This window comes from Sphingomonas sp. DG1-23 (genome assembly GCF_030730875.1).
Taxonomy (GTDB): domain Bacteria; phylum Pseudomonadota; class Alphaproteobacteria; order Sphingomonadales; family Sphingomonadaceae; genus Sphingomonas.
The window spans coordinates 115,344-173,014 of record NZ_JAVAMA010000011.1; the positions used below are offsets into that span (position 1 = coordinate 115,344).

At 64.5% G+C, this 57,671-nt stretch carries 41 protein-coding genes and 1 pseudogene (1 of these 42 only partly in view); 13 read left to right on the forward strand and 29 right to left on the reverse strand.

Annotated elements, in window-relative coordinates; genetic code table 11:
• Positions 1-74: 74 nt before the first annotated feature.
• Complete coding sequence (gene msrB / locus Q9Q95_RS17180) at positions 75-524, forward strand: peptide-methionine (R)-S-oxide reductase MsrB (protein WP_306098370.1); 450 nt, start codon at positions 75-77, stop codon at positions 522-524.
• A 324-nt stretch (positions 525-848) separates the two neighbouring features.
• Here msrB and galU read toward each other — a convergent pair whose 3' ends face one another.
• Positions 849-1,709, reverse strand: coding sequence for a UTP--glucose-1-phosphate uridylyltransferase GalU (galU, locus tag Q9Q95_RS17185; RefSeq protein WP_306098371.1), 861 nt, complete (start codon positions 1,707-1,709; stop codon positions 849-851).
• 88 nt (positions 1,710-1,797) lie between these two features.
• A complete protein-coding gene (locus tag Q9Q95_RS17190) occupies positions 1,798-2,787 on the reverse strand; it encodes a M48 family metallopeptidase (protein WP_306098372.1) in 990 nt (329 codons plus the stop codon).
• A gap of 403 nt (positions 2,788-3,190) precedes the next feature.
• Here Q9Q95_RS17190 and Q9Q95_RS17195 point away from each other — a divergent pair, with 403 nt between their 5' ends.
• Positions 3,191-3,373 carry a hypothetical protein gene (locus tag Q9Q95_RS17195; RefSeq protein ID WP_306098373.1) on the forward strand — a complete coding sequence of 61 codons (183 nt, stop codon included), beginning with the start codon at positions 3,191-3,193 and terminating at the stop codon, positions 3,371-3,373.
• Between the two features lie 255 nt (positions 3,374-3,628).
• Positions 3,629-4,348 carry a metallophosphoesterase family protein gene (locus tag Q9Q95_RS17200; RefSeq protein ID WP_306098374.1) on the forward strand — a complete coding sequence of 240 codons (720 nt, stop codon included), beginning with the start codon at positions 3,629-3,631 and terminating at the stop codon, positions 4,346-4,348.
• 18 nt (positions 4,349-4,366) lie between these two features.
• Here the strand turns inward: Q9Q95_RS17200 and Q9Q95_RS17205 are convergent, their stop codons facing one another.
• The 19 genes and pseudogenes from Q9Q95_RS17205 to Q9Q95_RS17295 all read right to left on the reverse strand — a co-directional run bounded on the left by Q9Q95_RS17205 (position 4,367) and on the right by Q9Q95_RS17295 (position 36,137).
• On the reverse strand, positions 4,367-5,959 hold the full coding sequence (locus Q9Q95_RS17205; RefSeq protein ID WP_306098375.1) for a glycosyl hydrolase family 28-related protein: 1,593 nt from the start codon (positions 5,957-5,959) through the stop codon (positions 4,367-4,369).
• A 75-nt stretch (positions 5,960-6,034) separates the two neighbouring features.
• Complete coding sequence (locus Q9Q95_RS17210; RefSeq protein ID WP_306098376.1) at positions 6,035-10,840, reverse strand: calcium-binding protein; 4,806 nt, start codon at positions 10,838-10,840, stop codon at positions 6,035-6,037.
• Between the two features lie 280 nt (positions 10,841-11,120).
• The gene (gene wecC / locus Q9Q95_RS17215) at positions 11,121-12,386 is read right to left on the reverse strand and encodes a UDP-N-acetyl-D-mannosamine dehydrogenase (protein WP_306098377.1); all 1,266 of its coding nucleotides are present in this window, start codon (positions 12,384-12,386) and stop codon (positions 11,121-11,123) included.
• Positions 12,386-13,510: a non-hydrolyzing UDP-N-acetylglucosamine 2-epimerase gene (wecB, locus tag Q9Q95_RS17220; protein ID WP_306098378.1), complete on the reverse strand. Its 1,125-nt coding sequence runs from the start codon at positions 13,508-13,510 to the stop codon at positions 12,386-12,388. The genes wecC and wecB overlap by 1 nt, the downstream gene beginning before the upstream one ends.
• A 17-nt stretch (positions 13,511-13,527) precedes the next feature.
• Entirely contained in the window at positions 13,528-14,745 is a 1,218-nt protein-coding gene (locus tag Q9Q95_RS17225; RefSeq protein ID WP_306098379.1) for a glycosyltransferase family 4 protein, read from the reverse strand.
• An 8-nt stretch (positions 14,746-14,753) separates the two neighbouring features.
• The gene (locus Q9Q95_RS17230) at positions 14,754-16,424 is read right to left on the reverse strand and encodes an alginate lyase family protein (protein ID WP_306098380.1); all 1,671 of its coding nucleotides are present in this window, start codon (positions 16,422-16,424) and stop codon (positions 14,754-14,756) included.
• A complete protein-coding gene (locus Q9Q95_RS17235) occupies positions 16,421-18,541 on the reverse strand; it encodes a bi-domain-containing oxidoreductase (RefSeq protein WP_306098381.1) in 2,121 nt (706 codons plus the stop codon). The genes Q9Q95_RS17230 and Q9Q95_RS17235 overlap by 4 nt, the downstream gene beginning before the upstream one ends.
• A 1-nt stretch (position 18,542) precedes the next feature.
• Positions 18,543-19,877: a hypothetical protein gene (locus Q9Q95_RS17240; protein ID WP_306098382.1), complete on the reverse strand. Its 1,335-nt coding sequence runs from the start codon at positions 19,875-19,877 to the stop codon at positions 18,543-18,545.
• Complete coding sequence (locus Q9Q95_RS17245; protein ID WP_306098383.1) at positions 19,877-21,547, reverse strand: glycosyltransferase family 4 protein; 1,671 nt, start codon at positions 21,545-21,547, stop codon at positions 19,877-19,879. Before Q9Q95_RS17245 ends, Q9Q95_RS17240 begins: the two co-directional genes overlap by 1 nt.
• A 3-nt stretch (positions 21,548-21,550) precedes the next feature.
• A complete protein-coding gene (locus tag Q9Q95_RS17250; RefSeq protein WP_306098384.1) occupies positions 21,551-22,306 on the reverse strand; it encodes a class I SAM-dependent methyltransferase in 756 nt (251 codons plus the stop codon).
• 199 nt (positions 22,307-22,505) lie between these two features.
• A pseudogene (locus Q9Q95_RS21235) lies at positions 22,506-22,652 on the reverse strand (DapH/DapD/GlmU-related protein); the annotation flags it as partial.
• Positions 22,653-23,002: 350 nt separating this feature from the next.
• Positions 23,003-24,205: a hypothetical protein gene (locus tag Q9Q95_RS17260; RefSeq protein WP_306098386.1), complete on the reverse strand. Its 1,203-nt coding sequence runs from the start codon at positions 24,203-24,205 to the stop codon at positions 23,003-23,005.
• Entirely contained in the window at positions 24,202-26,199 is a 1,998-nt protein-coding gene (locus Q9Q95_RS17265) for an alginate lyase family protein (RefSeq protein ID WP_306098387.1), read from the reverse strand. Before Q9Q95_RS17265 ends, Q9Q95_RS17260 begins: the two co-directional genes overlap by 4 nt.
• 41 nt (positions 26,200-26,240) lie before the next feature.
• On the reverse strand, positions 26,241-28,253 hold the full coding sequence (gene asnB / locus Q9Q95_RS17270; protein ID WP_306098388.1) for an asparagine synthase (glutamine-hydrolyzing): 2,013 nt from the start codon (positions 28,251-28,253) through the stop codon (positions 26,241-26,243).
• A 5-nt stretch (positions 28,254-28,258) separates the two neighbouring features.
• The gene (locus Q9Q95_RS17275; RefSeq protein ID WP_306098389.1) at positions 28,259-30,403 is read right to left on the reverse strand and encodes a bi-domain-containing oxidoreductase; all 2,145 of its coding nucleotides are present in this window, start codon (positions 30,401-30,403) and stop codon (positions 28,259-28,261) included.
• 285 nt (positions 30,404-30,688) lie between these two features.
• The gene (locus Q9Q95_RS17280) at positions 30,689-32,911 is read right to left on the reverse strand and encodes a polysaccharide biosynthesis tyrosine autokinase (protein WP_306098390.1); all 2,223 of its coding nucleotides are present in this window, start codon (positions 32,909-32,911) and stop codon (positions 30,689-30,691) included.
• A 41-nt stretch (positions 32,912-32,952) separates the two neighbouring features.
• Positions 32,953-33,651 carry a polysaccharide biosynthesis/export family protein gene (locus tag Q9Q95_RS17285; RefSeq protein ID WP_306098391.1) on the reverse strand — a complete coding sequence of 233 codons (699 nt, stop codon included), beginning with the start codon at positions 33,649-33,651 and terminating at the stop codon, positions 32,953-32,955.
• 71 nt (positions 33,652-33,722) lie between these two features.
• On the reverse strand, positions 33,723-35,048 hold the full coding sequence (locus Q9Q95_RS17290; RefSeq protein WP_306098392.1) for an O-antigen ligase: 1,326 nt from the start codon (positions 35,046-35,048) through the stop codon (positions 33,723-33,725).
• Positions 35,049-35,270: 222 nt separating this feature from the next.
• Positions 35,271-36,137 carry a class I SAM-dependent methyltransferase gene (locus Q9Q95_RS17295; RefSeq protein ID WP_306098393.1) on the reverse strand — a complete coding sequence of 289 codons (867 nt, stop codon included), beginning with the start codon at positions 36,135-36,137 and terminating at the stop codon, positions 35,271-35,273.
• A gap of 249 nt (positions 36,138-36,386) precedes the next feature.
• Between Q9Q95_RS17295 and Q9Q95_RS17300 the strand changes: the two genes are divergently transcribed.
• Entirely contained in the window at positions 36,387-37,736 is a 1,350-nt protein-coding gene (locus tag Q9Q95_RS17300; RefSeq protein ID WP_306098394.1) for a sugar transferase, read from the forward strand.
• Positions 37,737-37,771: 35 nt separating this feature from the next.
• Here the strand turns inward: Q9Q95_RS17300 and Q9Q95_RS17305 are convergent, their stop codons facing one another.
• The 3 genes from Q9Q95_RS17305 to rpsU form a co-directional block, all read right to left on the reverse strand.
• Positions 37,772-38,977 (reverse strand): hypothetical protein, encoded by a 1,206-nt coding sequence (locus Q9Q95_RS17305; protein WP_306098395.1) that lies wholly within the window; start codon positions 38,975-38,977, stop codon positions 37,772-37,774.
• Between the two features lie 89 nt (positions 38,978-39,066).
• Positions 39,067-39,705, reverse strand: coding sequence for an FKBP-type peptidyl-prolyl cis-trans isomerase (locus tag Q9Q95_RS17310; protein WP_306098396.1), 639 nt, complete (start codon positions 39,703-39,705; stop codon positions 39,067-39,069).
• Positions 39,706-39,794: 89 nt separating this feature from the next.
• A complete protein-coding gene (gene rpsU, locus Q9Q95_RS17315; RefSeq protein WP_019368605.1) occupies positions 39,795-40,001 on the reverse strand; it encodes a 30S ribosomal protein S21 in 207 nt (68 codons plus the stop codon).
• 240 nt (positions 40,002-40,241) lie between these two features.
• On the opposite strand from rpsU, the gene Q9Q95_RS17320 reads away from it, so the two are divergent.
• The 4 genes from Q9Q95_RS17320 (at position 40,242) to Q9Q95_RS17335 (ending at position 44,752) form a co-directional block, all read left to right on the forward strand.
• A complete protein-coding gene (locus Q9Q95_RS17320; RefSeq protein ID WP_306098397.1) occupies positions 40,242-40,976 on the forward strand; it encodes a response regulator in 735 nt (244 codons plus the stop codon).
• Complete coding sequence (locus Q9Q95_RS17325; RefSeq protein WP_306098398.1) at positions 40,973-42,235, forward strand: ATP-binding protein; 1,263 nt, start codon at positions 40,973-40,975, stop codon at positions 42,233-42,235. The genes Q9Q95_RS17320 and Q9Q95_RS17325 overlap by 4 nt, the downstream gene beginning before the upstream one ends.
• A 121-nt stretch (positions 42,236-42,356) precedes the next feature.
• Positions 42,357-43,250 (forward strand): intradiol ring-cleavage dioxygenase, encoded by an 894-nt coding sequence (locus Q9Q95_RS17330; RefSeq protein WP_306098399.1) that lies wholly within the window; start codon positions 42,357-42,359, stop codon positions 43,248-43,250.
• Positions 43,251-43,468: 218 nt separating this feature from the next.
• Positions 43,469-44,752, forward strand: a complete 1,284-nt coding sequence (locus Q9Q95_RS17335; protein WP_306098400.1) for an MFS transporter — start codon at positions 43,469-43,471, stop codon at positions 44,750-44,752.
• Here the strand turns inward: Q9Q95_RS17335 and Q9Q95_RS17340 are convergent, their stop codons facing one another.
• From Q9Q95_RS17340 to Q9Q95_RS17350, 3 genes are all read right to left on the reverse strand, one after another.
• Positions 44,753-45,139 carry a response regulator gene (locus tag Q9Q95_RS17340; protein WP_306098401.1) on the reverse strand — a complete coding sequence of 129 codons (387 nt, stop codon included), beginning with the start codon at positions 45,137-45,139 and terminating at the stop codon, positions 44,753-44,755. It lies immediately after the preceding gene.
• Between the two features lie 68 nt (positions 45,140-45,207).
• Positions 45,208-47,658 (reverse strand): ATP-binding protein, encoded by a 2,451-nt coding sequence (locus Q9Q95_RS17345; protein WP_306098424.1) that lies wholly within the window; start codon positions 47,656-47,658, stop codon positions 45,208-45,210.
• Complete coding sequence (locus tag Q9Q95_RS17350) at positions 47,658-48,860, reverse strand: bifunctional diguanylate cyclase/phosphodiesterase (RefSeq protein WP_306098402.1); 1,203 nt, start codon at positions 48,858-48,860, stop codon at positions 47,658-47,660. Before Q9Q95_RS17350 ends, Q9Q95_RS17345 begins: the two co-directional genes overlap by 1 nt.
• A gap of 684 nt (positions 48,861-49,544) precedes the next feature.
• On the opposite strand from Q9Q95_RS17350, the gene Q9Q95_RS17355 reads away from it, so the two are divergent.
• Positions 49,545-50,861 carry a UDP-glucose/GDP-mannose dehydrogenase family protein gene (locus Q9Q95_RS17355; RefSeq protein ID WP_306098403.1) on the forward strand — a complete coding sequence of 439 codons (1,317 nt, stop codon included), beginning with the start codon at positions 49,545-49,547 and terminating at the stop codon, positions 50,859-50,861.
• On the opposite strand, the gene rfbB is transcribed toward Q9Q95_RS17355, so the two are convergent.
• Complete coding sequence (rfbB, locus tag Q9Q95_RS17360; RefSeq protein WP_371876800.1) at positions 50,862-51,920, reverse strand: dTDP-glucose 4,6-dehydratase; 1,059 nt, start codon at positions 51,918-51,920, stop codon at positions 50,862-50,864.
• Complete coding sequence (rfbA, locus tag Q9Q95_RS17365; protein ID WP_306098404.1) at positions 51,917-52,849, reverse strand: glucose-1-phosphate thymidylyltransferase RfbA; 933 nt, start codon at positions 52,847-52,849, stop codon at positions 51,917-51,919. The genes rfbB and rfbA overlap by 4 nt, the downstream gene beginning before the upstream one ends.
• Before the next feature lie 129 nt (positions 52,850-52,978).
• Here rfbA and cysD point away from each other — a divergent pair, with 129 nt between their 5' ends.
• From cysD to Q9Q95_RS17385, 4 genes are all read left to right on the forward strand, one after another.
• Positions 52,979-53,884 carry a sulfate adenylyltransferase subunit CysD gene (gene cysD / locus Q9Q95_RS17370; protein ID WP_306098405.1) on the forward strand — a complete coding sequence of 302 codons (906 nt, stop codon included), beginning with the start codon at positions 52,979-52,981 and terminating at the stop codon, positions 53,882-53,884.
• A 110-nt stretch (positions 53,885-53,994) separates the two neighbouring features.
• Positions 53,995-55,908, forward strand: coding sequence for a sulfate adenylyltransferase subunit CysN (cysN, locus tag Q9Q95_RS17375; RefSeq protein ID WP_306098406.1), 1,914 nt, complete (start codon positions 53,995-53,997; stop codon positions 55,906-55,908).
• Positions 55,905-56,624, forward strand: coding sequence for a 3'(2'),5'-bisphosphate nucleotidase CysQ (locus tag Q9Q95_RS17380; protein WP_306098407.1), 720 nt, complete (start codon positions 55,905-55,907; stop codon positions 56,622-56,624). Before cysN ends, Q9Q95_RS17380 begins: the two co-directional genes overlap by 4 nt.
• 166 nt (positions 56,625-56,790) lie before the next feature.
• Positions 56,791-57,671 carry the 5' portion of an SET domain-containing protein gene (locus Q9Q95_RS17385; RefSeq protein ID WP_306098408.1) on the forward strand. 262 nt of this gene lie beyond the right edge of the window, so the window shows 881 of its 1,143 coding nt (coding positions 1-881); it begins with the start codon at positions 56,791-56,793; its stop codon lies beyond the right edge, outside the window.

Sequence of the window (57,671 nt, forward strand, 5' to 3'; positions counted from 1 at the left end):
CGCACGCACCCAGCCCGTGCGGATTGGAACCCGGGGTTCCGCACCCCACATATGCCGGCGAAACGGAGATCCTCATGACCCAGTATCGCAAGACCGACGAAGCCCTCGCCGCCCTCTCTCCCGAACAGTTCCGGGTCACCCAGCAGAGCGGCACCGAACGCCCCGGCACCGGCAAATATCTCAACAACAAGGAACCCGGCATCTATGTCGACATCGTCTCGGGCGAGCCGCTGTTCGCCTCCGCCGACAAATATGAATCGGGCTGTGGTTGGCCGAGCTTCACCAAGCCGATCGAGCCCGCCAACGTCGCCGAATTGCGCGACGAAACCCATGGCATGGTCCGCACCGAAGTCCGCTCGGCCAATGGCGACAGCCATCTCGGCCATGTCTTCGACGATGGCCCGCGCGACCGCGGCGGCCTGCGCTATTGCATCAACTCGGCGTCGCTGCGCTTCGTCCCGCGCGCGCAGATGGAGGCCGAGGGCTATGGCGCCTATCTCGATCAGGTCGAGCAGCCCGCCTGAGCCATTTGCAATACAGGATTTGGCGCACTCGGCTGGCGCGCCGAATCCCGCCGGCCGCTCTTTGATTCCGTAAGCTGTCCGCACCGTGCGCCGCGTGGCTGTCGCCGAAGCGGCGCGCCGCTGCGGCGCCGGCGTCGCCTCGAAGGCCCATAGCTGCCGCGCCCCCGTAGCATTGGCGTCGCGTCGAAGGTGCGCAGGTGCTGCGTCGCTGTCGCATCGGCGGGGCGTGCGTGCTGCGAACCCGGCGGCGCCCTCCGCGAAGTCCGCGAGAAGCGACGTGGACCGTAACTTTCGCAACTTCGGTTGCGGATCGCGCGGCTGGCGTCAGCGGCCCGCGATGAACGCCCGCACCGCCGGGGCGATATCTTCGCGCTCGAGCGCCACGGCGATGTTCGCCTGGATGAATCCGGCCTTGTCGCCGCAATCGTAGCGCGTGCCGGCGAAGGTCACCCCGTGGAAAGGCTGGCTGTCGATCATTCGCGCCATCGCATCGGTCAACTGGATCTCGCCCCCTGCCCCGGCGCTCTGCCCCTCGAGCACGCGCATCACCTCGGGCTGGAGGATGTAGCGCCCGATCACCGACAGGTTGGAAGGCGCCGCGCCGGGTGCCGGCTTCTCGACCAGCCCCTTCACTTCGGTCAGCGATCCGTTTCGCGCGCCCGGGGTGATGATGCCATAGCGGTGCGTCTGGTCGTCGGGGACTTCCTCGGCGCAGATCAGATTGCCGCCGACCTGATTATACGCCTCGACCATCTGCTTGAGGCAGCCGGGCTTGCCGACCATGAAATCGTCGGCGAGCAGAACCGCGAACGGCTCGTCGCCGACGATGTCGCGCGCGCACCATACGGCATGGCCCAGCCCCATCGGCTCCTGCTGCCGGACATAGGCGACCGCGCCGGGCTTGAGTCGCGTCGCTTCGAGCACCTCGAGCGATTTGCCCCGCTCGCTCATCGTCGTCTCGAGTTCGAAGGCGATGTCGAAATGGTCCTCGATCGCGCTCTTGCCACGCCCGGTGACGAAGATCATCTGCTCGATCCCCGCCTCCATCGCCTCGTCGACCGCATATTGGATCAACGGGCGATCGACGACCGGGAGCATCTCCTTGGGCATCGCCTTGGTCGCGGGAAGGAAGCGGGTACCCAGCCCTCCCACGGGAAAAACGGCCTTGCGCAAGGGTTTGATCATACAGCTCTCCCGGGGGCCGCCTCGGCTCGCGGCCGCCCTGCCTGTTCCAACCGCCACAATCAAGCGCGCACCCCGCCCGCCTTGCCGTTCAGCGATGGCGGACCAGCAGCGACTGCCAGTCTCCGCTCAAGGGCTGCGCCCGTTCGGCAATCTGCGCCGGCACGATCGGCCGCGTCGAAATCGTGCGCGCCCGCGCGATCTCGGCGTCGAGGGTGGCGACGCGGTCGCGCCAGTGCGGGTGCGAGCGGCTGCGGAAGATGCCGCCGGCCTTGCTGGGCCCGAAGCTGCGCCAGAAAGCAGTCGACGCCTCGGGCGGGTAGCCCGCGTTGATCAGCAGATAGACCGAGAGCAGATCGGCCTGGAGCTCGGTTTGCCGGAAATATTTGACGTTGCCGCCGAAGCCCGAGAGCAGCCCGAAATCGACGCCCCGCGCCTCCAGCCGGTCGCGATGATGCAGCACGTTGTGCGCGAATTCATGGGCGATCGCCGCGACGACCTGCTCCTCGGGATAGGTCTCGAAGAAGCGCGCGCTGATCTGCACCATGGTTCCGTCGGCCGAGGCATTGAAGTCGCTGGCCAGACGCAGTTCGAACCGCGATTTGCAGGCCGGAACCGGCTGGATCGTCACGCGAATCGGCGCGCCCGCCCGCGTCGCCTCCACTTCGATCGGCGCGTCCGGCGCAAGTTTGGCCAGCGCGAGCTGCGCGGCGACCAGACGCTGGGTCGTCCCCGCCGTCCCGGGAAGCGCGGCGATGTCGATCGGTCCCACCCGCACCAGCGAATCGTCGTTGCGCAAGCCCGCCCGTTGCGCCGGGCTGCCGGGCACCACCGCCTCGATCGCCACCGGCGTGGCGAAGCCGAAATGGGTTCTCGCCAGATCCCGCGTGCCCGAATCGAACTGGTCGAGCGTGTGGAGCTGGAGTCCGGTGCCCGGCTCGAGGCGATCGCATAGTGGCGCATTTGCCACAGCCAGCCGCCAGCCGATCGCGGCCAGCTTGAGATCGGCATCGCGCACCGCCTCGAACACGGCGACCTGATCGGACTCGCTCGCGGCAGCCCGCGCGGCTCCGGGCAGCAAAGCAAGGCTAATGAGCAAGAATCGCAGGAAGATACGGGCGGCGCCGCATAGTCGGGCTGGGAAAATGGCCATGCCCCACTATCGCCTCGCGAGCGATCCCGGCAACCTCCATCGACGAAACGCGAGATTTCGTTAATGACTTGGCGATAATGGTGCACCGCGTTATAGGGGGCCCGCACTCGCAGTACGGGTCCGCTTGTGAGTTATGCGCGCAGAATTCGGATCAACCGGATCGGTCTTGCGTTCAGGCAGCGGCAGAGCTAAATTTGTCGTGAGCTTGTTTTTTGAGGTGTTGCCGTCAGCGAACTCCTATGCCATAGGGTAGCTGAACGAGAGCACCGGAGCTCGAAGAGGGAGTAATAGAATGTTGTCAAGGCTTCTCACGGCAGCTGCAGTCGTTACGATGGCGGCTACCCCTGTTGTGGCGGCTCCGGCCTCCAAGCTGTCGCTTTCGCGCGCCTCGACGGTGAGCGAAAAGGATAGCGAACTGGCTCCGGCCGTGATCATCGGCGTTCTCGCAACTGCCGCGATCATCGGTGGCGCGGTCGCGCTCGCCAATAACGACGACGATCCCGACAGCCCGTAGGTTTTCCGGAACGTACCGAATTTAAGTGGCGGCCATCGGCCGCCACTTTTATTTGTGCGCCACCGGTTCCGCCGGTGCCCGCATTCGAGCCCCCGACCTGTCCCGCAGGCCCACACGCCGGCCCGGAAGGTTTCCATTCGCGGCTCGCTGCACCATATCATCACCGACCCTCTCGGCTCGATGAGTATCCGCTGTAATCAAATGCTATTTTCCCGACTTTTCAGGCCCCGAAAGGCCCGCGACGCGTCGCCCGGGGTGGTTCCCCCCGGAGAGCGGATTTACGCGATAGGCGACATTCACGGGCGGCTGGATCTGATCGAGGCGCTCCTCGGGCGGATCGTCGCGGACGACCGCGCGCGGCCCGAGGCGCAGACCCAGTTGATCTTCCTCGGCGACCTGATCGATCGCGGACCGCAATCGGCGCAGGTGATCGAATTTGCGCTGGGCCTCGAAAGCAGCGCGTGGAATTGCAGGTTCCTGCTGGGAAACCATGAAGAAGTGTTCCTGAAGGCACTGACCGGCGACCTCAAGGCGCTGGCGTTCTTCATCCGGATCGGCGGCCGTGAGACGATCCTGAGCTACGGCGTGTCCGAGGCCGAATATGCGGAAAGCGACTATCCAGAGCTCCTCGAACTGCTGGTTGCGCGGGTGCCGGCCAGCCACGTCGAGTTTCTCAATCGCTTCGAGGATCTGATCGTCGCGGGCGACTATGCCTTCGTTCACGCCGGCGTGCGGCCGGGTCAGCAACTGGCCGATCAGCGCACCCGTGACCTGCGCTGGATACGCAGCGAGTTTCTCGATCATCCCGAGGATCACGGCAAGATCATCGTCCATGGGCACACCGTCACCGACGATGCGCAATTCAGGCACAACAGAATAGGCATCGACACCGGCGCCTATGCCAGCGGCAAGCTCACCGCGCTGGCGCTGGAGGGGGCCGAACGCTGGGTGCTGGATACCGCCGGCCAGAAGTAGGGCGACGGTATGCCCGGTTCACAGCCTGCGGCCGTCGAACCAGCTGTTGAGTACCGCGCCGTCGGAGCCGAGGACACGGAGCACGGTCGGCTGCGCGCCGGATCCGGAGACGGCGACCGCCACCTTGTCGCCGAACGCCAGATCGAACGTCCCGGCTATGTCGACCGAGACCACGGCCTCGGGCGTCAGGCCGGAGAACCAGAATGAGCGTCTGACGGCAGCCTCTCCCCCCTCCTTCGCCTGATGCACCAGCGCGAGCGCGATTGCCCCGTCTCCCGGCGACAGTCGCCGCAGGTTGAGCGTCGCGTGAAACTCGTAAAGGCCGGCCGCCGCACAGATGAACCGATCGAACGGCGGCAGGATGGTGCTGCCCATGTCGAACAGCTCGCGCTCCCATGCGACCACCTTTTCTTCGGCACCCGCGAACCGGAGCGTCGAATCGCTGTTCCTCGTGACCTTGAAGTTGGGATCGATATTGGTCCTGGTGATGAGCGCCCTGGCGTGATTCACGAGGACGTAATGGCCGACATTGTCGAAAACCGCGATCACGACGCCGCTGGCATTGGCATCCTTGTTGACGAAGGCGCCGCCGATCTTGCCGGTGAAGGTGAAGTTGAGCAGCGAGTTCTCCGCGCTGCCCTCGGCGATCATGATCGACCCGGCCAGCCCGGCCGCCGCAAAATGCACGTTGTCGTTATGGCCCTCGAGATGGATCCCGGCCGGCGCACCCTCGCCCGTATCTATCGCGCAGGAAACGAAATAGGCGTGGGTCACCTGGCGCAGAACCACGGTTTGACCCTCCGTCGCCGTGCTCGCGAATCGGCACCCGGACCAACGCGTGGAGCGCACCCCGCGGGCGCCTGCCCGATCGCAGCGCGTCCCGTCGATCACGACGGAATGGTCCCACAGACCGGAACGATTTCCCTCCCGCCCGCCATAGATCAGGACATTTTCGAAGAACATCTCGCCGGGGCGATGGTTGTCGTCGGTGGCGACGATACGGATTGCGCATCCGCCGCGTTGCCCCGCCGCCTTGATGATCAACACGTCGCGCAGGCCTCCGCCGGTGCCGGCGTACGGCTTGCCGCTGCCGTCCCATACGAAGAGATCACCTGTGCCGTGGTGCCGGATGGTGCATCCGAAGCCGGCCGTCGACCCTTGCGAGCCCGGACCCCGGATCGCGATGCCCTGGGCGATGCGGATCGAGCCGTCGATGCGATAGGTCTTGCCGCCGCTCAGCTGGATCGTGGCGTTGTTGCGGCGGATCGCCTCGGCGACCGCCGCGTCGAATGCGGCGGTATCGTCGCGGATCCCGTCTCCCGCCGCGCCGAAATCCTCGGGCGACAGGGGGAAATCATGGAGCTTCTCCACGAGCGTGCGCTCGACACCGGGCGAAGCCTGCCCTTGCGCATCCGGAGCATGGGCGTAGCGCGCGCTGTCGGGCAGGCCGTCCAGCACTTCTCGTGCTCCCGAAACGCCGCTTCGGTTCGGCCGGCGCGCCAGCGCGTCGCCCGCGGCAGAGACGCCGGCGATCGCCAGCGCGCCGCCGAGTGCACGCCTCCTGGACAACGCACCCTGATGCGGCCGGCCATCGCCAGTATCTGACGTCATTCGGGGCTCCCGGCGCGCGTTTCGGCCGTCGCCACGACCGGGCCGAACACGCATGCCCGACCCTTCCGGAACGCTCTACACCACGAAAAAATCATGACTGGTGAGTAGCGTATCAGCGCCGAGAGAAGCAATCTCCACCATCCCGGCTGCCCCGGCCCCGTCGCTATCCCAGAATATCTTGCCGGCGGCCGCATCATAATAGAGCGCGGCAGCTGCCTGGCCCGAAGCCCCCAGCTCCAGAAAATCGATGCCGGCCTCGACCAGCGTGCCTGTGTGATGCAGGCCGAAAGAGGAGAGATCGAGAACCAGACGATCCTCCCCGGAGGCGAAATCGGCAATCGTATCGGCTGCCGCATCGAGGCGAAGTACGAAGCTGTCTTGCCCGCCATAGCCAGTCAGCACGTTGCCGCCGCCGCCGCCGTCGAGCACGTTGTTGCCGGCGTTGCCTTCGATCCGGTTGTCGAACTCGTTACCCGTCAGGTTCAGCGCGGTCGTCGCGCCTGCATCGAGCGTCCGCAGCAGCTCGACCGACACGCCTGCGCCGAGCACATAGCTCACGGTCGCCTTTACCGTATCCATCCCGCTGCCGGCCGTCTCGACCACGACGTCGTTCGCGCTGCGGACGATATAGACGTCATCGCCGCCATAACCCCACAGCGTGTCGTTGCCCGCCCCTCCATCGAGCAGGTTGCCCGCTGCGTTACCCGCGAGGATATTGTTCAGCTCGTTGCCGGTCAGATCGATTGCGGCCAGAGTCGACGAGCCTCCCGCTGTCCGCAACAATTCCACCGACACGCCCGCCGCCAGCGTATAGCTCGCGCCCGCGAAGACCGTATCGAACCCCTCGCCTGCCGCTTCTATTACGCGGTCATTGGCGGTGCGCACGATATAGCCATCGTCGCCCCGGCCGCCGACCAGCACGTCGTCGCCGCCGGCACCGTCGAGGATATTGGCGCCGGCATTGCCTTCCAGCCGATTATCCAGCGCATTTCCGGTCAGGTTCAGCGCGGTCGTCGCATTGGCGTCGCTCGTGCGCAGCAGCTCGATCGAGCTGGCGGCACCGAGCATATAGCTGGTCGTGGAGGCAACGGTATCGAAGCCCTCACCACCCACTTCGATCACCACGTCGTTCGCACCGCGCACGATATAGAAGTCGTCGCCAGCCGCGCCCGCCAGCACGTTGCTGCCGCCGGCGCCGTCGAGCACATTGCTGCCGGCATTGCCCTCGATCCGATTGTCCAGCTCGTTACCCGTCAGGCCGAGCGTCGTCGTCGCGTTCGCATCCAGCGTGCGCAACAGTTCCACCGAGACTCCGGCACCGAGCGTGTAGCTCGTCGTCGCCTTGACCGTGTCGAAGCCCTCGCCGGCCGCCTCGACCACGACATCGTTCGCACTGCGGATGATATAGACGTCATCGCCGCCATAGCCCCACAGCGTGTCGTTGCCGGCGCCCCCATCGAGCGTGTTGCCAGCCGCGTTGCCTGCCAGAATATTGTCCCGCTCGTTGCCAGTCAGATCGATCGCAGCTCCGTTCGACGATCCCACCGTGCGCAACAACTCTACCGAGGCGCCTGCGGCCAGTGCATAGCTCGTCGTAGTGATGATCGTATCGAAGCCTTCGCCCGCCCTCTCGATCACCACGTCATTCGAATTGCGGACGATATAGGTGTCGTCGCCCTGCCCGCCCGATAGCATGTTGGCACCACCGCCACCGTCGAGCGTGTTGGCGCCTGCATTACCCTCCAGCCGGTTGTCGAACGCGTTGCCGGTCAGATTCAGCGCAGTCGTCGCGGCCGCATCGGCAGTCCGCAGCAATTCGATTTCGGCGCCAGCGGCAAGTACATAGCTGGTCGTGGTGGTGACGGTGTCGAATCCTTCACCCGCCGCTTCGGCCACCACGTCATTCGCACCGCGCACGACGTAGAAGTCGTCGCCACCGCCGCCAGCCAGCACATTGTTGCCGCCGGCACCGTCGAGCACGTTGCTGCCGGCATTGCCTTCCAGCCGGTTGTCCAGCGCGTTGCCGGTCAGGTTGAGCGCCGTCGTCGCATTCGCATCGAGCGTGCGCAGCACTTCGATCGAGACCCCGGCAGCGAGCGTGTAGCTAATCGTCGTCCGGACCGTGTCGAAACCCTCGCCGGCCGCCTCGACCACCACATCGCCTGCCTCGCGCACGATATAGGTGTCGTCACCGCCATAGCCCCACAGCGTGTCGTTGCCCGCCCCTCCATCGAGCGTGTTGCCCGCCGCGTTGCCTGCAAGAACATTGTCGAACTCGTTGCCGGTCAGATCGATTGCAGCCAGCGTCGACGAGCCTCCCGCCGTCCGCAACAATTCCACCGAAACGCCCGCCGCCAGCGTATAGCTCGCGCCCGCGAAGACCGTATCGAAGCCCTCCCCTGCCACCTCTATCACGCGGTCGGTAGCGGTGCGCACGATATAGCGATCGTCGCCGCGGCCGCCGACCAGCACGTCGTCGCCGCCCGCACCGTCGAGCGTATTGGCGCCAGCATTGCCTTCCAGCCGATTGCTCAGCGCACTTCCGGTCAGGTTCAGCGCGGTCGTCGCATTGGCGTTGCTCGTGCGCAGCAGCTCGATCGACGCGTCCGCGGCAAGCGCGTAGCTCGTCGTGGTGGTGACCGTGTCGAAGCCTTGATCCGCTACCTCGACCACCAGGTCGTTCGCGCCGCGCACGATGTAGAAATCGTCGCCGTCGCCGCCCGCCAGCACATTGCTACCGCCGGCGCCGTCGAGGATGTTGCCGCCGGCATTGCCTTCAAGCCGATTGTCGAGTTCATTCCCGGTCAGGTTGAGCGCCGTCGTCGCATTCGCATCGATCGTGCGAAGCACCTCGATCGAAACCCCGGCAGCGAGCGTGTAGCTCAGCGCCGTCTCGACCGTGTCGAAGCCCTCGCCGGCCACCTCGACCACCACATCCTCCGCCTCGCGAACGATGTAGATATCGTCACCGCCATAGCCCCATAGCGTGTCGTGCCCGGCGCCGCCGTCGAGCGTATTGCTCCCCGCATTGCCGCGGAGGAGATTGTCTCTGACGTTGCCGGTTAGATGGAGATTGCTGGTGGAAGCGGGGGAAAGCGCCGAGATATCCACCGCCTGATCGGCGTCGGTCAGCGTATAGTCGACATTGGTCTCGACCCTGCTCCTGCCGCCGCCGGCATCGAAGACGGTCTTGATATAGCGCGTTTGGCCCTGATCGTCGGATTCGACCCAGCGTTCGCTCCAGGCATTGGCCTGATGCACGTCATACTCGATAGTCCGTGCGCCACCGTCGTCGAGACTATAGGCCTCGCCGTACCGCTGCCCCTCATATTCGAACCGGCGCCTGGTCTCCCAGTCATATTGATTGCCGTCGTCGGTCGCGCTGTCGATCGTACCGATCTCCGGCACGATCGGATCGCTCCAGGCGATGCCGTCGCTGACTCGCAGCTGGATGCTCGCAGTCGAGCCCCCCGGCGCGGGAACGATGCGCCATTCCGCGATCTCGCTGGCGTTCAGCGTTCGGCCACCGGAAACGAGCATCTCGCCATCGGCGGACATCAGATACGCTCCGCCGAGCCACGGCATCACTTCGACATAGATGAATGTGGCAGTGTCGCCATCGTCGTCGGCCATCCCAACGACGGACGACAAAGGCACCGATCCACCGGTCTCGGCGAATTGCAGCAGCGCCTCCGCGCCCGGCCTGCTATTCTGCTGGATCAGCGGCGCGCCAACCCAGTCGGCGGTAATGTATCCCGTGCTGTCGATGGTATAGCTTCCGCCAAGAAAGCCGTTGGTGAAGCTTTCAAATCCGGCCGGAAGATTTCCCGCACCGGCGAGCAAGACGAGCTGCTCGAGGCTGCCAGATAGATAGCTGCTCTCGCCGTAATTTATCGATATATAACTTCCATCAGCCAGCCGAACCGTAAGCCACTGACTCGCATCGCTATCGCCCGGATTCAAAGTGAACCCGGACACATAATGGTCCACGCGCAACGCATTGGCCGCGGCCTGCCACGACAATCCCTGTTGGGAGAGATCGGTGACCGCCGCCAGCGCGGCATCCGGATCGACGAAAACGCCCCCGTGATCGGAACCCGGATCATAGGGGCTCGCCAGGTCGGAAAATCCCCCCGTAAAGGAGTGCACATACTGCACGCCATCCAGAGTATAGACCGTGCTGCGGGGGATCGAGAACAAATCATCCGCAACAACAATCTGATTTTCCGCAGTTATATTCCGGCCATAACCCAATTCAGGGTACTCAAGATAACTCAGCAACCCATCAAAAACCACATTGTCTCGATCGGAAGCCGCTGCGATCCGCGCCTCTTCGAAGGATAGGAAGGCGCCGTCCTGGCCACGAAACAGGAAATTTTCGTACGAGTCCTGCACGATCCACTTGTCCAGGTCCTCGACCATGACGAGCGTCGTCGCATGGCTGGTCAGATAGGCGCCGGTAATGTCATCGACGGAGTCGATCCACGCACAGTCAAAACCAAAGGCTTTGAAAATCTGGTAGAGCTGGAAATTATGGTCGCCGCACGAACCGGCAGCGGGATAGCGCAGCAGTGATGCGACGTCATCGAAGGCCGCACTGATGGTCAGGCCCAGATCATCCAGCGTAACGCGAGCGACCCTGTCATCCTGAAAAAGCAGGGCGCGGTTCAGGAAATCGCGGATCAGCGTGGTGGAGGCAACGGTCGCATGATCGAAAACACTTGCGGGGACGTCGTAGATGTCGGTCAGAAGCTCAGTAACATAGGTTTTCAGGTAAGCGGTGTCAGCTATCCCGCCAGCATAATCCGGTAGATCGACCTGAGAATTTGGAAGCGCGGCAATAATCGCCCGCACATCGGCATAGGAATAATCGTCACTCATTGCGCTACAACCAGAAATATTTCAGACACACGGCAGAAATGCCGCCTGGCGCTCATGGATCGTGGAATCCACGCACCTGTTTTGTTAACGATTCGTTAGCATAACTATTTCGGTAAAGAAACTGCAACGGGCCAGCTTGTCCTTGCCGCACCACCCGGAGATCGGCGCTACCGGCAGCCTGTGCCGGGACTGCGTGCACGTCATACGCGCGCACGGACGCATCGGTCGCGCTCGACCGAAACGGAATGATCACGAAGGGCTGCCCGGGCGAATGCCCCGGTTAGGCGGAAACTCTCCACACCCCGCGGGTGTCGATCAATACGCCTTGCGGAGCGGCGGAATTGCGAAACAGCTTATGGTCGACAAGCATCACATGAATGTCGCCGGCGATCTCGGCCGAATCGGTAACGACTTCGACCTTGCCGAGGCCCGAAGGCGCCTGGTCGATGTTCGGCTCGATTGCCGTGATCGGTCCCGGATGGCGCGCCGCAAGCGAACGCACGATTTCCAGCGCAGGGCTTTCGCGCAGATCGTCGATATCCGGCTTGAACGCGAGGCCGTAGCAGACGATGCGGATTTCCGAGCGCGGCTTGCCGGGGCTCGTCGTCTCGATCGCCGCGATCGCCGCGTCGATCTTGCGCAGCACCCATTCGGGCTTGTCGTCATTCACTTCCCGCGCCGTGCGGATCAGTCGGGCTTCCTCGGGCGCGCCGGAAACGATGAACCAGGGATCGACGGCGATGCAATGCCCGCCGACGCCGGGCCCGGGCGAAAGGATGTTTACCCGGGGGTGGCGGTTGGCGAGGGCGATGAGCTCCCAGACGTCGATATCCATCTTCGCGCAGATCACGGAAAGCTCGTTGGCGAAGGCGATGTTGACGTCGCGGAAGCTGTTCTCGGTCAGCTTGGCCATCTCCGCGGTGCGGGCGGTGGTGATGACGCAGGCCCCCTCCACGAAGATGCGGTAGAGCTCGGCCGCGCGCTCGGCGCACCGCCGGGTCATGCCGCCGATCACCCGATCGTTGGTGACCAGCTCTTCCATCACGCGGCCCGGCAGAACCCGCTCGGGGCAATGCGCCACCAAAATGTCGGCATCCTCGCCGGCCGTCTGGGGGAAAGTCAGGTCGGGACGCAATTCCGCCAGCCACGCTGCCATCTGCTCGGTGGCCCCTACCGGCGAAGTCGATTCCAGCACCACGAGGTCGCCGGCCTTCAGCACGGGAGCCACCGCCTCGGTCGCCCGCTGGATGTAGCTGAGGTCGGGATCATGATTGTCGCCGGCAAAGGGAGTCGGCACGGCGATCAGGAACGCGTCCGCCGTTTCGGGAACCAGCGTTGCGCGCAGATAGCCCTTGGAAACGGTCGAATGGACGACCGCGTCGAGATCCGGCTCGACGATGTGAATCTCGCCGCGGTTGATCGTGTCGACCGCGCTCTGCTTGACGTCGACGCCCACCACCTGGACCTTGCGCGATGCGAACACCGCAGCCGTCGGCAGCCCGATATACCCCAGGCCGATGACACAGATCTTCGAAAAAGCGCTCATCAATAGGACTCCAGAACTTCCGCTATGCGCTGCGACGCGAGCCCGTCGCCGTAAGGATTATGGGCGCGGCTCATCTGCCGATAGGTCGCTTCATTCTCGATCAGCTCGGCGACCTGGGCGACGATCCGGGCCTTGTCGGCACCGACGAGGCGCACCGTGCCCGCATCGACCGCCTCGGGACGCTCGGTGACATCGCGCATCACCAGAACCGGCTTGCCCAGGCTCGGCGCCTCCTCCTGGATTCCGCCGCTGTCGGTCAGAACCAGATGCGCGTGATTGAGCAGATGCAGGAACGGCTCGTAGGTCAGCGGCTCGATCAGCGAAATGTTCGCGCGGTTGCGCAGATGCGCGTTGACCGGCTCTCGAACATTGGGATTGAGATGCACGGGATAAACGAAGTGCGTGTCGCTGAAACGCTCGGAAAGCTCGCTCAGCGCCTGGCAGATCTGAAGGAAGCCATCGCCGAAATTCTCGCGGCGATGCCCGGTGATCAGCACGAAGCGGCTGGTCCGCCACGCGAAATCCAGCTTGGCGTCGATCTCTTGTTCGACCGCCGCGCGCCGCTGCGGCTCGTCGTTCAGGCGCGCGACAGTGAATTGCAGCGCATCGATCACGGTATTGCCGGTGACGTGGACGTCTTCCGGAGCCACACGCTCGGCGAGCAGATTGTCGCGACTGGTCGACGTCGGAGCGAAGTGCCATTTGGCCACCTTGCCCGCGGTCTGGCGATTGAATTCCTCGGGGAAGGGTGCGCGTAGATCGAAGGTGCGAAGCCCCGCCTCGACATGGCCCAACGCGATACCTTCGTAGAAACAGGCCATCGCGGTCGCCATCGTGGTGGTGGTGTCGCCGTGCACGAGCACTGCGTCTGGACGATGCTCGCGCAGAACATCCCGCATCCCGAGCAGCACGCCACAGGTCACGTCATAGAGGTCCTGCCCCGGCTTCATCACGTCGAGGTCGATATCGGGCGTGATCGCAAAGGTCTCGAGGACCTGATCGAGCATTTGCCGGTGCTGCGCCGACACGCAGCACAACACTTCGAACCGATCTTCCCGAGCCTTCAGGGCACGATAGACAGGAGCCATCTTGATAGCTTCGGGGCGAGTCCCAAAGACAATCATCACCTTCTTCCGTTGCCTCACGCGCGCGCCACCTTTTCCAGTATTTCGAGCATCCTCAAAGCCAACCGCCTGCGATCGAATTCGACAGAGGCGGACGCTCCATTTTCGGAAAGCGTGGCAAGGAGGTGCTGATCGTTACGAATCAGCGATATTTGGCGGAGCAGGGCATGCGGATTTTCGGGTTCGAACGCAATGCCGACCTTGGCATTCTCGACGATGGTCAGGGCCTCCCCGCGCACCCCCATCAGAACCGGAACGCCCATCGCCATACACTCGAATATCTTCGACGGAATGACGGACTCGAACAGTTCGGTGCGCTTCAGATGTACCACCGCCGCATCGAGGATGGCCCACCACTCCGCCACCTGATCCTTGGGAACCGAGGGATGGAAACTGATATTGTCCAGTCCCCGCTCGGCGGCGAGCGCCATCAGCGACTCCTTGCGCGCGCCTTCGCCGACCAGAACGAAGTGAAGATCGGCCAGACCGGCGTCCGATCGGGCCAGCGTCGCCGCCTCGATCAGCGTCTCCAGCGCATGCGCCATTCCATGCGTGCCGACATAACCGATGAGCAACTTGCCCTCTAGACCGAGCCGCCGACGCAACGCGCTGCCATCGCGCGGAGTGTAGTTGGTCAGGTCGACGCCGTTGGTGACGACATCGATCTTTTGCGCATCCACGCCGCGGGAGACCAGAATCGACTTGAACGTGTGCGTGACGGTGATGACGCGATCGGCCGCACGATAGAGATACCGCTCGATCCGCTCGATCAATCGGATCGCGATGGAATCGCCCATGGCATCGACTGCCTTGATCGACTCGGGCCACAGGTCGCGCAATTCCAGCACCCATGGTCTGCGTCGTGCGAGCGAGAGGAACCGGGCGGCCAGCAATGTGAAGAATTGCGGCGACGTCGCGACGATGACGTCGGGCCGACGAACGAACATGCCGGCGAGGGCCGCCGTGATCATGTAGCTCAGATAGTCGACTATCCGCAGCGCGAACCCTTCGTTCCTGGCGATGAAGGTCCACACCCGGATGACTTCGATGCCCTCCATCTCCTCTTTCTGCCAGAGGCGGTTTCGGTACCCGGCCATGACCTTGCCCGCGGGGAAGTTCGGCGCTCCGGTTATCACAGTGACGCTATGGCCGCGCGCCGCCCATTCGCGGCAATGCTCGAAGGTCCGGCTTGCCGGGGCATTCACCTCCGGCGCGAAATTGTCGGTAAGGAACAATATTCTCGTCATGCCTGCCAGCTCAGTTCCACGCGAGACCTGCCTTCGACGAGTTGCACGGCGATGCAATCGGTCTCCAGCCGCCGGCCGAACTCCGGCGCATAATGCCCGCCAGCCAGCACCGCTGCGCCTTCGTGCACGATCAATCGGACTTCGTGCCCGGTTGCGAGCTGCAGAACGAAATTGCGCGCGTCCGTCTGGATCGCCGTCACGTCGGGATGCAGTTTGAACTGCGCGACGGCGGAATGCCCGGCTTCGCCGAGAATCCTGTCCTCGATCGTCAGCGCCTGGGCGCGCATCCGCCAGCTTCGGCGATGCGCGAGATCGCGGGCCAGCCGGCGATAGCCATCATGCGAACAGGCAATGCCGACCTCCTCCGAATTCCCCGAAAGGACCAGATCGCGCGGATACGCCCGACGGGCCACCCGAAAGCCGCTCCAGATTTCGGAAGAATCCTGGCCGTCCACGGATACCGTGCTGTGGGCGGAGGTCCGCCGTTCGGCCGCGCGATCGGGCCCGAGGCCATAGCAGGAGGTGCCCCCGTTCACGATCAGCCGCGACCCGAACACCGACAGCTCGAAGCTCAGCGTGTCGGCATGAGCATGCCCCGGCTGATAGTCCGGACCGACCGGCGCCACGTCGACGATGGCGACCGCGGCCGGGGCGGTCAGTCGCGCATAGCCGGTGTCCGCCAGCAAGGCGCCGCCAAGCTTCACGTCAGGACCGGGCCATACCTGGCTGTGATCGCTCGCGACAACGCCCAGCCGCGCGGCATATGCTGCGAGATCGCCGGGGTTCGCGGCGATTCCCGTAGCCGAGTCGTTGAAGAAGCCGATCTCGCCGTCAGGGTGGCACATCCGCGCCATGGCGCCCAGCATTCGCCCCGCCGTCTCGTCCAGCATCCGTTCCAGCCGCGGCGAGACGGCACCCCTCCAGAGCCGCGCAGCATTCAGCATGTCCAGAACATCTTCGAGGATGATGGCATGGTACATCGGGCTGCGCTCAAAATGCCCTCCGTCGGGCAGCACTTGCTCGGGCAGCTGGACGGTCAGGATGCGCTCCGCTGCACCGAGAAGCCTGTCGGCTTCAGGGCCTTCGAAAAACGCTCCCGCGAAAAGAAGCGCTTTGGCGTTCGCAAACAGATGATTGGCCAGCAAATGCCATTCGACATCCTTCGACAGCCATCGCGCCTGCTGTGCCAGGCTCGCGACGATCGCCGGATCGGGCACGCCTACGGCGAGGATATACTTGATCCAGTTCACGATCCGCAGCGAGGTCGGATAGGGATCCCATCCCGGCTTGGCGGGCGCCGGATGCTCGCTCAGCCACCGCTGGATCAGCGCGGCATGCCAGGCGCCACGCGCCGTCGCGCCCGATGCAGCCAGATCGTCGAAATAATGAAGGTTGTAGAGCCACAACAGCGGAACCGCCGGATCTGCCCACGTCTCCGGCGACGCCGCGGTCCGCTCGTCGTTGAGAAAACGAAACCGCGAGGGTCCGATCATCGACGGCCGGCGCTCCGCCCACGCGACAAGCGCCCCCGTCACGGAACGTACCGGCAAGCGTTCCGGCGCGGGCACCGCCGGCCGCACGAGCAGGCGATGCAGCCTTCCCCAGAGCTGGACCGGACGTAGATGTCTCAGCGTGTGCCAATACAGGCTGAACTTGCGCGCGTTCACACCTGCGCTGCCAGCCTTATGGAGAGGCGGGCCACTTCAGCCAGTTCCTCGAGCGGGATCGGCGATGGCGAATTCGTGCGGATAGCGTCGAGGAACGCCTTCGCACATGCCGCCTGCCCCTTGTCCTGCTTGAACGACGGGATCAGCGATCCGGGTGCCTTCCATCCATAACCGCGCAACTGCCGGAAATTATCGATCTGCACGACCTTGCCTGCCTGGAAGATCTCGATGCGCTCCTTGGGGAAGGAACGGTTGCCGTTCGCCAGATAGTTTATGCTGCCGACCGAGCCGTTCTCGAAATGCAAATTGATCAGGAACGTATCGCGCGAACCGTGCTGCATCGGCACCACGCTCGAACCGGCGACGGGCGCCCCGGCGAGGAACCGAAGAAGATCGATGAAGTGGCAACACTCCCCTACCAGCCTGCCGCCGCCGATCTCCTTGTCCTGGGTCCAGTGCTCGGGCGGAATTTGCCCCGCGTTCACCGTGTAGATGAAGGCACAGGGCTCGGCGGATTTGTCGATCCTTGCCTTTGCCTGCACCACCAACGGCGCGAACCGGCGATTGAAGCCGACCATGACGATCGGCGCGCCCGGTTGGCCGGCGAGCGCGACGATGCTGTCCACATCGTCCAGCGCGAGCGCCAACGGCTTCTCGACGAACACATGCTTGCCAGCCGCCAACGCCTGACGCGTGAGATCCGCGTGGCTGTCGTGCCGCGTCGTGATGACGACGGCGTCGGCATCGGGATCGGTCAGGACGTCCTTCGAATCGGTCGATGCCTCGAGAAAGCCGTGCTTCTTCGCCTGATGCGTAGCCGTAAGGCCGCCGCTCGACGCGATACGTCGCAGCCTCGCGCCCGCGCCCGCAAATGCCGGCAGCAACACCGCCGAAGCATAATTGCCGGCGCCGATGACATTCACCGCGACTTCGCCCGTGCTCCGTCCCTCGGACGCAGCGTAGCTGATATTGGTGAGGCGCTCCTGCTGGAGCGCGTCCTCGCCCGCGGGCTGCGGATAGCGCAGGAGAACGCCCAGCGAAGGCTCCTGCCCGCCGATCACCTCGTACGCCGCCGCCGCTTCGGCGATGTCGAAGCTGTGGCTCCGCAACGGCGCGCAATCGAGCGCGCCGGAGGACATCATGTCGAGCACGGCCTCGAAGTTGCGCTGTTCGGTCCAGCGAACGAACCCGACGGGATAATCGACTCCCTGCTCTTCGTACACGGGATCGTAGCGCCCGGGCCCGTAGGAGCATGAAACCTGGAAAGTTAGTTCCTTCTCGAAAAAGTCCGCGCGCGAGAGTTCGAGCCCGGTGACCCCCACCAGCACGATGCGACCACGCTTGCGGGACATCTGCGCGCCATGATGGACCGGATCATTGCTGTCGGTCGCAGCGGTTATGATCACCGCGTCCACACCGCGGCCGCGGCTATAGTCCATCGCCGCCTGTACGGGGTCGGCACCGTCGCCCAGCAACACCGTTTCTGCGCCAAAGCTGCGGGCCAGCGCGATCTTGGCGGGATCATAGTCCATGCCGATCACGCGGCAGCCCTGCGCGCGCAGCAACTGCACCCCGAGCAACCCGATCAATCCGAGACCCATCACCGCGACGGTCTCGCCCAGCGCAACCTGGGCAAGTCGGATGCCCTGCAAGGCAATTGCACCGACGACGGCGAAGACGGCATCCTCGTCGGGCACATTGTCGGGGATGCGGGCACACAGATTGCCCGACACGACTACATATTCTGCATGCTTGCCATTCGAGGCCACCCGATCGCCGACCGCGAAGCCATCGACGCCCGAGCCGCAGGCATCGACGACCCCGACATTGCAATAGCCCGGGGCCAAGGGCTGATCGAGCTTGTTCCGCACACCCTGCAGCGTCGCGGCAATCCCATCGGTCTTCGCCTTGTCGAGCACCATCCTGACCTTGTCGGGTTGCTGCCGCGCCTTCTGGATCCAGTTGCCGCGTCCGAACTCCATCATCATGCGCTCGGTCCCGGCCGAGATCAGCGTCATCGACGAACGGATCCGGAGCGCCTTCCTGCCGACCTGGGGCAAGGGCGTATCCAACACTTCGACCACCCCGGTTTTGAGGCTCTGTACTACCTGCTTCATACTAATCCCTGTTGAGCCCGCTGGTCTGGTGCATCTCGGCCGGAACCGCCTCTTCCATCATTCGGTTGACAATCAAAATGCCGATTGCCGGAAGTATGACGAACGTCACGCTGTACGCCGATGTGAACAAGGCAAATATGTCGACCTGAAATGCATAATATAATGTCGGCGCTGCGACGGATGCCCATAGGATGAGTCGCGAATTGCGGCCTCCCGAGCCGAATCCGGACAACGCCAATCTGTTGCCAAACCAGACTATCATGCCTCCGATCAATACGAGGACCGCCAATGATATCACCGGATGATATGTGAACCAGGCATCGATATAGGCCGGTTGCGGCATCGCCACGAACCGCTGCGCCGACCTCAACTCCGGAAACATGTACTCGCCGAGCTCATGCGGCAAACTGATGAATTCGGAATCCACGTTGGGTTTCTCGGAGGCCATCTGGATCAGGTAAGGCAAAGGGATCGGAAGCCGCATCAGAAACAGCTCGATCTGGCTAAGCTGATTGCCGGTAACCTTGATCGTCGAATAGAGCGTCAGAATAATCAAAACCATCGACGTGACGACGGCCACCGCCAGCGTCCTCACCTTGCCGCCGCGGGTGGCGAAATAGCAAAAGGTACAGGTCAGGAAGAACGAAAGCGTGGGCCCGATCTGAAACATGCCCAAATTCATCAGCGTCGCGAATACCGCCAGGGCGATACCGCTCACGCGCGACAGAAAGACCCATCTTCCCGGCCAGAACAAAATTACGGCGGCCAATGAGGGCAGAACGCTATAGACTATTCCACCCTGCAGAAACGTGACATTCTGAAAGACCAGCTGCCGCTGCGTGTACAGCGACGCGGCCGAGGTAATCGAAAAAAGGTCACCGAGAGCGTTTGACGCCAAGGTCGGAAGAACCGGTGCGAGTATCAGCCCGGAGCCGATCAGGATTATCAGGCTGGCGATTATGAGCGAGTCATAGCGGATCGGGGGCAAGGCTTGCGCCCTGGCGATCCGGGCCGGCAGCCCGGCCCTGCCGAATCCGGCAATGACGACCGTGGACCACGGCACGACGAGATAAGGCAGCGCCGCGAGGGCCAGAATGAGCGTGAACGACGTGCGGGTCGGCAGGAACGCGCCATTGCCGTAGAAGCGGTGCAGATACTCGATCTGGAACAGATACAGGATACCGCAGCCGAAGGTGTAGGTGGCCGTCAGCATCGCCAGGGCGAAATCGAGCGGCAGCCTGTGCCATGGCCCGAGAATCTTGCGCGCAGAGGCCCAGGAAAAGCCCGCCACGATCAATACCAGCAGAGCGATTGCGATGCGCAGGAGGAAGTCCATCACCCTTCCTGCCGGTTCAGGGATGCGAAAATGCGGTCGACATGCTCCCGCCAGGTGTAATGCGACAGCGCCTTGACGCGCGCGGCCGCGCCAACGCTTCCGCGCAAAGCAGCATCGTCCCGCAACAGGTTCAGCGCTCGCACGATCTCTTCCGACGAGCCGGGCTCCACCAATATCGCGAGCGGCTCCGATTCCGGCCGGGCGACAGATTCCGCTTGGTCGATCGTAATGCCCGGCGAGAGCACTTCCGCGATCTGCTCGAGACCGGACGCGATGATGGGTTTGCCCATCACCATATATTCGAACAGCTTGGTCGGGCTGCCGAAGAATCTGGATCCGTCGGTGGGCCGCACATGAGGCGACAGGAACAGATCCGAAGCGGCGAGATAGGCGGGCGCCTTGGCCTGCGGCACGATCCCGGTGAAGATAACCTCGCCGGCCGCGACGGCATCGGCCAGTTCGTTCCGGCACTTTTCCGCCAGCAAGCCGTCGCCGATCATCAGGAAGCGCAAACGCCTCGCGCCCTCGACCCCGGCCTGCGCGCGATAGCGGTTGATCGCGTCGGCCAGCACCTCCGCGCCGTGCCAGACACCGAACGTGCCCAGAAAGGTGCAGACGATATCCTCGTCGGTGAAACCCCATTCTGCCCGCAGCCGCGCGCGCTCCGCCTCGTAGAGCGCAGGATCGAACACTTCCGGATCGATGCAGTTCGGATAGGAGACGATCTTGTGCTCGGGTATGCCGCGTGCGCGCAGCTCATCGGCAAGGACGTCCGACACGACGACGATCCGGTGTGCGTGCCGAAAAGTCACTTCCTCTATGCGGGTTGCCAGTTTCGGCCAGGCGAGCTTGAGCCCCCAATTGCTCGCCACCCAGACTTCCGAGCCGTTATATTCGAGAATCAGCGGCACGCCAAAGCGCCGCGACAGCTGAACGCCGGCGATGTTCGCGATCGATTGCCGCTGATAGATGTAGCCGAATGCCTCACGCCGCATGAAACGGCTGCCGGTGCGCACACAATTTCGATTGAAGCGAAGGTGGTTGCTCTCGGGAGGCACGCCGTAATGCCGTATCCCCTCGATGGATTCGAAACGCACCGCGGGGTTCACCATCGCCGGAAATTCCAGTCCGAGCAGCAGGAGTTCGGAATTTCGACGGTAGAGCTCGTTCGCGATACCGGCAACATGCCCTACCGAGCCGCCCGCCTGGATGCCGAGCATGAGGTTGGTCTTGATATAGAGCCCGCGCGAATTCCGCAGGGGGCCGAACCCGCGTTGGCCGGCGCGCATCAGCCAGCGCGACTGGATCTCGGCCAGCGCACGCTTAACCTGCCCAGCAAGAGTGGCATATACGCTCCAGCCGATGCCCAGAAAGGCGCGCCATCTCGCGATTTGCGTCACCGAATCCGCTGAAAGATCGATGACCTCGATCGCGCGCGAGGGCGTCAGCGACGCCAGCATCAGCAGGATGGGGAGCAAGGTTCGCTCGGTCGGCTCCCCGACCACGACGCTGAACCGCTCGCCGCGTTGAGACCGGAGATGCCCCCACAGCCGCCGCAACGGGACTGCGCGCAGCGAATTCAAGGTGAGCGCACGATCCGGTGCGACGTAGCGGGCGAGCGTGCGCGCGAGGTCCGTCGAGAGCGGATAACAGGACAGAACGATGTTCATGGATCAGGATTGGATCTGGCTTGTGACGGGAGCGAGGAAGAAGCTGTCCCGGCGGATCGACCGGATACCCATCAATCGCCTGAAAAAGCTGCACGGTTCGTCGTCGCCGCGCCGATAATCGACCACCTTGAAGCCGGCCGCCTGAAACAATCCCCGCCAGTCTGCCGCGGTCCGGAATCGCACGCCCACGCCGAAGGTATTGGCACGCAGCGACGGAATGAAGCGCGACACCACAACGCCGATGGCGGAGAGAAACCGGCTGCTGGTGACCCACCAGATGAGCCGAGCCGAGAATCCCGCGACGACAGGGGATTCGTAGATATATTCATTGACGAAAACGCCGCGACATTTCTCTTTCCACGTCTCGACGGCGCGCATCTGAAGCGTGCGCGTCCTGGCATCGCTGGTCCCGATCAGATGATGCAGAATGAGATTGAAGGAAGCGATCTCCTCGTCGCCTTCGAATTTGGGAGCGAGCGCGTCGAACAGCTTCGCCTCCACGCCGGCGTCGCGCGATGCGGCGACCGAGGCAGGGTCGGTATCGAGCACGCGCGTGCGAACTCCATAGTCGCGGCTTATCGCGGCGGCGAAATATCCGCACCCGCCGCCGACATCCGCCACCACGCCGTCCGGCCGCTGCTTCTCGACGACGAGCTGACCGAAATCGCGCGCCTGATCGGCCACGAAATTGTCGTGATAGAATTCCGAAATCCGGTCGGCATTCAGGACGCGTTGTTCGGGCGCGTCACCGCCGGACAAGCCATTCGTCGCCTCATCCCACATCGTCTGATTCCAGTTCGATTTTCTCGCCGCCATAATAGAATTCGGTCACGCGCGGCCTGTCCGCAAGCGGAAGCAGATCGGCGCTTGCCGCGCGGCGTCGCCGCAACACTGCCTCGATCTCTTCCGGATCATAGCGCAGTCGCGTCATATGGCGCTTCAAAGCCGCGTCGTCGAATATTCGCCTGACCGCCCGGGCCGGCACGCCGGCAACGACCGTGAAAGGCGGCACGTCCTTGGTGACCACCGATCCGGCGGCGACCACGCTCCCTACGCCGACCGTCACACCCCCCAGAACGATCGCGTTCGCGCCGATCCAGCTATCGGACTCGATCGTCTGGGCCTCGAGCTTTTCCGGGTTCTGCAGCGAGGCCCGGGCAAAGCGCGCATAATAGCCCTCGATGCCGAACAGATGGTTTCCCGAGAGCAGCCGCACATAGGGTCCGATGAGCACGCGGTCGCCCAGCGTGACCAGACCGGAAACGTGCGCTCCCACGTTCAGAAAGCAATCGGCACCCGCCGAGAACGTCTCCGGCGTGACGAAATTGGAAAATCGTGGCTCGAACACGAAGTTCGGCCCGATCGAGCCCAATCGCCCGCGCCAGCGCGCTTCCCTGACGCGCCAGGTGACATTGTCGGCAAGACCGACGAATTTCGAGAAGACGCGCCAGAACATCATTGCTCCGCAGCTTCCGCCCGCGTTCCTGTCAAGGGCAAACCGACGAGCAACATCAGCAATTGGCACAGAATCCCGCCTGGCAAGGCCGCCGCGACCCAGAGCGTTCCATGTCCCCCCAACATCATGATGATCGCGGCGGCCGCGGCCACTGCGAACGCCTGCGACACGAGAAGATAGCCGAGCTGGCCGGCCCGAAGGAAAAGTCCCCCCAACGGACCGACAAAGACGCCGCCGAGGATCGCCACCGACAGGATCGCGAATTGCTGCGGCGCCGCCGGATAGGTGCCGCCGTCGATCAGCGGAATTGCCTGGGTGCCGACGATCACCGCCGCGGCGACCAGCAGCAGCGAGACGAAGAAGACCCGCTTCATCGCGGTCAGCAGACGATACCAGGAGGTCTCGGTCGAGGTCGCTATCGAAGGGAGCGACACGACGTTGACCGCCGCAGAGATCGACACGAGCAGTCCGTAATAGCGAAACGCGCTGCCGAACTGCGCATAGTCCCAATCGGAAGCATGCGGCTTGTACAGCAAGACGGGAAGCTGCCCGAACAATCCCACCAGAATGAAATAGAGGATCAGGATCAGGGAAGAGGTGCGGAGCATGCCGCCCGCGATGACGCGGATTTGCTCGCCGAGCGCCACGGAACCCTCGGCGCGCACTCTTATGAGAGCCGATGCGGCGAGGAAAGACAGCGCCTGTGCGCCGATCAGGATCGCCGCGGCGTGATCGAGTGACAGCGAGACCACCACGCACGTCAAGGACAGGAACAGAGCCGCCCGAAAGACCTCCGCCAGCGCATAGGGGCGAAAGCGGCCGATTTTCTGCAGCACGGTACGCTTGAACTCATAATCCATGGCGAGCAATGCCAGCGTCACGGTCGGGACGATGAGCCAGACACCCGCCACGTCCGAAAACGCCAGCACGCCGCCGCAGCCGAGCGCCGTCATCACCGCAGCGAGAAATCTGAATCCGCCGATGTGCATCTGCCCCTGCGCATCGAACAGATATTGGCGATTGAAGAAGCCGTTGAAGAACGAATAGGCGGCGGCGGCGATCGCGCCGAGATAGACGTAGGTGGCGAGCTCGCGCGGCGCGAGCGTGCGGATCGCGAGCAGGATCGACAGCGCAGTCATCGCCTTCGCGATCATGTCTCCCGCCAGGATGACGCGATAGCTGGCGAGCAAATTGTCCTTCACGCGAGGACGACCATGAGCGGCGTCGCGCGCGGACTGGACAGAGTGAGCCGGCGAATCGGCGCAACCACGCCATAGGTCGCGGAAACCCGGGCCTCGGCCTCGCGCAACGCCCAATCGGCATTGTCCCACGACAGCGAAAAGGTCCGCGACGGCGTCCGCAGCTCGACACGGCCGGGACCGGCTTCGATCGGCTCGACGCCCGGCGCGAGATGGAACGGGATCTCCACTGCATGCGCATCGCTTCCGACGAAGCGATGCTCGATCGAGAGGCTCGACTGCGCATGGTCGAGGAGGAAGGTCCGTCCGACCACCAGCGGGCTGGCGAGACGGCCATAGCCGTCATGCGAGCCGGAAAACCGGCTCAGCGCCTCGCCGGCCGCAAAGGCATCGACGGTCGGCCGCGCGTCGTTGCGAAGCACCCAGAGATAGTCGGGTCGGATGAAGCGATTGATTTCCTCGCCATCGATTTGCGGGGTGTTATGATAGGCGGTGCTGCGGAAATTGTTCCGCTCGCGATAATCGGCGGTGTAGAGATACGCGCCGCAGTCGGTGACGAGATGGACGCCGTCCAGCACTGCCTCAAACGACAGAATGTCGTTGTGGCCATGCCCCCCGCGCCCGCCGAGCCCGATATCTCCGCAATCGATGAACACGTGGTTCCGGTCATCGCGCAGCACGAAGAAACCGCCTTCCGCAAACGCTTCGGAACGCGCGCCCGCGGTGCGGGTGGGAGCGAGCCGTGCAGCAGCTTCCGGCCCCAGCATCCACGCGATTTCCTGACGCGGCCCGTGGAACCGCGCGATCAGCGCCGTATCGTCGAACATCAGCCCCGCGAGCCCGATCAGATAACGATGGTCGTTGATGACGTCCTGCTTGAACGGCAACGTGCGGGCGTCGTCGGCGTCGCCCCAGAGGGGAACCGATCCATCTTCACGGGAATAGGCTTCGGTGAAGCGCGCCATCGCGAGCAATCGATCGCGATAATCGTCGGCGACCGGCAGACCACATCGCATCCGATAGAGCGCAGGATAGAGAAACAGCTCCTGCACGAGGCGGTGATACGGAACCGAAGCCTCGAAATCGACGCCGTCCGGAAAGACCTGTCGTGGCAATTCCGTCGACAAGATGTCCCAGCCGAGATCCGCCCAGCGCTCGCCCTGCCCGACCTTTTCGAAAAACAGCCCGAGCGCAACCAGCCCCGCGGCGTCGGCGGTATAATGATTGCCGTTCAGGTCCGCCTTCTCGAGATGGCGCGATACGAAGTCGCCATGCTGATAAAGCATCGCAAGGAATCGCGAACGGAAGCCGGTGTCGGCCCATTCGGGGCTCTGCGCGAAGGCGAAGAAGAACCAGATCCAGCTGAAGCCGCGCAGCGCGACGTCCATCGTGCAAGCCCAGTTGACCGAATAGGCGACGGGATTCTCGTCGATCCAATGATCGAGGAGCTTGCGCACTTCCGCCGCGTACCGTTCGTCGCCCGTGAGCCGATATGCCTGCGCCAGCGGAATCATCCACTGCATGCGCGAAAGCTCCCAGGGGACTTTCACATCGTTCGGCCTGTCGAGATCGTTGTAGGCGATGTCCTTGCAGAAAGCCGGCGCGAAGCGCAGGCCGGTCTTGAAGTCGCGGTGCCAATCGATCTCGGGGCCCAGATCGACGATCCCCGAGCCGAGCATCTCGACGCGGTGCGCCATTGCCTGTTCCGCGCTCGCGATCAGCCGGTCCGTCTCGCCCGGAGCGATCGCCTCCAGCGTATCGGCCGAAACATCGAATGCAGTCGGCGCGGGACGCGCGGCAAGCGCCACCCACAACGCAGCTACCGAGGGATGCCCGGCCCGACGCGCCAATGCGCTACCCGAGAGCGACCGCGCACGTCCCGGCGCACGGTATTTCTCGAGGCGAGATACAAATTCGTGCCAGGCCCGTTCCGCCACATAGCGCGGCGGCTTGCGCAGCCCGCGGCCAATCCTCGACACCACGCCAGCGACGTCCAACCCAACCTCCGCTCGTTTTCAGCTGCGCCGTGCGCAGGACGTCAATGCGATCCGTCGACCCAATAGTCGTACCAGGCAGACAGATTGAACAGCGTCCAGATATACAGACTGTTGTCGCGCTTGCCGCTTCGATGATCGTCGAACAGCATCTTGATATAGTCGACGTCGAGGAATCCGAGCTGCATCAACGCCGAATTCTTCATGCTGTTCTGGACGAAATTGCCAAAATCTCCCGAGAGCCATTGGCTCATCGGTGCACCGAAACCCATCTTCTTCCGATAGATGATATTGTTCGGGATAATCCCTTCGACAGCCTTCTTCAGGATATATTTCGCCGTCCGTCCCTTGATCTTTTGCTCCATGGGAATGTCGAGCGAATATTCGACCAGCTTGTGATCGAGGAACGGCACGCGTGCCTCGATCGATACCGACATGCCGATCTTGTCGACGCGCATCAGCAGCAGCTCGGGGAGACGGAGCTTGAACTCGTTGTAGATCATCCGCTGGAGCACGTCGTGATCCGGGTTGGTTCGCGTAAGCTCGTCGTTGAACGACTTGATGACGTTGAAGGTATCGAGTTCGAGATAGCTATCCGGCATCAGCCCGCTGTCGATCAGCGGCCGGTAGTCGGCATTGCTCTTGACCGCCGACTTATGGACGAGCCGCGACTTGAGCGTGTCCCAGAATACCGTCGCGCCGCTCCAGAAATGCTCGCGATCGCGCGCCGCGCGATCGAGGATGTCGGCGTACATCTCGGCCTTGGGCACTGCGCGACCCAGTCGCTGCGCGACCGCCGCAGCGGCCTTGCGCGCGAAGGTCGGCGTGAACTTGCGATACGGCGACCAATAACGCTGGTAGAGGTCCAGATAGCCCATGTAGCTGGCATAGCCGCAGAACTGTTCGTCCGAGCCCTCGCCGACCTGCACCACGGTCACGCCGCTGTCCTTGGCGAGCTTCGAGACGAAATAGAGCGGGATGCAGACCCAATCGGCGATCGGCTCATCCTGCGAGTGGATCAGATCGCCGAGATAGCCCTTCATATCGGCTTCATCGATCAGGATTTCGTGGTGATTGGTCTTGAATTCCTTCGACACCTGATCGGCATATTCGAGCTCGTTGAGATGCTTGAAATCCTTGAAGCCCACCGAGAAGGTGTCGACGGGACGGTCCATCAACTCGGCCATCAGCGCGACGTTTGTCGAGGAATCGATCCCGCCGGAAAGGAACACGCCGAACGGAACGTCGGACATCATCCGCTTGCCGACCGCGTCGCGGAGCCGGCTGCGTACGCCGTCGACCAGCAGGCTTTCCTGCGCGCTGTCCGAGAGGCCCTTGAGCTCCTGATCGAGCGTCGAGAGGCCCGGCTTGGCATCCCAATAGCGGGTCGCCTTCAGCCTGCCGTCGACGCCGATTTCCGCATAATGCCCCGCCGGAAGCTTGAAGACGCCGCTGAACATGGTCAGCGGCGCGGGCGTCGTGAGGAACGACAGATAATGATACATGGCGATCGGATCGACACTCGCCTTGATCGCCGGGTGCTTGAGGATCGCCTTGATCTCGGATCCAAATACCATTTCGCCTTCCGGCATCGCGAAATAGAGCGGCTTCACGCCGATCCGGTCACGCAGAAGGAAGAGCTTTTCGAGCTTGGCGTCCCAGATCGCGAAGGCGTAATCGCCCTCGATCCGCTGCGCCAGGCCATCGATGCCCCAGGCCGAATAGCCGTGGACCAGCACCTCGGTATCCGAATGGTCGGTGACGAACTTGTAGCCCGCCGCCACCAGTTCGGCGCGCAGGGCGACATGGTTGTAGATCTCGCCATTATAGGTGAGCCACACCGACTTGTCGGCGTTGGTCATGGGCTGGTCGGCGCTCGCGCTGAGATCGATGATCGACAGCCGGCGATGGCCGAGGCCGACCCGACGATCGTCGCTGATCCAGAGTCCGCCGCCATCCGGCCCGCGATGGAGCATGGTGTCGCGCATCGCCGTCAAATGCGCGGCTTCGACCTGCCGCTTGCCGGCAAAGGCGAAAATCCCGGTGATACCACACATGTGCGTCAGCCCTGCTGGTTGAGAGTAAGTTGGCGTTCGACCTCGAAGGCCGTGCGCGAGGTTGCGAGCATGTCCGCGAGCGCGATCGGCCACGACGCGTCCTGATTGCGCAGCGACCGGCCGAGCACCTCGAGCTCCTCGAACTGCCCCTTCTGCGCGGAGGCCGAGCGCCAGCCCTTGCCGCGACCGCCGGCGATCTCGACCTGCTTGTAATCGTCGAGCGTGATCACCCGCCCGTCGCAGAAGATGTCCATCCGCTCCTTGGGATAGTCCTTCGCGCCGAGCGCCGTGTAGGTCAACGTACAGACCGAGCCGTCGGCATAAGCAAGCGTCGCAACGAAATTGTCGTTCGCCCGCCATTGCGGATCCGGCGACACGATCGGGCGTGCATGCACGTCGACCACCTCGTGCGATCCGGTCAACGCGTTGAACAGATCGTAGATGTGGCAGGCCTCGCCGAGGTTGCGGCCGCCGCCCTCGGGACCATGCACCCAATGATCGCGCGGAATGAAACCGGCGTTCATGCGATAGTTTACGATCATCGGCGTGGTCCGGCCGCGCAGCAGCTCGCGGACCGCCTGGACGCCCGGCGCGAAGCGGCGATTATAGCCGACCATCAACAGCGGGCCCGAGGGATTGTCTGCGTAGAACTTCTCGATTGCCTCGAGTTCCTCGGGATAGAGCGTCAGCGGCTTCTCGACGAAGACGTTGCGCCCCGCCCGGAGCGCCTCCAGCACGGTGCTGCCGTGGAGATTGTGCCGCGATGCCACCAGCACCAGATCGGTGTCGTCGTCGCCGAGCACTTCGGCCAGGTCGGTGGTCGAATATCTGGCGCCGAACTGATCGGCGATCGCCTTGGCATTGGCGCCGGTGCGGCTCATCACCGCGTGGAGCGCGAACGCGTCATCCTGCTGTTTCAAATTGGGCAGGTGCATCCCTTGCGCAAAGCTCGAAGCGCCCACCAGAGCTACGCGGACCTTGCCCTCCACCGGCTTGTGCCGCGGATTCTCGATCCGCCGTACGATAGCGTCGTCGCCTTCGCCATATTTCAATACCGCGACGAGCGGACGATCGGCTGAATCGAACGCCGAATAGGCCGCAGCCGCGTCGTCGACGGCAAAGGGCGCCGCCACGAGATTGTCGAGCGAAACGCGCCCGTTGGCGAGGAGACCGAGATAGGCCTCCATATTGCGGTTCTCGGTCCAGCGGACATAAGCCAACGGATAATCCTGCCCGCCCTCCTCATAGGCAGGATCGTATCGCCCGGGCCCGTAGGAGCAGGAAATGAGGAAATCGAGTTCCTTGGCGTAGAAGTCGCCGCGATTGAGGTCGAGCCCGACATCGCCGACCAGGACCACGCGCCCTTTCTTGCGCGACATCCGCATGGCCTGGCTGATGACGGTGTTGTCCGCGCCGCCCGCGGTGATGATCACGCCGTCGGCGCCGAAGCCGTTGCAGTGCCGGATCACGCGATCGACGACATCCTCGGCCCCGGCGAGCAGGCCTACGTCGAGACCGTTCGCCGTCGCCAGATCGATGCGGCTGGAATCGACGTCGATGCCGATCACCCGGCAGCCATTCGCCGACAGCATTTGCGCCGTGATCTGCCCGAGCACGCCGAGCCCGATGACCACGAAGCTCTCGCCAAGGGTCGGCGCCGCCCGGCGCACGCCCTGCATCGCGATCGCACCGAGCGTCACGGTGCAGCCGTGCTCGAACGTCAGATCCTCGGGAAGCGGAGTAGCCAGATTGACCGGAACGTCGATATATTCTGCGTGATTGGCGATGCCCGCACCGGCACACGCCACCCTGTCGCCGACGCTGAAGCCGGTGACTTCACTTCCCAGCGCGACCACGACGCCTGCCGCCGAATAGCCGGTCGCGGTTCCGGCGGCGAGCTTGCCCTGAACGCGCTTGAGCGTCCGCATGACTCCCTGTTCGCGCATCATCCCCATGACGCGCGCGACATTCTCCGGCTGCTTCAGCGCGCGCTTGTAGAGGGGTAGCGCCGACATTCGTACGCCGGCCATTTCGGTGCCGGCGGAAATGCAGCTCGCCCGCACCGAAACGAGGATGTTGCGTGCTCCCACTGTCGGCGCCGCGACATTCTCGACTTTCGCCGCGCCGCCCTGGATCAGTATCTGCTTCATCGATCTCTCTACACATGTGGGCGCGAGACCGTCCGCCGTGCTCTCGCTATCGGCGAGTGTGCCGGAACAGACATGCCCCGCATTCGAATGCTTCAGGAAGGGCCAACAATCTCCGCAAGGCCGCCAGCGAAAGACGGCGCCTGCTTGCCTCCCCGGATGACGGCTTCGCTCTTGTGACAAGCCGGCCTGGCCGCTCTTATGGGACCACGCGCTTGCAGCCGCCATTGCCACCAGATCGACCCGATCCGAAAGCTCGCGATTCGGGCAAGCTTTCGGGGCCTTTGATTATCTTGCCTGGTCTGCTTCGTCTCCGCTCTCGCCATAGCCGTAGCCGTAGCCGTAGCCATAGCCATAGCCCGATTGCCGCCGCTTCAGCTTGGTGAGGATTGCCCCGAACAGGTGCGCATGGACGGAGTTGAGCCGTTCGAGCGACATCTTCACGCCGCGAACTGCGACGCCTTCGGCCTCCACGACGAAGATGCAACCTTCCACCGCGCGCGCGAGCAGCGGCGCATCCGCCAGGCCGAGAATGGGCGGAGAGTCGACGACGACGTGATCGAAATGGCCGAGCGCCTGCTCGATGAGCGTCGACATCCGGTCACTGCTGAGCAGTTCGGCCGCGCTGGGCGGGCTCGGCCCCGCGGTCATCGCGCTGAGACCCTTGGAGGTGGTCTCGGTGACCAGCTTCTGCCAATCGGGGTCGCCGGCGAGGAAGTTGCTGAGCCCGCGCTTGTTCTCGACGCCCAGGAAGGCGTGCAGCGAGGGCGAGCGCATATCCGCGTCGACGATGAGCACGCGCTTGCCGGTACGGCCCAGCACGGTCGCGAGCGCGAAGCTGGTCGTGCTCTTGCCTTCCCCCGGACGCGTACTGGTCACCATGAATGCCTTTGGCACGCCATGATCGGTCGAGAATGCCAGATTGGAGCGTATGCTCAGATAGGCCTCGGACAGCACGGATTTCGCATCGGCCAGCGCGGCGAGCGAAGTATCGCCCTCCAGATCAGGCACGCTGCCCAGCAGCGGCGTATTGAGCAGGCGATTGACCTGGCCCGGATCGCGCAGCCCTTCGTCGATCTGCTCGAGCGCGAAGGTCGCGACACCTGCGAGGCCGATGCCCACGAGAAACGCAAGCGCGAGATTGAGCACGAGCCGGGGCGAGGACGGACGCTCGGGCACCTCGGCGTGATCGACGACCGCGATGTTGCTTGCGCCCACGCCGGCGATACCGATTTCCTTGTAGCGCTGCAGGAGCCCATCATACAGCTCACGGTTGGTGTCCGCTTCGCGCTGGTAGATATTGTATTGGATGCTGTCGCGCTGCTGCTGGTTCATCCGGCCTTTCAGCGCCTCGACCTGCTGCGTCAGCGCATTCTCGCGCGCAACCGCTCCGGCATATTCGGATCCCCGGCTCTGCTGAACCCGCGACACTTCGCTGGCGATGCTCCGGTCCAGCGTGCGGATCTGCTCTTCCAGTGCGCGCGCCGCCGGATAGCCCGGCTCGTACTGCACCATCAGCTTTGAATATTCGGCAGCGATCTCGGCGCGCTTCTGGCGCAGCGAAGCGATCGCCAGATTGCCGAGCGCTTCCGAAGTGGCGCCGCCGCCTCCGGTGTTCTTCGCGCGGCTCTCGACCAGCACGCGCTCCGCCGTTGCCTTGGTGAGCGCGTCGTTCAGCGCCTCGAGGTCGTTCGAAACCAGCGTGCGATTGACTTCGGTCTTGCCGCTGGGATCCTTCGATTGCCCGAGCGCGATGATGCCCTTGTTCGTCGCATAATTGACGAGTTCGCGCTCGGAGGCTTCGAGCCGGGTCCGCAGGGCCCCCAGCCTGGTCTCCAGATATTTGCGCGCGTCGGCCGTCGCCGCAAACCGCCGATCGGCGCTCGCCGCGACGAACTGCTGCGTCCAGGCATTGGCGATCTGCGCCGACAGCGCCGGCGACGCCGAGGTGTAGTTGATGTCGACCAGCGCGGAGCCGCGGATCGGCGTGATCGCCACGCTGCGCAGCAGCAGGTCTACGGCCGCCTTTTCCCGCCGTTCGCTCTCTTGCCGGGTCAACGGCCCGTCGGGCGTCGAGAAGAAGAAGGAAGAGCCCGTCGGCTCCACACCATGCGCTTCGAAAAATGCGCGATTGGAGGCCAGCTTCAGCGTCCGCGCGACGCGTTCCGCCAGCGAGCGGGCGGACAGCAACGAATATTGGGTCTGATAGAATTCCAGGTCGCGACCGACGTCGGAGGATTCGAGACCCTCGACATTGGTGACCTTCTTCTGCTCGCGACTAATCTCGATTCGCGAGGTGGCCGTATATTGCGGCGTCATCAACATGGTTGCCACGAGGCCGGCCGCCACAACGGACAGCACGATGCCGATGATGACCCACTTCCAGCGAAGGATCACCTGCCAATATTGAAGCAGCAGCGGCGGCGCCATGCCCTGCGCGCCGGCCGGGGCGGCCTCCGCGAGACCGCCCCCTCCCGCCGCATTAGTAGGATTAAAGCTGGATTTGAGCATGTCGTCCGTCTTTTGAAATTTCTCTACTCAAGTGAATGCAATCAGTTCTGGAGCGCGATCACCAACGGCGTGGTGAGCAATGGAACCAGCTGAATGATATCCTTGAACAGCCGCTTTGCACTCGAATCCCCGACAACCACGATGTCCCCGGCAAAGATTTCGGGGTCGTCATAATAGCCTCGGCGAATAGCGTTCAGATTGTACAATGCTGCCAGTTTCTGGCCACGCACGGTACGAAAAACGACCACGTCGTCCAGCTTGGCGAATTCGCCCAGCCCCTTCGCCACCGCCACGGACTGAATCAACGTCATCTTGCCGATGACGGGGTAGCGGCCAGGCTCCTTGACCTGCCCGTCGACCGTAACGACCTGGCTGACCGTCTCTTTCAGGTTTACGGTCACTTGCGGATCGCGAATGTGACTGGCGCGGAGACGGGTCCGCAAGATCTCGCCGATCTCGAAAGGAGTCTTGCCGCCGGCCTCGACCATGCCGGCGAACGGGAAGGATATCCGCCCACCGGCGTCGACCTGAACCTCGCGCTCGCTCAGTTCCTCGATCCCGAAGACATCGACGACGAGCTTGTCGAAGGGCCCGACGACATAGGGACGACCGACCGGCACCATATCGCTTGGTTCCGGGGGCGGCATCTGATTCCCGGGAGCCATCGTGACCGACGAGGTCGCTCCCGGCGCCCCGGGGCGCATTTTCGAGGCGCCGTTACTGCAGGCGACGATCGCCATGCAGGGCATCAGCGCAACCAAAAGTCTAATCATCACCACCCCATCACACGTGCCGTTAGAAGAGCCAAGCCCTAACTACCAGCGTTATTTTTCGATGAATCGCCGGCCTTTCCGGGCTTTGCGAAGAGCAGCACCGCCGCGATTATACTCAACGAGGCCAGAGACGGAACACGCAGGGGGTAATCCGCCAGGCTACTCAAGATCAGCAGCAGCAAGATCACCGAAGACATGCGCGCGAGATCGCGGGTGCGCGACCTCGCCGGCTGGCGCCAGACCGCAAACGAACGAACCCCGCACACCAGCACCGCCGCCACTGCGAGGCCGATCGCAGGCAACCCACCCGTCAAAAGCGTCTCGAGCCAGTCATTGTGGGCATGGTTGAGATAACGCGTCGCAAGCAAGCCGTCCTGTTCATAGATCTGGTAGACTTCCGCGAACGAACCGACACCTGATCCGAAAGGGAAATATTTCCACGAGAGATCGAGAATCGGACCCCATACGCGAAAGCGCAAATCGCCGTTCTGGCCTGCGGAAAGGAGGCGCTGCAGCGCCTCGGCCCGCGAGAAGAGCACGGTAACCAAGGCGAGCGCGGCTCCGCCTGCGATCACGAGCAGAGGAAGTCTGGCGACCTTGCGACGCGAGCCGCCGGCGCTCTTTGCCGGCGCGCGAAAGAGCAAGAAGACCGAAGCCAGGCCGATCGCACCGACGACCAGACCCGCGCGTGAGCCCGTCACGAGCATCAGCGGCACCATCACGGTCCCGACGATCAGCGTGGACGCCCGCAGGAACCGCGCTCGCTGCTCCGTACCGGTCGCGTGCGAGGCCAGCACCGCCAGCATCGGAAACAGGGTAGCGAGAAAAATCGCCGCGTGATTCCGGTTCGAGAAAAGGCCGACGGCCGAGCCATGGTTGGTGATGCGATAGAAATATAGCGGCCCTTGCTGCGGCCCGACCACCTGGAGCAGGCCGAGAAAGCCCGAAATGAGTCCCAGCACGACGAGAAGCGGCAGCAGGCGCTGCCTTTCCTCGGGCGAGAGCTGGATCGCCAGCAAAAGCGTCGCCGCCGGTACGAACAGGGCCGCGAGCGCATTGAACGTGGCGTCCGGCACCATCGTTATGGGGCGCCAGACCCCGTCCAGGCCAAGCGCCGCGTCGATCTCGACGACGACGTCGTGCCCGCCGAGGTGCCGCCACAATCCCGGCGGTAGCGGCACGAGCTGGATCGCCACGATCGCGATTGCCGCGCCAACGAGGATCAGGAGCGCGCGATAATCGCGCAGATTCTGCCGGCTCAGCGTGAACAGGGCACCCACACCCACAAGCACGGCAATCGGCCTGAGAATCGCCAGAGACTGGATGTCGGATCGCGCCCCCCCGCCCAGAAAGAAGGTCAGCACGAGAAAGGCGCCAAGCACCCAGAAGCGAAACGAGGGCCGCGCTGATCGAGAGGAGATTACCACGGCGCCCTTTTACTTACGGTGAGTTGGGCTTGAGAATGCGCTCAAGCTCCGCTTCTGCCGGGTGCATAGCCGCATTGGATTGTCAGTCAATGCGTCGGGCCGGGCGCATTCGCGACAGACACGCTGCCCCGCCGCGAACCATCGCCCTCCCCCGCGAGCCTAGGTGGATGCAGTAGCGAGCGGCTTGTGGCCCTCGATCATCAGAAAGAGGCCGGCATTCGGAAACATTCGCTTCAGCAGACGCCGGGGCCACAACTTCCGCGCCAACCCGAGCGCCATTCCCGAATGTCGCTGACCGGCGCCGCTTTCGAGCAGGTCGCCATGCGTCAGCACCGACCAGATCCGCAGATCGGACGCCCCTGCGAACAATGCAGCGGCTTGCGCCTTGGTGTAGGCCTTCGTTCCCGGACTCTCGAGATAGCGCGAATAGATAGTATCGAGACTCATCCAGGGCCGCCCCGTGCCCAGCGCGTAACGTAGCCACAGCATGGCGCCGATCAGGCTGTAGCGCTGATAGATCATCACCGCGAACCTGCCGCCCGGACGCAACACCCGCAGGATCTCCCTGGCCGCCCGGGGGGTATCGGGGGAATGATGGATCACGCCCCACGAATAGACCATGTCGAAACTATTGTCGGGGAACACGAGATTCTCGGCGTCTCCGACAGCAAGGCTTGATTGGAGGCCGAACAGGCGCAGGCGTTCGCGGGTATGCTCGATCGCCCGGGACGTCAGATCGACGCCAGTCAGCCGCGCGCCGGCGGCGGCGAAGCCCTGATGATCGGCGCCCAGACCGACTCCGATCTCGAGGACGTCCTTCCCGCTGGTTTGTTCGAAACGCGCAAAGCCGGGAATATAGGGCTCGAGCCGGTAGCGCTCGCTCGCCTGCCTGCGATAGCCTTCGACGTCCGGCGACTCCAGCAACAAGGCCTCGCCGCAGGAAGCGTCGTTCCAGAAATCATGAAGCGCCTGCTTTTCCGGCGGGCGGGCTGCAGATTGCGTCGATGTATCGAAGCTCTCCTCCACCGGAAGCCCCCTTTCTTCTAGTGCGGTTGGCGGACCTATGGCGGCGAGACATTCAAAATCAAGCGATTAGTATCCAGGATCATCGGGACCCGTAGCCGTGTCGACGCGTTGCCAGGCCGGTGCAAAGGGTCTAGTGACGGCGCGAGACGCGCGGGCGGGCCTGAAGCGCGCCGGCGTATATAGACGCGAGGCAGTTTCTTCGATGCTTTTACTTGCCCTGTCGGTATCCGCCGCCAGAACGCGACTTGCGTGCGCGACCGGGCTGACCCGCATCTGGCGGAGTCAGATTCGGTGCTGACCGCCGCGCTCGCCACACCACAAGGCGTAGTCGGGGCAAGAAGCATCTGGTCGGGCGCCGCGCTCCAGCTTGCCGGCGTCGTCCTGTTCGCGGTGCTGTTTCCGTTGTGCCTGAGCGCGTTCCTGCTCTCGGACTTCACGTTGCGCGCGCCGACGCCCTGGACCCTCGCCGTGGCCGGCGCAGCCGGCTTTACGGGCGCCATTCTGTTCCGGAGCATCGGCCGTTACCCGGGAATCGCTTCCAGCTCCTATGTTTTTCCCTGCATTTTGCCGCCTTACGCACTCGCCGCCTTGTATCTGCTGTTGGCGCGGCAGGAATATAGCCGGCTGATCTTCGTCAGCAGCGGCGCATTCTCCCTCATCTGGTTCTACGCGGTCTTCTTCATGCAGCAGCGCGTGCGCCAGATGCGCATCGCGCTGGTGCCCTTCGGAACCGTCGAAGGTCTCGAGACGATCCCGGGCATTTCGTGGCACGTGATGAAGTCGTCGGAATTGACCGGCGCCACTTCGCAAGGTTTCTGGCCGGACGCAGTAGCGGCGGACCTCCGCGCCGACATTCCGAACGAATGGGACAGGGCGCTGGCCGATTTCGTGCTGGCCGGGATCCCGGTGTACGACGTCAAGCAACTGCTCGAATCCCTGACCGGGCGCGTCGAGATCAAGCACCTCTCCGAGAACAGCTTCGGCTCGCTGGCACCCCTTTCCCCCTATCTGCGGCTGCGTTCGGTCGTCGACAAGATCATCGCGCTCGCGGCGATCGTCTGCCTGACTCCGCTTCTGCTGGTGGTCGCAGTGCTCGTCCGGATCGACTCGCCCGGCCCGGCGCTGTTCCGCCAGGAGCGCGTGGGCTATCGCGGCATCGTCTTCGAGGTCATCAAGTTCCGCACCATGCGGCTAGCCAGCGACAGCGGCGATTCGCAGATCGAAACGGCGATAACCAAGCCCGGCGATCGCCGCATCACGCGCCTTGGCCAGCTTCTACGCCGCAGCCGGATCGACGAATTGCCGCAGATCATCAACATCCTGCGCGGCGAAATGAGCTGGATCGGACCGCGCCCCGAAGCCGTGGTGCTTTCGCGCTGGTACGAGCAGGAAATCCCCTTCTACCGCTATCGCCACATCGTTCCGCCGGGCATCACCGGCTGGGCGCAGGTGCGACTGGGCCATGTCGCGCAGATCAACGAAGTGCAGGAGAAGCTCCATTACGACTTCTACTACATCAAGCACTTCTCGCTCTGGCTGGACTTCCTGATCACGCTGAAGACGCTGAAGACGATGTTCACGGGGTTCGGCGCGCGGTGAGCGATATGCGGACGGGCGGCGAAGCCTGTCCGCTGTCAGCGAAGCCGAATATCGTCGATCCAGGTGCCGACATGAGCACCGGAGACCTGCACCGACAAACGCTGCCAGGCACATCCCGCCGGAACCGTGTAGCTACCGCGAACGGTCCGGACTGCGCTGGCCGATGGCGTCACATCGATCAATTGATCGGCGGATTCGCCCACTGCGCACCGCATCGCGAACAGCAGGTGCGAGTCTTCGCCGTCTCCTGTCGCGCCGACGACCGCGCTTAGCTGATGGGCTCCGGGCGCAAGCTTGAGCAACTGGCTGACGACGACCGTGCGAACACCGCCATCGGCATCGATCCACAGGACATTGCCTTCCCGCCCCGCCGGCGCCGGACCCCGTTGGGAACGAACGTTCCCATCTTCCGCCAGCTCCCAATCGAACGGCGGAAGCGCCGGGTCCCGCTCGAATCCGCCGTCCCCGACGCTATCGGGCGCCTTCGCATTGCCTCGCGCCATGCCGGCATAGAGCCGACTGGCCTCGTCGAACGCCTGCACTGCGACGAGCCGCGCGATTGCCGTCTTCACCAATGCGCGGTCTTCGCCCGGCCCCGGCTTCAACGCGATCCGCGCGATCTGCGCAGCGGCGCGCGGATCGGTGGACTCGCCGATGAGCGCGCCCATCATCGGCTGCCACCACGGACGCCCGCGATTGCGCAGCATGAACTTGCCGATCTCCGGCGTCAGCGCCGGATCGGCGGCCGCACCGACGAGAACCGGATATAGCAATTGCAAGGCGGACCGGGACGTCGTCAATGCGATTTCATAATGATCGAGCGTCCGTCGCACGTCGCCCGCCGCGCTGTAATGTTCGATGTACCAGATCTGGGTGAGCAGATCGCGCCGCGACAATCGCTGTGCCAGCCCGATCAGCCGGGCCGCACGATCACCGTTGCCGACGGCGGATTCGGCGAGCGCCGCGGTGCGCAGCGTCGATGCGGACAAATCGCCGCGCCGGATCGCCGCGGCGGCAATCGCCCGTGCCCGGCGAGACGCGGTCGGATCCTCGGTTCGCATCAGCACCGCTGCGCCTTGCGTCCCGAGACTGGCGGCGTTCCACGGCGCGACCTTGCGGGCGAATTCGGGAGCGGAGGCACGCGCCGAACGCGACAGCGCATCCGCGCTGCTCCACCCTGCAAGCGCCAGCGCCAGAACGGCGCCGGTGCCGTACAACAAAGGAGACGGGATGGCTGGCACGCTGGATGGCCTAACGAGTTATTGTCTGGGATCGACAGTGCCCGCGGGGACCCGACAGGGCGGACGAGGCGCGCGCGCGACCGGGCAAGCTATCGACCCGGCCCACCTTGCGGCGGCGGACCGCCTGCGCCCGGAGCCCCGCCGGGAGCGCCACCCTGTTGCTGCTGCATCATCTGCTGCATCATCATCTGCTGGACGACCGCGGCGGGGAGGATGCGCTCGGGGCTGACGGTGAACACCAGCATCGCATCGGCCGGCACGCGCTCGGGATCGGGACTCTGCACGCCCGGCGCGCCATATGCGAGATTGGCAGGGATCCAGAGGCGGTACTTGCCGCCCTTCTGCATCAGCTTCAGGCCTTCGAGAAAGCCCGGGATCGCGCTGCCCTGCTGGACCGGGAACGGCACCGGACGGTCGCTCTTGTCGAAGACATTGCCGTCGCGGAAACGCCCTTCGTAATTGGCGACGACGTAATCGCCCTCACCCGCCGTGGGGCCCTCGCCAGGCTCGAGCACCTGGTACTGGAGACCCGAAGCGGTGGTCTGGACGCCCGAACGGGTCTTGTTCCAGGCGAGATATTCCGCGTCGGTGCCCTTGGCGGCGACCTGCTCGCGCGTCCCGAGCCAGGCAAGGCCGGCCGCAAACGCAATCGCCAGCAGCACGCCGATCCACAGCCAGACCTTATAGGCCCGCTTGACGGGCTGCAGCGGAACGGCGGTCACGGACATCGAGTCATCCCCAAATCGGCGTTCCGCCGCTCAACTTTCACGATTTTCACGCGAATCGTGAAAGAAAACTGCGCCGGAGCGCAGGATTCTTACCGTGCGCTGTCGCGCTCGACGCGCTTGCGCTCAAGCTTGCGTGCGCGGCGGACCGCGGCGGCGCGCTCGCGCGCGCGCTTCTCGCTGGGCTTCTCATAATGACGGCGGAGCTTCATCTCGCGATAGACGCCCTCACGCTGCAGCTTCTTCTTGAGCGCGCGCAGCGCCTGGTCGACGTTATTGTCGCGAACGATGATTTGCATAAGGCCGTACAGCTCCGATCTCGATACAATAGAATAGGGTTCGCCGGAGCACAGGCCGCGGCGTTATCGGGGCCACCTATCAGCGTGAATCCGATTTTTCAAGGTCCGAGGCGGCATGCGGACGAGAATCTGGGATTGACCGCGCCACCCGACTGTGACCTCGAGGCAACAGTGCGGCCACATTACACCGCGTTGCAGCGCTGCAACGCGGCCGATAGGTTCGCCTGCCATTCGACACGCATGCAGTTAGCCTACGCCCTGGACCTCGAGACCCGCCTCCTCATCGTCGACGACGATCCCGGAATCCGCGAACTGACCGCGGGCTTCCTGTCGCAGCACGGCTATGTCGTCGACACCGCCGCGGGCGGCGCGGAAATGCGCGAGGCGATGGCGGCGCATGACTATGCGCTTGTCGTGCTCGACCTGATGATGCCCGGCGAGGACGGACTGACCATCCTCCGCTCGCTCGATCGCGAGACCGGGCCGGCGGTGATCCTCCATTCGGTGATCGGCGAGGATGTCGACCGGATCGTCGGGCTCGAGATGGGTGCCGACGATTACGTCGCCAAGCCGGCCAATCCGCGCGAATTGCTCGCGCGGATCCGATCCGTGCTCCGGCGCAGCGGCAGCGGCGAGCGCGCCACGGCGAAAATGCCCGAGCGCAGCTTCCTGCGCTTCGCCGGCTGGCGGCTCGATCCGGTGGCGCGCCAACTCTACGATCCCGAGAATGTGATCATCAATCTGTCGGACGGCGAGTTCCGATTGCTGCTCGCTCTGGTCGAGCGGCCGCGACGCGTGCTGACCCGCGACATGCTGCTCGATCTCTCGCGCGGGCCCATGGCCGAGCATTTCGATCGGGCGATCGACGTGCAGATGAGCCGGCTCCGCAAGAAGCTCGCCCGGCCCGGCCGCGAGGAGCTGATCCGCACGATCCGCAACGAAGGCTATATGTTCGTCGCCGAAGTTTCGGCGTGAGGCGCGCGCGTTCGATCACCGTCCCGATCCTGCTGCTGGTGATCGCCGCGGCACTGATTGCGACGACGGTGCAGTTCACCTCGATGTTCAGCGGCCCGCCGCCCTGGTTTCGGCCGACGCCGATCGCGCGCGTGGCGGAAGCGCTTCGCACCGGCGCGGTTCCCGACAATAGCCGCGGGATCGAAGTCAGGCGGATCCGCGAGGACCGGTTCGGCCGCAGCGAGGAGCAGCCCTCCCCCGAGCGCGACGCGGCGATCGCTGCACTGATCCCGGCGCCCGCCGGAAACGTGCAGGGGCTCTACGAATTTCCACCGCACGATCCCGACAGCGACATCCGCGGCAGCTTCACGATCGGGCTGCGCGACGGCGACGGCTGGACCATCGTCTCGACCGCGCCGCCGCCCACCTTCACGAGCTGGCATTTCCGGCGGCTGGCGGGGATGCTGATCACGCTGGCGGTGCTGTCGGTGCTCGCCTGGTATGTCGCGGGGCGGATCTCGCGGCCGATCCGCGAGCTCGCTCATGCGGCGACGCGTGCCCGGCTCGGCGCACGGCCGGCGATCCCGCGCGGCGGCCCGAGGGAAGTGCGCGAGCTCGCCGAGGCAGTCGAGGCGATGCAGGATCGCATCCTCCAGCAGGCCGAGGGGCGCACCGCGATGCTCGCGGCGATCGCGCACGATCTCGGCACCCCGCTCTCGCGGATCGCTTTCTGGGTCGAGCAGCTCCCGGAGGCGGCACGCGACCGCGCCGCCGCCGATATCGACGAGATGCGCGCGATGCTGGGCGCGGTGCTGCGCTTCACCCGCGACGATCGCAGCCGCGAGCAGCATGCGCGGCTCGACCTCGGCAGCCTGATCGAGAGCCTGGGCGACGATCTCGCCGCGGCGGGCACGCCGGTCGAGGTCGATCTCGGGCCGCGGGTGATCATCGAGGGCGATCCGGTGGCGCTGCGCCGGCTATTCACCAACCTGGTCGAGAATGCCGTCCGCTATGGCGACCGGGCGCGGTTGTGCTGGACGGTTTCTGCCGGACGGGCCGAAGTGCTGGTCGAGGACGAGGGCCCGGGCTTCCCCGGCCGCGCCGAGGCGCTGTTCGCGCCGTTCGTGCGCGGCGAAGCCTCGCGCAACCGGGCGACCGGGGGCACCGGACTGGGGCTGGCGATCGTCCGCTCGATCGCCGAGGCGCATGGCGGCGAGGTGCTGCTGGAGAACCGCGCGGCCGGGGGCGGACGGGTGCGGGTGCGGCTGCCGGCGGAGTGATCAGATCCTCCGTCGCGCCGCGATGAGGATTTGAGACGCACTGAAATATTCGGGCGATGCCTCGAAATCCGCCGGTGCGGTGCCACCGCCACTTCTGCCGTCGACCAGCAGGAGTATCGCATTGCAAGACCTTCACGAACACGATTTCGGCCTCGCCCATGATCTGCAGGCAATCAACGCGCTCGCCAGCCGGCGGCGGGCATTGCGCTGGTTCGCAGGCGCCGGTGCGGGGGCGCTGCTGACGGCGTGCGACGGCAGCGGCTCGAACGCGGGCGCGATCGTCTCGCCGACGCCAACGCCTTCGCCAGACGCGTCCGCCACACCCACCCCCGGAGCGACGCCGACCCCGACCGCCGGCTGCGTGCTGGATCCGACCGAGACCAACGGGCCCTACCCCGCCGACGGTACCAACACGTCGAGCGGGCTCACCTCGAACGCGCTGACCGCCGCCAATGTGGTGCGCAGCGACATCCGGCCGAGCTTCATCGGTACCTCGACCGCAATCGCGGCGGGCGTGCAGGTGGCGCTCACGCTGACCGTGGTGAACGTCAATTCGGCCTGCGCGCCGCTGGCCGGCTATGCCATCTATCTCTGGCATTGCGACCGCGACGGGAAATATTCGCTCTACGACCTGCCGAACGAGAGCTATCTGCGCGGCGTGGGCGTCACCGACGCCAATGGTCAGGTCAGCTTCACCACGATCTTCCCAGGTTGCTATGCCGGGCGCTGGCCGCACATCCATTTCGAAGTCTTTTCGAGCCTGAGCAATGCGACCTCCGGGCGCTACGCGGCGCTAGTATCGCAGCTGGCGATGCCGGCGGCGGCGTGCAGCGAGGTCTACAACAATGCCAGCGGCTACGGCACGAGCGTGCGCAACCTCGCGGGCGTGTCGCTGTCGGGCGACAATGTGTTCGGCGACAATTCGAGCGCGCAGATCGCCCAGCAAACGCCGACGATGACCGGCAGCGCAGCGGCGGGGTACATCGCCGCCGCAGTGATCGGGCTTGCGCGGTAGTCCGCAGTGCTCCTGCGAAAGCAGGAGCCCAGAGTCACACAGGACAGCAATCGTGATCCTGGGCTCCTGCTTTCGCAGGAATACGGGGAAATGCTTTTACGATCTCCACGGTGGTGGAGCGGCCGGCATCCCTGCACCGGCCGGGGCGTCCCGCCTGCCGAAGTGGTTTTCCTCTGTGCCACTTCCCGGCAGGCGGGGCGCCGTTATAGTGCGCGGCGATGGCATCCCCCTCCCCCGCGCGGCACCGCCTTCGTTCGATCCTCGGCGGATCGGCGGGCAATCTCGTCGAATGGTATGACTGGTACGCCTATTCGGCGTTCACGCTGTATTTCGCGCCGCACTTCTTTCCCAAGGGCGATCAGACCGCGCAATTGCTGAACGCCGCTGCGGTATTCGCCGTCGGCTTCCTGATGCGGCCGATCGGCGGCTGGCTGATGGGAGTCTATGGCGACCGCCACGGGCGCAAGGCCGGGCTGACGCTGTCGGTGACCCTGATGTGCGCGGGATCGCTGATCATCGCGTTGACGCCGGGTTACGAGACGATCGGCGCGGCGGCGCCGATGCTGCTGGTGCTCGCGCGGCTGATGCAGGGGCTATCGGTCGGCGGCGAATATGGCGCGAGCGCGACCTATCTCTCCGAAATGGCGGGCAAGAAGCATCGCGGCTTCTTCTCGAGCTTCCAATATGTGACGCTGATCTCGGGGCAGTTGGTGGCATTGCTGGTGCTGCTGGTGCTGCAGGCGGTGCTGAGCGAAGCCGCTCTCGACGCATGGGGCTGGCGGATCCCCTTCGCGATCGGCGGGGCGCTCGCGGTGATCGTGTTCTGGCTGCGACGGCGGCTGGCGGAGACCGAGAGCTTCGAGAATACGCGCGGCGAAGGGCGGCGATCGGGGCTCTTTGCGCTGTTCCGCGAGCATCCGCGCGAGGCTGCGGTGGTGATGCTGCTCACCGCCGGGGGCACGCTCGCTTTCTATGCCTATTCGATCTACCTGCAGAAATTCCTCGTCAACACCGCGGGCTTCGACCGGGCGACCGCCTCGCAGATCAACGCGGGCGCGCTGTTCGGTTTCATGCTGATCCAGCCGCTGGCAGGCGCGCTGTCCGACCGGATCGGACGCAAGCCGCTGATGGTGGGATTCGGGGTGCTGGGGGTGCTGCTGACCTGGCCGATCTTCACCACGCTGGAGAGCGTGCGCAGCCCGTTCGCGGCGTTCCTGATCATGTTCGGCGCGCTGGTGATCGTGACCGGCTACACCTCGATCAATGCGGTGGTAAAGGCAGAGCTATTCCCCGCACATATCCGCACACTGGGCGTGGCGCTGCCATATGCGCTCGCCAACGCATTGTTCGGTGGAACGGCGGAATATGTCGCCTTGTGGTTCAAGGGCGCCGGCTGGGAGCGCGGCTTCTACTGGTACGTCACTACGATGATCGGGATTTCGCTGATAACCTATCTCAGGATGCGCGATACCGCGAAGCATTCGCGCATCCTCGAGGATTAATCAGCCGAGCATTCCGCCGCTGCGGCTCGCCAATACCCGGCCGATCGAATCGAACAATGCGTCCATCGCCACCGGCTTGAACAGCACGTCGTCGGCACCGAGCGCGAGGCAGCGCTCGCGCAAGTCGATCGCCGTATCGGCGGTGACGACGATGATGGGCAGTTCGCCCTTGTCGTCGCCGCGCGCGCGGATGCGGCGGATCGTCTCGAAGCCGTCGGTGCCGGGCATGCGCAGATCGACGAGGACGACGTCGAAATTTTCGGCGTCGATCTTCTCGAGGCCTTCCTCGGCCCAGCTCGCCTCGGCCATGGTCGCGCCGGCGACGTCGAGCATGTCCTTCACGACCCGCCGATTCATCGGATCGTCCTCGATGAACAGGATGTTCATGGCATGCCGCCGCGCGCGACGGTGTGAATCTCTGCGACCGTTTTTATCATATAAAGTGTGCTATCGCGCTAAGCCGCCTGGGACACAAGACGGTCGCCACGGCCAGCGTTCAAAATTTCTTCCGGTTCCGGAACGATGGCGGCGATCAGCGCCGCGCCGGAGACGGGCTTTTCCACGATATTGCCGATACCGGCGGCGGCGAGCTGCCCCCGGATCTCTGCATCGGGTTTCATCCACAGGACCGCACTGTTGCCCGGCGCGACGGCGGCGACCAATTGCGCGAGGGTGTCCATCGGATCGCCTTCGCCCGCCTTGAGCGTCCCCTCGTCGACCAGCAGATGGGTGGCGGGGGCCTCGGCGATCAGCGCATGCACCTCTTCGGCGCTGGCGGCGAAACGCAGCGAGGTCAGCCGCGGCTCGAGCAAGGTGCGGAGCATGCTGCGCGCGATCGGGTTGCGATCGAGGATGAGCATCGCGGCGCCGCTGCGGGCGACGCCCGACACGGGCGCGGCGGGCGTCTCGGCAGGCACCAGCGGCAGATCGACGGTGAATGCGGTGCCCTGCCCATCGATGCTGTCGACCGAGATCTCGCCGCCCAATGCGCGGGCGAGGTTGCGGCAGATGGTGAGCCCGAGTCCGGTGCCGCCGAACTTGCGGGTGGTGCCGGCATCGACCTGGCGGAAGGATTCGAAGATCTCCTCGAATTTATCCGCCGGGATGCCGATGCCGGTGTCGCTCACGACCAGCCGCAGGCGGCGCGCCGCGCTTTCGCCTTCGGCGACGACGCGCAGGGCAACGCCGCCGCGCTCGGTGAACTTGATCGCGTTGGACAGGAGATTGAACACGATCTGGCGCAGGCGGCCGGCGTCGCTGACGATCCAGCCGGGAGCGTGGCTGAGCTCGAGGCGGAAGCTGAGCCCCTTGCCGCGTGCCTGCTCGTCCCACAGCCGCGTCACTTCGCGCAGCGTCGCGCACAGATCCATGGGCGCGGCATCGACGGTGAGGTTGCCGGTCTCCATTTTCGCCACGTCGAGGATATCGTCGACGAGGCTGCGCATCGTCACGCCGGCGCCATGGACGATCTCGATGCGATCGCGCGTCGCCGGCTCGAGCCTTGAATCGGCGAGCATCACCTGGGTCATGCCGAGGATGCCGTTCAACGGCGTGCGGATCTCGTGGCTGGTGGTGGCGAGGAACTCGGTCTTCGCCTTCAATGCCTTTTCGAGCGCGATATTGGTGTCGCCGAGGACGATGTTGGTCGCGCGGATCTGGTTGCGGCTGCGGCGCAGCGTGATCAGGCCGAAGCTCAGCAATGCGATGATGACCAGCGTCGCGCCGCCGATGCTGAGGAACAGGGTCAGCTGGAACGCGGCAGTGCGGCGCGCCTCCTCGACCTTGAGCATCTGGATGCGGGTCTGCTGCTCGGCATAATTGAACCGAGCGGCCATCAGCGCCGCGCCGGTCGAGGTCGCGACCTTGGTGGTCTCCTCGTCGAGGCGCTTCATCGCCTCGAGATGCGCCAGCGCCAGCCTGGGCGCGACGTCGCGCAAAATCTCGTGCGCAAAGAAATGCGAGACCCGGAAATCGCCGGTGGTCGTGGTCAGATCCACGCCGGCGAAGCATTCGCCGATCAGCCGCACGGCCTTCGCCTTGTCGCCGCGGTCGGAAGCCAGCCGCGCGGCGGTCGCGAGGAGATGCCGCCGCAGGAGATCGGAATCGGCGTCTTCGACGAGCTTGAACCCGCGCGCCAGGGTGCGGTCCGCCGCGTCGAAATGCTTGAGCTCGACCTGGTTACGCGCGAGATTCACGAGGATGCGCGCCTCGAGCAAGGGCTTTTCGAGCTGCCGGGCGATGGCCAGAGCGGCCTCATATTCGCGCTCGGCCTCGGCCCTGCCCTGATCGGCCCGGGCGAGGACATTGCCCCGGCTGTTGTGCAGCGACAGCGAGAGCGCCGGATCGCCGTCATAGAGTTCGGCTGCCTGGCGATAATATTGCTGCGCGCGATCGTCGTCGTTCGCGATGCTGTAGAGCGCGCCGATATTCTGTAGCGCGATCGCCTGGCTGCGCTGCTCCCGCACCGAGCCGAAGATCCGGAAAGCTTCCTGATATTTCGCCAGCGCCTTCACGGCGTCGTCGCCCTGCATGTAGAAGGCGCCCTGCGACATCAGCAGATCGCCGCGGAGCTTGATCGGTTCGGGGATCGACTCGATGAGCCGGAGGCCCTGTTCGAGAAGCGGCCTCGCGCGCTCCGCCGCATTGCTGCGCAAATGGGCCTCGGCGCCGAGCCACCGGGCAGTGGCGAGCGCCAGCGCGCGCTGGCGAGTGTCGGGAATGCGGCGGGCGAGCGAATCGATCAGCCCGACATGCCGCAAAGCCTGCGCCTGATCCGCCATCATGCTGCTCTTCGCCGCATCGATCTGGGTCTGGAGCGGCCTCGGGAAGCCGGAATCCCCGGCACGTGCCGGCTGGCCAGCCGCCAAAGCGACCGCCAGAGCCAGCGTGCCGAGCAGGGCGCGCATCACGCGCGCTTCCAGAAGCTTTCGGGCCGGATGAAGGACTGCACATTGCTCGCGCTGGCGAGATGGGCCTCGTCGGCGAGATATTTGCGGAAAGCATCGAAGCCGAGGGGACGCGAGAGCAGATAGCCCTGAACCATGTCGCATCCCATCACGCTGAGCAACGCCAGAGCCGACGGCGTCTCGACGCCTTCGGCAGTGACTTCCATCTCGAGCGCGTGTGCCAGATCGATCGTCGAGCGGACGATCAGCGGATCGCGATTGCTCGAGGTCAGTTGCATCACGAACATCTTGTCGATCTTGAGTTCGTTGGCGGGCAACCGCTTCAAATAAGCGAGCGAGGAGAGTCCCGCGCCATAATCGTCGATCGCGAGCTGAACCCCGATATCGGCAAAGGTCTGGAGATGCTGGATCGCAATATCGGGATCGCGGATCACTGCGGTCTCGGTAATCTCGAAGCCGAGCCTGGCACCGCCCGCCGCGACGATCGCGCAGGCTTCCTTCACGAAATCGGAATCGGCGAGGAGCATGCCCGAGATATTGAGGAACAGGGTGATGTCGTGCCCTTCGGCAGCGAGCTGCTTCTGATCCGCGATAACCTGATGCAGCGTCCACATCGTCAACGCGCCGATCTCGCCCGCTTCCTCCGCGACCGAAATGAAGTCGCCCGGCAGGATGAGCCCGCGTTGCGGGTGCTGCCAGCGGACCAGCGCCTCCGCGCTGGCGATCTCCTGGCGTCGGACATGGACCTTGGGCTGATACTGCAGGAACATCTCGCCATCGGCGATCGCGCGGGGAAGCTCGCGCATCAGCGTCAGGCGATCGAAAGCGAGATCGGCGCGCGACAGATCGAGCATCACGACCTTGTTCTCGCGGCGCGCCTGTTCGAGAGCCGATTCAGCGGCCTCGGTCAGCCGGACATCGTCGCAATCCTCGATCGGCGCGGCGGCGACGCCGAACTGCATCTGGAGCTGATATTCCTCGCCGTCGAGATCGAACGGGCGGGCGAGCGCCTTGCGCAGCCGCTGTATGTCCGCAGCGCCCGTGTCGGCCGCCTCGCGTTCGAAGCCGATCTCGATCAGCGCGCGGCCGGCGGTCAGAATCCGGACATCGGGAAGCAGCCTGGCGATTCGCTCCGCGACATCGAGAACCAGCGCATCCGCCCGCGGCCGACCGAGATGGCGGCGCAGCGCCGCGAAGTTCACAATCTCACATTGGGACAGAATCCGCCAATAGCCGCAACCTTGGCGCGATCCATTTTCGCTCTCCGTCCGGGGCGGAGACAGCGGTGGGCGCTGCGGGGATGCCGACTGGCCGGAATTGCGCGCGCACGCGCCGGGGCCCGGCCGCGAAAGCGTTTTCGCAGCGATTCCACTGGTTTCCACAGATCGCACGACCGCGCGTGGCGCAGCGTCCCCCCTGGGCACCGAAGGCTCAGACCCACCCGACATGTGCCTCGTCCTAAGGGCTGACCCTTGAAGGAACGGTTAAGCTGCACGCCGCGGCGAGAACGTTCACAGGATGGTTAACTACGCAGAAATCCTGATTGATTAGTCGTTAATCTCCCCTTAACCACCTGAATCGCGCAGCACTGCGCACCGATGGGAGATCAATGATGTTCGCGTTTGGCCTTCTTTTCCGCGAAAAGAGCACGGGCGAAGAAATTCGTCCGTTCTGAATTTCGTCACTTCCGGGCCGGCGGTGAGGCGACTTCAGCAGTGAAGGCGCGCTGACCGGCCCGGACGACTATTCGAAGCGGCCTGGGGGACCCGGCCGCTTTTTTCATGTCCGCGGACGGCGTTATCGCGCCAGGCCCGCCCATGCCGCACTTGCCCCCCGCCGCCGGTCGGTTAAGGGCCAATGATCTTCACTACAAAGAGGGTCAGACCTTGCGCATCGCGATGATCGGCACCGGCTATGTGGGCCTCGTCTCCGGCGCCTGCTTCTCGGACTTCGGCCATGAGGTCGTCTGCGTCGACAAGGACGCGCGCAAGATCGAGCTGCTCCATCAAAATGTGATGCCGATCTACGAGCCGGGGCTGGCCGAGCTGGTCGCCTCGAACGTCAAGGCGGGGCGCCTGACCTTCACCACTGACCTGGCCGAGGGCGTCAAGGACGCCGACGCCGTGTTCATCGCGGTCGGCACTCCCAGCCGCCGCGGCGACGGGCATGCCGATCTTACCTATGTTTACGCAGCGGCGCGCGAGATCGCCGCGAATCTGACCCGGCCCAGCGTGATCGTCACCAAGTCTACCGTACCGGTGGGTACCGGCGACGAAGTCGAGCGGATCATCGCCGAAGTCGCCCCCGACAGCGGCGCCAAGGTCGTGTCCAATCCCGAATTCCTGCGCGAGGGCGCAGCGATCGAAGACTTCAAGCGCCCCGACCGGGTGGTCGTCGGCACCGACGACGAAACGGCGCGCGAAGTGATGCGGCAGATCTACCGGCCGCTGTCGCTCAATCAGAACGCGCCACTGCTGTTCACCGGCCGACGCACCTCGGAGCTGATCAAATACGCCGCGAACGCGTTCCTCGCGGTCAAGATCACCTTCATCAACGAGATTGCCGATCTCTGCGAGGCAGTGGGTGCCGATGTGCAGGAAGTGTCGCGCGGGATCGGCATGGACAATCGCATCGGCGCCAAGTTCCTCCATGCCGGCCCCGGCTATGGCGGCTCATGCTTCCCCAAGGACACGCTCGCGCTGCTCAAGACCGCCGCGGACAACGAGACTCCGCAGCGCATCGTGGAGGCGACCGTCCAGGTGAACGACGCGCGCAAGCGTGCAATGGGGCGCAAGGTGATCAAGGCGATGGGCGGCGACGCGCACGGCAAGACCGTGGCGGTGCTCGGCCTCACCTTCAAGCCGAACACCGACGACATGCGCGACGCGCCGAGCCTGTCGGTGATCGCGGCGCTGCAGGATGCCGGCGCGACGGTGCGCGCATACGATCCCGAAGGCGTCGAACAGGCGCGGCCGATGCTGCAGGGCGTCGAATTCTGCCCGAGCCCCTATGTCGCGGCAGAGGGCGCCGACGCGCTGGTAATCGTCACCGAATGGGACGAATTCCGCGCGCTCGATCTCGGCCGGATGGCGAAGACGCTCAACACGCCATTGCTGGTCGACCTGCGCAATATCTACCCGCCGGCCGAGGCGGCGCGCGCGGGGCTGACGCTGGTGGGCGTGGGCAAACCCAGAGCCGGCTGATCAGACGACCTTGCCGAGCCGTTCGCCGGCATAGGTCGAGGCGCGGATCGGCTCCCACCAGTCGCGATTGGCAAGATACCAGTCCACCGTGCACGCCAGTCCCGTCGCGAAGCTTTCGCGCGGCGCCCAGCCCAGCTCGCGCCCGGCCTTGGCGGGATCGATCGCGTAGCGGCGGTCATGTCCGGGACGATCGGCCACGAAGGTGATCAGCGAACGGCGGCGCGTACCGGACAACGGCTGACGCGCGTCGAGGATGTCGCAGATCGATTCGACGACGCTCAGATTGGTCGCTTCCGCACGGCCGCCGATCAAATAGGTCTCGCCGACGCGCCCCTGGGTCAGCACCTTCTCCAGCGCGTCGGCATGATCCTCGACATACAGCCAGTCGCGGACGTTCTCGCCGCGGCCGTACACCGGCAGCTTCTTGCCCTCGAGCGCATTGAGAATAGTGAGCGGGATCAATTTCTCGGGGAAATGCCACGGGCCGTAATTGTTCGAGCAGTTCGAAAGCACCACCGGCAGGGCATAGGTTTCGTGCCACGCACGGACGAAATGGTCCGACGCCGCCTTGGAGGCGGAGTAAGGCGAGGATGGCGCATAAGGCGTGGTTTCGGTGAAGACGCCGCTGTCGAAGGGGAGATCGCCGAACACCTCGTCGGTCGAGACATGGTGGAAACGGAAGGCGTCGCGTTCGCCCGAAGGCAGCGACCGCCAATGTTCCAGCGCGGCGTCGAGCAGCCGCACCGTGCCGACGACATTGGTCTCGACGAAGGCGGCAGGAGAATCGATGGAGCGGTCGACATGCGTCTCGGCCGCGAGATGCATGATGCCCTCCAGCCGCTCCTCCCGGAGCAGGCGCAGCGCAGTCGCAGTGTCGGCGATGTCGGCCTCTACGAAACGGAAATTGGGTGCGGCCGCCACATCGCGGAGCGAGGCGCGATTGCCGGCATAGGTCAGCTTGTCGAGACAGACGACGTGATAGCCCCGCGCCACCAGCCGGCGGCACACTGCCGAGCCGATGAATCCGGCCCCGCCGGTGACCAACACGCGCCGGATCATGCCGCGGCCTGCACGCAGCGGCGGAGATAATCGGCATAGCCGTTCTTGCCCATCCGCGCTGCGCGATCGAGCATCTCGTCGGCGCTCAGATAGCCGAGGTCGAACCCGATCTCTTCGGGGCAGGCGATCTTGATCCCCTGGCGATGCTCGATCATGCGGACGAAGGCTCCGGCCTCGTGCAAACTGTCATGCGTGCCGGTGTCGAGCCAGGCATAGCCACGGCCGAGGCGATTCACGGTCAAATCGCCGCGATCGAGATAGGCGCGGATCACGTCGGTGATCTCGAGCTCGCCGCGCGCCGAAGGCTTGAGCGCGCGGGCGATCGACGTGACGTCGCGATCGAAGAAATAGAGTCCGGTGACGGCCCAGTTCGATGCGGGCTCAGCCGGCTTCTCGACGATTTCGGTCGCGCGCCCGGTCTCGGGGTCGAAGCTGACCACGCCGTAACGCTGCGGATCGTCGACATGATAGGCGAACACCGTCGCCCCGCCGGCCGCCGCCTCGATCGCGGCCATGTGCCCCTTCGCGCCCAACGCGTCGCCGTGGAAGATATTGTCGCCGAGGATCAGAGCTGCCGGTCCACCGGCGAGGAATTCCTCGCCGATCAGGAAAGCCTGGGCGAGCCCTTCCGGCTCGGCCTGAACGGCATAGCTGAGATTGATGCCGAACGCCGTCCCGGTGCCGAGCAACGCTTCGAACATCGGCAGATCGCGCGGGGTGGAAATGATCAGGATGTCGCGGATTCCGGCGAGCATCATCACCGAGAGCGGATAATAGATCATCGGCTTGTCGAACACCGGCAGCAATTGCTTCGAGATCGACAATGTCGCCGGATAGAGCCGCGTGCCCGATCCGCCGGCGAGGATGATGCCCTTGACACCGTGGGGCTCGGGCCGCCGGTCACCGCTGCGGCGAAAATGGGCTGACAATTTTTCTTCTCCGCGCCGAATTAGGAACGCCTCGCAATCGAGTGCCCCTGCCCCCTAGATCCATGCTGTCAAATAGCGGCAGAAGGTTCACGAAGCTTTAGCCGGACATCAGTGCAATCGGGATTCGTTTTGTCTCTTCCATCTCTCACGCATCTTCAGCGCCTCGAGGCCGAGAGCATCCACATCCTGCGCGAAGTCGTAGCGGAGGCGGAGCGGCCGGTGATGCTCTATTCGATCGGCAAGGACAGCGCGGTGATGCTGCACCTCGCCAGGAAAGCCTTTTATCCCGCGCCGCCGCCCTTCCCGTTGCTCCATGTCGACACGACGTGGAAGTTCCGGGCGATGTACGACCTGCGCGACAAGGCCGCGAAGGCGGCGGGGATGGAGTTGATCGTCCACAAGAACCCCGATGCAGTGCGCGGGGGGATCAACCCGTTCGATCATGGCAGCCTGCACACCGATCTGTGGAAGACCGAGGGGCTGAAGCAGGCGCTCGACCAACATGGCTTCGATGCGGCATTCGGCGGCGCGCGGCGCGACGAGGAGAAGAGCCGGGCCAAGGAGCGCGTCTTCTCGTTCCGCACCGCCAGCCATCGCTGGGACCCCAGGAACCAGCGGCCCGAGCTGTGGCATCTCTATAACGCGCGCAAGGCCAAGGGCGAGAGCATGCGGGTGTTCCCGATCTCGAACTGGACCGAGCTCGACATCTGGCAGTACATCCGCGCCGAGGGGATCGAGATCGTGCCGCTCTATTTCGCCGCGCCGCGCCCGACGGTGGAACGCGACGGGCTGCTGCTAATGGTCGACGACGACCGCTTCCGGCTTGCGCCCGGCGAGACGCCGGTCGAGCGATCAGTGCGCTTCCGGACATTGGGCTGCTATCCGCTGACCGGCGCGGTCGAGAGCGAGGCGGCGACGCTGGAAGACGTGATTCAGGAGATGTTGCTCACCACCACTTCCGAACGCCAGGGCCGCGCGATCGATCACGATCAGGCCGCGAGCATGGAGAAGAAGAAGCAGGAGGGGTATTTTTGACATGAAGGGGACACTTCATGTCATCCCGGCGCAGGCCGGGATCCCGGGCAGCAAACGCCCGCTCGCCATCGCACGAGACCCCGGCGTCCGCCGGGGTGACGGAATTTAGTATGACCTCCTATCGCCCCGACGCGCTGATCGCGTCCGACATCTCGGCCTATCTGACGCTGCATCAGAACAAATCGCTGCTGCGGTTCATTACCTGCGGCAGCGTGGATGACGGAAAATCCACGCTGATCGGCCGCTTGCTCTACGATTCGAAGATGATCTTCGAGGATCAGCTCGCCAGCCTCGAAGCCGACAGCAAGCGGCTGGGCACGCAAGGACAGGAGATCGACTTCGCCTTGCTGGTCGACGGGCTCGCCGCCGAGCGCGAGCAGGGCATCACGATCGACGTCGCCTATCGCTTCTTCGCCACCGAGAAACGCAAGTTCATCGTCGCGGATACACCGGGGCACGAGCAGTACACTCGCAACATGGTCACCGGCGCGTCGACCGCCGACCTCGCGGTGATCCTGATCGACGCGCGCAAGGGCGTGCTCACCCAGACGCGGCGGCACAGCTATCTCGCGCATCTGCTCGGCATCCGGCACATCGTGCTGGCGGTGAACAAGATGGACCTGATCGGCTATGACCGGGCCGCCTATGAGGCGATCGTCGAGGACTACCGCATCTTCGCCGACTCGATCGGCATCCGCAGCTTTACGCCGGTCCCGATCTCGGGGTTCAAGGGCGACAACATCACCGGACTGTCGGAGAACACGCCATGGTTCGCCGGGCCGGCGTTGCTCGACCATCTCGAGGCCGTCGAGGTCGAGACCGAGGCGGGTCGCGCCAAGCCGTTCCGGCTGCCGGTGCAATGGGTCAACCGCCCGAACCTCGATTTTCGCGGGTTTGCCGGGCTGATCGCCAGCGGCACCGTCAAACCGGGTGACGCGGTGCGCATCCTGCCTTCGGGGCGGACCACCACGATCGCGCGGATCGTGGCGATGGAGGGCGATCGCGAATGGGCCGGCGCCGGTGAGTCGGTGACGCTGACTCTCGCCGACGAAGTCGATTGCTCGCGCGGCGACGTCATCGCCTCCGCCGACGCGCCGCCGCAGGTCGCCGACCAGTTCAAGGCGACGATCGTCTGGATGGACCAGGCCGAACTGCTCCCCGGCCGCGCCTATTGGCTCAAGCTCGGCACGCAGACGGTGAGCGCGATGGTGCGCGAGCCCGAACATGCGATCGACGTCAACACGCTCGCCACGGTCTCGGCCAAGACCTTGCAGCTCAATGATATCGGCGTCGCCGAGATCGCGTCGGACCGACCGATCGTGTTCGAGGCCTATGGCGACAGCCACGATCTCGGCGGGTTCATCCTGATCGACAAGGCGACCAACGCCACCGTCGCCGCTGGAATGCTCCACCACGCGCTGCGTCGTGCGCAGAATGTCCATTGGCAGGCCGTCGAGATCACTCGCGAGGCGCACGCAGCGCAAAAGGGTCAGCGCGCGCGGTTGCTGTGGTTCACCGGGCTGTCGGGATCGGGCAAGTCGACCATCGCCAATCTGGTCGAGAAGAAGCTGCACGCGATGGGCAAGCACAGCTTCCTGCTCGACGGCGACAATGTGCGGCACGGGCTCAACCGCGATCTCGGCTTCACCGATGCCGACCGGGTCGAGAATATCCGCCGCGTCGGCGAAGTCGCGCGGCTGATGACCGATGCGGGGCTGATCGTGCTGACTGCGTTCATATCGCCGTTCCGCGCCGAGCGCGAGATGGTCCGCGCGATGCTTCCGCAAGAGGATTTCTTCGAGATCTTCATCGACACGCCGATCGCCGAAGCCGAGCGCCGCGATCCCAAAGGCCTGTATCGCAAGGCGCGCGCGGGCGAGATTGCCAATTTCACCGGCATATCGAGCCCCTATGAGGCGCCCGAACGGCCCGAGATCCGGATCGACACGACGAAGGAGACTCCCGAGGCCGCGGCCGAGCGGATCGTCGAGACGATCATGGGAACGTGGAGCCCGGTGATTTGACCGACGCCGAACTCGCGCGCGACATCGCCGCCGAGGCGGGCGCGCTGCTGCTGCGCATCCAGGCCGAATGCGCGGGGGGAGATCGCGGCGACCGCGAGGCCAATGCGTTGATCCTCGAACGGCTGCGCGCGGCGCGTCCCGACGATGCGATCCTGTCCGAGGAATCGGCCGACGATCCGGTACGGCTGGCGCGAAGCCGGGTGTGGATCGTCGACCCGCTCGACGGCACCCGCGAATTCGCCGAGCGGCGCGAGGATTGGGCGGTGCATGTCGCGCTGGCGGTCGAGGGACGCGCGGCGAGCGGCGCGGTGGCACTGCCCAAGCTCGGCCTGACCCTGTCGAGCGATGCCCCGCCCCCGCTTCCGCAACCGCAAACCCCGCCGCGGATGCTGGTCAGCCGGACCCGGGCGAGTGCCTTGTGCGTCGATGTCGCCGGACGGATCGGCGCGGTGTCGGTCGGCATGGGATCGGCCGGCGCCAAGGCGATGGCCGTGGTGCGCGGCGCGGCCGAGATCTATCTGCACAGCGGCGGCCAGCACCAATGGGACAATTGCGCGCCGGTCGCGGTGGCGCTGGCGGCGGGGCTGCATGCCTCGCGGATCGATGGATCGCCGATCGTCTACAACGAACGCGCGACCGAGATTCCGGATTTGCTGATCTGCCGGAAGGAGTGGGCGGAGACGGTGCTTGCCGCGGTCCGGAAGTGCGGCAGCTAACCGTCATCCCGGCGTAAGCCGGGATAGCATGCCATAGTGCGCCTCCGCCTGAGATTCCGGCGTCCGCCGGACGGCGGAAGGCGCTGCGACTCGCGGAGTCACCGCGAGTCGCGCGTGGACCAGAGTCAACGAACATGGTAAACGCCTTCTTCGGGAGGGGCGTTTGTTGGGGCTCGACATCTGGTTCGTGCTGGCGATCGGGCTGAGCTTTGCGGGCTATGCCGTGTATCTGCTCGGGCTGCGGCGCCAGACCGTCCGGCCCAATCGTGCCTCGTGGCTGATCTGGGCCGCGGCGACCGCGCTCGAAGCGTTGACCTATGCCGCGGTCAATCCCGGCGCACCGCAAGGCTGGGTGTTCGCGCTCTCCGCGCTGGCGTGCATCGCCGTGACCATCGCGCTCTGGCATCGCTCGGCCTGGGCACCGCCCTCGCCCAGCGAGACCTTTTGCATCGCCGCGTCGCTGACCGCCTTGCTGCTCTGGGTGGTTTTCCGCGAGGCGTTCTGGGCGCACATGCTGGTCGTCGCCGCGGTGCCGGTGAGCTTCTGGCCGACCTGGGCGAGCGTGTGGGACGATCGGTCGCGCGAACGCTCGCCGGCTTGGGGGCTATGGACCTTCGGCGATCTCGCGACCTTGCTGATCGCGGTCCGCGGGCCCGAATTGGGGCTCGCCGAGCTCGGCTACATCCTTGTCGAATTGCTCTGCCATGCCAGCGTCTGGTTCCTGATCGGGCTGGCGACGATCAATCCGCTACGCTCGCTCGGCGTTCGCCTAGGAGGCCTGCGCGTCTTCGAGCGCTACCGGCCTTCGAACAATCTGTTCAGAGTCGGCGACAACCATCTCGGCAAGGCCGTTTTCGCCGCGGCGCCCTTTACCGAGGGCGAGGTGCTGCTCGAATTCACCGGACGGCGGCTTCCCGCGGATCAATTGCCCAGCCTGATGCACGGACCCAGCGACCGCTTCGTCCAGGTGACGCCCGATCATTATATGGGGCCCTCCGGTCAGCTCGACGATCTGGTCAATCACAGCTGCGCGCCCAATGCCGGGCT

Coding starts and splice junctions, on each gene's coding strand:
- msrB (WP_306098370.1), top strand. CDS start 75: ATGACCCAGTATCGCAAGACCGACGAAGCCCTCGCCGCCCTCTCTCCC.
- galU (WP_306098371.1), bottom strand. CDS start 1,709: ATGATCAAACCCTTGCGCAAGGCCGTTTTTCCCGTGGGAGGGCTGGGT.
- Q9Q95_RS17195 (WP_306098373.1), top strand. CDS start 3,191: ATGGCGGCTACCCCTGTTGTGGCGGCTCCGGCCTCCAAGCTGTCGCTT.
- Q9Q95_RS17205 (WP_306098375.1), bottom strand. CDS start 5,959: ATGACGTCAGATACTGGCGATGGCCGGCCGCATCAGGGTGCGTTGTCC.
- Q9Q95_RS17210 (WP_306098376.1), bottom strand. CDS start 10,840: ATGAGTGACGATTATTCCTATGCCGATGTGCGGGCGATTATTGCCGCG.
- wecC (WP_306098377.1), bottom strand. CDS start 12,386: ATGAGCGCTTTTTCGAAGATCTGTGTCATCGGCCTGGGGTATATCGGG.
- wecB (WP_306098378.1), bottom strand. CDS start 13,510: ATGATTGTCTTTGGGACTCGCCCCGAAGCTATCAAGATGGCTCCTGTC.
- Q9Q95_RS17235 (WP_306098381.1), bottom strand. CDS start 18,541: ATGAAGCAGGTAGTACAGAGCCTCAAAACCGGGGTGGTCGAAGTGTTG.
- Q9Q95_RS17240 (WP_306098382.1), bottom strand. CDS start 19,877: ATGGACTTCCTCCTGCGCATCGCAATCGCTCTGCTGGTATTGATCGTG.
- Q9Q95_RS17245 (WP_306098383.1), bottom strand. CDS start 21,547: ATGAACATCGTTCTGTCCTGTTATCCGCTCTCGACGGACCTCGCGCGC.
- asnB (WP_306098388.1), bottom strand. CDS start 28,253: ATGTGTGGTATCACCGGGATTTTCGCCTTTGCCGGCAAGCGGCAGGTC.
- Q9Q95_RS17275 (WP_306098389.1), bottom strand. CDS start 30,403: ATGAAGCAGATACTGATCCAGGGCGGCGCGGCGAAAGTCGAGAATGTC.
- Q9Q95_RS17280 (WP_306098390.1), bottom strand. CDS start 32,911: ATGCTCAAATCCAGCTTTAATCCTACTAATGCGGCGGGAGGGGGCGGT.
- Q9Q95_RS17285 (WP_306098391.1), bottom strand. CDS start 33,651: ATGGCGATCGTCGCCTGCAGTAACGGCGCCTCGAAAATGCGCCCCGGG.
- Q9Q95_RS17310 (WP_306098396.1), bottom strand. CDS start 39,705: ATGTCCGTGACCGCCGTTCCGCTGCAGCCCGTCAAGCGGGCCTATAAG.
- rpsU (WP_019368605.1), bottom strand. CDS start 40,001: ATGCAAATCATCGTTCGCGACAATAACGTCGACCAGGCGCTGCGCGCG.
- Q9Q95_RS17320 (WP_306098397.1), top strand. CDS start 40,242: ATGCAGTTAGCCTACGCCCTGGACCTCGAGACCCGCCTCCTCATCGTC.
- Q9Q95_RS17335 (WP_306098400.1), top strand. CDS start 43,469: ATGGCATCCCCCTCCCCCGCGCGGCACCGCCTTCGTTCGATCCTCGGC.
- Q9Q95_RS17340 (WP_306098401.1), bottom strand. CDS start 45,139: ATGAACATCCTGTTCATCGAGGACGATCCGATGAATCGGCGGGTCGTG.
- Q9Q95_RS17345 (WP_306098424.1), bottom strand. CDS start 47,658: ATGCGCGCCCTGCTCGGCACGCTGGCTCTGGCGGTCGCTTTGGCGGCT.
- rfbB (WP_371876800.1), bottom strand. CDS start 51,920: ATGATCCGGCGCGTGTTGGTCACCGGCGGGGCCGGATTCATCGGCTCG.
- cysN (WP_306098406.1), top strand. CDS start 53,995: ATGACCTCCTATCGCCCCGACGCGCTGATCGCGTCCGACATCTCGGCC.